General features: G+C 54.2%; 53 protein-coding genes, 5 tRNA genes and 1 riboswitch (1 of these 59 running past the window's edge). Of the genes, 24 read left to right on the top strand and 34 right to left on the bottom strand.

The features are described 5' to 3' along the window. The 9 genes from BM477_RS08290 to BM477_RS05520 form a co-directional block, all read right to left on the bottom strand. Nucleotides 1-353 carry the start of a variant leucine-rich repeat-containing protein gene (locus BM477_RS08290; RefSeq protein ID WP_075361685.1) on the bottom strand. 649 nt of this gene lie to the left of the window's left edge, so only the first 353 of its 1,002 coding nucleotides appear in the window; the start codon lies at nucleotides 351-353; its stop codon lies off the left edge, out of view. Between the two features lie 125 nt (nucleotides 354-478). After that, the gene (locus tag BM477_RS05555) at nucleotides 479-1,372 is read right to left on the bottom strand and encodes a fructosamine kinase family protein (RefSeq protein WP_075361684.1); all 894 of its coding nucleotides are present in this window, start codon (nucleotides 1,370-1,372) and stop codon (nucleotides 479-481) included. A 258-nt stretch (nucleotides 1,373-1,630) separates the two neighbouring features. Further along, nucleotides 1,631-2,464 (bottom strand): anaerobic ribonucleoside-triphosphate reductase activating protein, encoded by an 834-nt coding sequence (locus tag BM477_RS05550; RefSeq protein WP_075361683.1) that lies wholly within the window; start codon nucleotides 2,462-2,464, stop codon nucleotides 1,631-1,633. Next, on the bottom strand, nucleotides 2,461-4,344 hold the full coding sequence (locus BM477_RS05545; RefSeq protein ID WP_075361682.1) for a ribonucleoside triphosphate reductase: 1,884 nt from the start codon (nucleotides 4,342-4,344) through the stop codon (nucleotides 2,461-2,463). The genes BM477_RS05550 and BM477_RS05545 overlap by 4 nt, the downstream gene beginning before the upstream one ends. Nucleotides 4,345-4,646: 302 nt before the next feature. Further along, entirely contained in the window at nucleotides 4,647-5,591 is a 945-nt protein-coding gene (locus BM477_RS05540; protein WP_075361681.1) for a phosphatase PAP2 family protein, read from the bottom strand. A 76-nt stretch (nucleotides 5,592-5,667) separates the two neighbouring features. Then, the gene (locus BM477_RS05535; protein WP_245792882.1) at nucleotides 5,668-7,386 is read right to left on the bottom strand and encodes a dipeptide ABC transporter ATP-binding protein; all 1,719 of its coding nucleotides are present in this window, start codon (nucleotides 7,384-7,386) and stop codon (nucleotides 5,668-5,670) included. 24 nt (nucleotides 7,387-7,410) lie between these two features. Then, nucleotides 7,411-8,373 (bottom strand): ABC transporter permease, encoded by a 963-nt coding sequence (locus BM477_RS05530; RefSeq protein WP_075361680.1) that lies wholly within the window; start codon nucleotides 8,371-8,373, stop codon nucleotides 7,411-7,413. Continuing rightward, nucleotides 8,366-9,292 (bottom strand): ABC transporter permease, encoded by a 927-nt coding sequence (locus BM477_RS05525; RefSeq protein WP_075361679.1) that lies wholly within the window; start codon nucleotides 9,290-9,292, stop codon nucleotides 8,366-8,368. The genes BM477_RS05530 and BM477_RS05525 overlap by 8 nt, the downstream gene beginning before the upstream one ends. Before the next feature lie 94 nt (nucleotides 9,293-9,386). After that, complete coding sequence (locus tag BM477_RS05520; RefSeq protein WP_075361678.1) at nucleotides 9,387-10,985, bottom strand: peptide ABC transporter substrate-binding protein; 1,599 nt, start codon at nucleotides 10,983-10,985, stop codon at nucleotides 9,387-9,389. A 319-nt stretch (nucleotides 10,986-11,304) separates the two neighbouring features. Between BM477_RS05520 and BM477_RS05515 the strand changes: the two genes are divergently transcribed. After that, nucleotides 11,305-12,003, top strand: a complete 699-nt coding sequence (locus BM477_RS05515; RefSeq protein WP_075361677.1) for a LytR C-terminal domain-containing protein — start codon at nucleotides 11,305-11,307, stop codon at nucleotides 12,001-12,003. 2 nt (nucleotides 12,004-12,005) lie between these two features. Further along, complete coding sequence (locus BM477_RS05510) at nucleotides 12,006-12,392, top strand: hypothetical protein (RefSeq protein ID WP_075361676.1); 387 nt, start codon at nucleotides 12,006-12,008, stop codon at nucleotides 12,390-12,392. A 65-nt stretch (nucleotides 12,393-12,457) separates the two neighbouring features. Here BM477_RS05510 and BM477_RS05505 read toward each other — a convergent pair. Further along, nucleotides 12,458-12,547 (bottom strand) — tRNA-Ser (locus BM477_RS05505). A gap of 74 nt (nucleotides 12,548-12,621) precedes the next feature. Then, a complete protein-coding gene (locus BM477_RS05500; RefSeq protein ID WP_075361675.1) occupies nucleotides 12,622-13,101 on the bottom strand; it encodes a nucleoside deaminase in 480 nt (159 codons plus the stop codon). A gap of 111 nt (nucleotides 13,102-13,212) precedes the next feature. Between BM477_RS05500 and upp the strand changes: the two genes are divergently transcribed. Next, nucleotides 13,213-13,851 (top strand): uracil phosphoribosyltransferase, encoded by a 639-nt coding sequence (gene upp, locus BM477_RS05495; protein WP_075361674.1) that lies wholly within the window; start codon nucleotides 13,213-13,215, stop codon nucleotides 13,849-13,851. A gap of 164 nt (nucleotides 13,852-14,015) precedes the next feature. On the opposite strand, the gene BM477_RS05490 is transcribed toward upp, so the two are convergent. From BM477_RS05490 to BM477_RS05445, 10 genes are all read right to left on the bottom strand, one after another. After that, the gene (locus tag BM477_RS05490; RefSeq protein ID WP_075361673.1) at nucleotides 14,016-14,840 is read right to left on the bottom strand and encodes a MetQ/NlpA family ABC transporter substrate-binding protein; all 825 of its coding nucleotides are present in this window, start codon (nucleotides 14,838-14,840) and stop codon (nucleotides 14,016-14,018) included. 131 nt (nucleotides 14,841-14,971) lie between these two features. After that, nucleotides 14,972-15,688: a methionine ABC transporter permease gene (locus tag BM477_RS05485; protein WP_075361672.1), complete on the bottom strand. Its 717-nt coding sequence runs from the start codon at nucleotides 15,686-15,688 to the stop codon at nucleotides 14,972-14,974. Next, a complete protein-coding gene (locus tag BM477_RS05480; RefSeq protein ID WP_084543765.1) occupies nucleotides 15,685-16,695 on the bottom strand; it encodes a methionine ABC transporter ATP-binding protein in 1,011 nt (336 codons plus the stop codon). Before BM477_RS05480 ends, BM477_RS05485 begins: the two co-directional genes overlap by 4 nt. A 77-nt stretch (nucleotides 16,696-16,772) precedes the next feature. Next, a riboswitch (SAM riboswitch) is annotated at nucleotides 16,773-16,865 on the bottom strand. 49 nt (nucleotides 16,866-16,914) lie between these two features. Beyond that, a complete protein-coding gene (locus BM477_RS05475) occupies nucleotides 16,915-17,844 on the bottom strand; it encodes a TIGR01777 family oxidoreductase (RefSeq protein WP_075361670.1) in 930 nt (309 codons plus the stop codon). Nucleotides 17,845-17,852: 8 nt separating this feature from the next. After that, entirely contained in the window at nucleotides 17,853-18,716 is an 864-nt protein-coding gene (locus tag BM477_RS05470) for a polysaccharide deacetylase family protein (protein WP_075361669.1), read from the bottom strand. 36 nt (nucleotides 18,717-18,752) lie between these two features. Beyond that, nucleotides 18,753-20,141, bottom strand: a complete 1,389-nt coding sequence (locus BM477_RS05465; protein ID WP_075361791.1) for an MFS transporter — start codon at nucleotides 20,139-20,141, stop codon at nucleotides 18,753-18,755. A 72-nt stretch (nucleotides 20,142-20,213) separates the two neighbouring features. Beyond that, on the bottom strand, nucleotides 20,214-20,942 hold the full coding sequence (ispD, locus tag BM477_RS05460; RefSeq protein ID WP_075361668.1) for a 2-C-methyl-D-erythritol 4-phosphate cytidylyltransferase: 729 nt from the start codon (nucleotides 20,940-20,942) through the stop codon (nucleotides 20,214-20,216). Then, nucleotides 20,942-21,463, bottom strand: coding sequence for a CarD family transcriptional regulator (locus tag BM477_RS05455; RefSeq protein ID WP_075361667.1), 522 nt, complete (start codon nucleotides 21,461-21,463; stop codon nucleotides 20,942-20,944). The genes ispD and BM477_RS05455 overlap by 1 nt, the downstream gene beginning before the upstream one ends. Nucleotides 21,464-21,554: 91 nt before the next feature. Further along, nucleotides 21,555-22,241, bottom strand: a complete 687-nt coding sequence (locus BM477_RS05450; protein ID WP_075361666.1) for a response regulator transcription factor — start codon at nucleotides 22,239-22,241, stop codon at nucleotides 21,555-21,557. Nucleotides 22,242-22,243: 2 nt separating this feature from the next. After that, the gene (locus tag BM477_RS05445; protein ID WP_084543745.1) at nucleotides 22,244-23,425 is read right to left on the bottom strand and encodes a sensor histidine kinase; all 1,182 of its coding nucleotides are present in this window, start codon (nucleotides 23,423-23,425) and stop codon (nucleotides 22,244-22,246) included. A gap of 199 nt (nucleotides 23,426-23,624) precedes the next feature. Here BM477_RS05445 and phoU point away from each other — a divergent pair, with 199 nt between their 5' ends. Beyond that, the gene (gene phoU / locus BM477_RS05440) at nucleotides 23,625-24,293 is read left to right on the top strand and encodes a phosphate signaling complex protein PhoU (protein WP_075361665.1); all 669 of its coding nucleotides are present in this window, start codon (nucleotides 23,625-23,627) and stop codon (nucleotides 24,291-24,293) included. A 97-nt stretch (nucleotides 24,294-24,390) separates the two neighbouring features. Here the strand turns inward: phoU and BM477_RS05435 are convergent, their stop codons facing one another. Next, nucleotides 24,391-25,128, bottom strand: a complete 738-nt coding sequence (locus BM477_RS05435) for a phosphoglyceromutase (RefSeq protein ID WP_075361664.1) — start codon at nucleotides 25,126-25,128, stop codon at nucleotides 24,391-24,393. Between the two features lie 294 nt (nucleotides 25,129-25,422). Between BM477_RS05435 and BM477_RS05430 the strand changes: the two genes are divergently transcribed. From BM477_RS05430 to BM477_RS05415, 4 genes are all read left to right on the top strand, one after another. Continuing rightward, nucleotides 25,423-26,526 carry a metal ABC transporter substrate-binding protein gene (locus tag BM477_RS05430; protein ID WP_075361789.1) on the top strand — a complete coding sequence of 368 codons (1,104 nt, stop codon included), beginning with the start codon at nucleotides 25,423-25,425 and terminating at the stop codon, nucleotides 26,524-26,526. A 156-nt stretch (nucleotides 26,527-26,682) separates the two neighbouring features. Then, a complete protein-coding gene (locus BM477_RS05425; protein ID WP_084543744.1) occupies nucleotides 26,683-27,486 on the top strand; it encodes a metal ABC transporter ATP-binding protein in 804 nt (267 codons plus the stop codon). A 4-nt stretch (nucleotides 27,487-27,490) separates the two neighbouring features. Beyond that, a complete protein-coding gene (locus BM477_RS05420) occupies nucleotides 27,491-28,483 on the top strand; it encodes a metal ABC transporter permease (protein ID WP_075361663.1) in 993 nt (330 codons plus the stop codon). A 5-nt stretch (nucleotides 28,484-28,488) separates the two neighbouring features. Continuing rightward, complete coding sequence (locus BM477_RS05415) at nucleotides 28,489-29,373, top strand: metal ABC transporter permease (protein WP_075361662.1); 885 nt, start codon at nucleotides 28,489-28,491, stop codon at nucleotides 29,371-29,373. A gap of 185 nt (nucleotides 29,374-29,558) precedes the next feature. Here BM477_RS05415 and BM477_RS05410 read toward each other — a convergent pair whose 3' ends face one another. The 7 genes from BM477_RS05410 to BM477_RS05380 all read right to left on the bottom strand — a co-directional run bounded on the left by BM477_RS05410 (nucleotide 29,559) and on the right by BM477_RS05380 (nucleotide 36,883). After that, a complete protein-coding gene (locus tag BM477_RS05410; protein ID WP_143230217.1) occupies nucleotides 29,559-30,683 on the bottom strand; it encodes a DMT family transporter in 1,125 nt (374 codons plus the stop codon). Nucleotides 30,684-30,812: 129 nt separating this feature from the next. Beyond that, complete coding sequence (pstB, locus tag BM477_RS05405; RefSeq protein WP_075361660.1) at nucleotides 30,813-31,586, bottom strand: phosphate ABC transporter ATP-binding protein PstB; 774 nt, start codon at nucleotides 31,584-31,586, stop codon at nucleotides 30,813-30,815. Between the two features lie 65 nt (nucleotides 31,587-31,651). Beyond that, entirely contained in the window at nucleotides 31,652-32,644 is a 993-nt protein-coding gene (gene pstA / locus BM477_RS05400; protein ID WP_075361659.1) for a phosphate ABC transporter permease PstA, read from the bottom strand. Then, nucleotides 32,644-33,639, bottom strand: coding sequence for a phosphate ABC transporter permease subunit PstC (gene pstC, locus BM477_RS05395; RefSeq protein ID WP_075361658.1), 996 nt, complete (start codon nucleotides 33,637-33,639; stop codon nucleotides 32,644-32,646). The genes pstA and pstC overlap by 1 nt, the downstream gene beginning before the upstream one ends. Before the next feature lie 6 nt (nucleotides 33,640-33,645). Then, on the bottom strand, nucleotides 33,646-34,773 hold the full coding sequence (gene pstS / locus BM477_RS05390; RefSeq protein ID WP_075361657.1) for a phosphate ABC transporter substrate-binding protein PstS: 1,128 nt from the start codon (nucleotides 34,771-34,773) through the stop codon (nucleotides 33,646-33,648). A 229-nt stretch (nucleotides 34,774-35,002) separates the two neighbouring features. Then, nucleotides 35,003-36,160, bottom strand: a complete 1,158-nt coding sequence (locus tag BM477_RS05385; RefSeq protein WP_143230216.1) for an NUDIX hydrolase — start codon at nucleotides 36,158-36,160, stop codon at nucleotides 35,003-35,005. A 99-nt stretch (nucleotides 36,161-36,259) separates the two neighbouring features. Further along, complete coding sequence (locus BM477_RS05380) at nucleotides 36,260-36,883, bottom strand: hypothetical protein (protein WP_075361655.1); 624 nt, start codon at nucleotides 36,881-36,883, stop codon at nucleotides 36,260-36,262. 313 nt (nucleotides 36,884-37,196) lie between these two features. On the opposite strand from BM477_RS05380, the gene BM477_RS05375 reads away from it, so the two are divergent. Next, nucleotides 37,197-37,269, top strand: a tRNA-Lys gene (locus BM477_RS05375). 481 nt (nucleotides 37,270-37,750) lie between these two features. Here the strand turns inward: BM477_RS05375 and msrB are convergent. Together msrB and BM477_RS05365 are read right to left on the bottom strand one after the other, a co-directional pair. Further along, the gene (gene msrB / locus BM477_RS05370; protein ID WP_075361654.1) at nucleotides 37,751-38,170 is read right to left on the bottom strand and encodes a peptide-methionine (R)-S-oxide reductase MsrB; all 420 of its coding nucleotides are present in this window, start codon (nucleotides 38,168-38,170) and stop codon (nucleotides 37,751-37,753) included. 1 nt (nucleotide 38,171) lies between these two features. Continuing rightward, nucleotides 38,172-40,208, bottom strand: a complete 2,037-nt coding sequence (locus tag BM477_RS05365) for a mechanosensitive ion channel family protein (RefSeq protein WP_084543742.1) — start codon at nucleotides 40,206-40,208, stop codon at nucleotides 38,172-38,174. A 204-nt stretch (nucleotides 40,209-40,412) separates the two neighbouring features. Here BM477_RS05365 and BM477_RS05360 point away from each other — a divergent pair. The 6 genes from BM477_RS05360 to BM477_RS05335 all read left to right on the top strand — a co-directional run bounded on the left by BM477_RS05360 (nucleotide 40,413) and on the right by BM477_RS05335 (nucleotide 41,981). Then, nucleotides 40,413-40,485: transfer RNA gene (locus tag BM477_RS05360), tRNA-Glu, on the top strand. Nucleotides 40,486-40,539: 54 nt separating this feature from the next. Continuing rightward, nucleotides 40,540-40,613, top strand: a tRNA-Asp gene (locus BM477_RS05355). A gap of 45 nt (nucleotides 40,614-40,658) precedes the next feature. Further along, nucleotides 40,659-40,731: transfer RNA gene (locus BM477_RS05350), tRNA-Phe, on the top strand. Between the two features lie 151 nt (nucleotides 40,732-40,882). Next, a complete protein-coding gene (locus BM477_RS05345; protein ID WP_075361652.1) occupies nucleotides 40,883-41,329 on the top strand; it encodes a phage holin family protein in 447 nt (148 codons plus the stop codon). Then, nucleotides 41,326-41,649, top strand: a complete 324-nt coding sequence (locus tag BM477_RS05340; protein ID WP_075361651.1) for a DUF3618 domain-containing protein — start codon at nucleotides 41,326-41,328, stop codon at nucleotides 41,647-41,649. Before BM477_RS05345 ends, BM477_RS05340 begins: the two co-directional genes overlap by 4 nt. Before the next feature lie 113 nt (nucleotides 41,650-41,762). Then, nucleotides 41,763-41,981 (top strand): DUF3073 domain-containing protein, encoded by a 219-nt coding sequence (locus BM477_RS05335; protein ID WP_075361650.1) that lies wholly within the window; start codon nucleotides 41,763-41,765, stop codon nucleotides 41,979-41,981. A 217-nt stretch (nucleotides 41,982-42,198) separates the two neighbouring features. Here the strand turns inward: BM477_RS05335 and BM477_RS05330 are convergent, their stop codons facing one another. Next, nucleotides 42,199-44,787 (bottom strand): LPXTG cell wall anchor domain-containing protein, encoded by a 2,589-nt coding sequence (locus tag BM477_RS05330; RefSeq protein ID WP_158024375.1) that lies wholly within the window; start codon nucleotides 44,785-44,787, stop codon nucleotides 42,199-42,201. Between the two features lie 603 nt (nucleotides 44,788-45,390). Next, entirely contained in the window at nucleotides 45,391-46,938 is a 1,548-nt protein-coding gene (locus tag BM477_RS05325) for a hypothetical protein (RefSeq protein WP_075361648.1), read from the bottom strand. Nucleotides 46,939-47,114: 176 nt separating this feature from the next. On the opposite strand from BM477_RS05325, the gene BM477_RS05320 reads away from it, so the two are divergent. Further along, nucleotides 47,115-48,425, top strand: coding sequence for an MFS transporter (locus tag BM477_RS05320; RefSeq protein WP_075361647.1), 1,311 nt, complete (start codon nucleotides 47,115-47,117; stop codon nucleotides 48,423-48,425). 95 nt (nucleotides 48,426-48,520) lie between these two features. Here the strand turns inward: BM477_RS05320 and BM477_RS05315 are convergent, their stop codons facing one another. Next, nucleotides 48,521-48,775 (bottom strand): HPr family phosphocarrier protein, encoded by a 255-nt coding sequence (locus BM477_RS05315; RefSeq protein WP_075361646.1) that lies wholly within the window; start codon nucleotides 48,773-48,775, stop codon nucleotides 48,521-48,523. Nucleotides 48,776-48,996: 221 nt separating this feature from the next. On the opposite strand from BM477_RS05315, the gene ptsP reads away from it, so the two are divergent. From ptsP to BM477_RS05275, 8 genes are all read left to right on the top strand, one after another. After that, the gene (ptsP, locus tag BM477_RS05310; protein ID WP_084543761.1) at nucleotides 48,997-50,715 is read left to right on the top strand and encodes a phosphoenolpyruvate--protein phosphotransferase; all 1,719 of its coding nucleotides are present in this window, start codon (nucleotides 48,997-48,999) and stop codon (nucleotides 50,713-50,715) included. 294 nt (nucleotides 50,716-51,009) lie between these two features. Continuing rightward, nucleotides 51,010-54,129, top strand: coding sequence for a MucBP domain-containing protein (locus BM477_RS05305; protein ID WP_075361645.1), 3,120 nt, complete (start codon nucleotides 51,010-51,012; stop codon nucleotides 54,127-54,129). A gap of 12 nt (nucleotides 54,130-54,141) precedes the next feature. After that, the gene (locus tag BM477_RS05300) at nucleotides 54,142-54,666 is read left to right on the top strand and encodes a hypothetical protein (protein WP_075361644.1); all 525 of its coding nucleotides are present in this window, start codon (nucleotides 54,142-54,144) and stop codon (nucleotides 54,664-54,666) included. Nucleotides 54,667-54,747: 81 nt separating this feature from the next. Next, entirely contained in the window at nucleotides 54,748-55,272 is a 525-nt protein-coding gene (locus BM477_RS05295) for a hypothetical protein (protein WP_075361643.1), read from the top strand. Nucleotides 55,273-55,394: 122 nt separating this feature from the next. Then, entirely contained in the window at nucleotides 55,395-55,859 is a 465-nt protein-coding gene (locus tag BM477_RS05290) for a hypothetical protein (protein WP_158024373.1), read from the top strand. A gap of 81 nt (nucleotides 55,860-55,940) precedes the next feature. Beyond that, a complete protein-coding gene (locus tag BM477_RS05285) occupies nucleotides 55,941-56,465 on the top strand; it encodes a hypothetical protein (RefSeq protein ID WP_075361641.1) in 525 nt (174 codons plus the stop codon). A 122-nt stretch (nucleotides 56,466-56,587) separates the two neighbouring features. Then, on the top strand, nucleotides 56,588-57,055 hold the full coding sequence (locus BM477_RS05280; RefSeq protein ID WP_143230215.1) for a hypothetical protein: 468 nt from the start codon (nucleotides 56,588-56,590) through the stop codon (nucleotides 57,053-57,055). A 79-nt stretch (nucleotides 57,056-57,134) separates the two neighbouring features. Beyond that, a complete protein-coding gene (locus tag BM477_RS05275) occupies nucleotides 57,135-57,662 on the top strand; it encodes a hypothetical protein (RefSeq protein ID WP_084543741.1) in 528 nt (175 codons plus the stop codon). Nucleotides 57,663-57,671: the final 9 nt, after the last annotated feature.

Here is a 57,671-nt window from a genome sequence, read left to right as displayed (position 1 = left end):
GCCTGAGAGCCCGCAGCTCCAGCTGCTGTGGCTCCCGTGCCAGCTGCTCCAGCAACGGCCTCGATGCCAGCAGCACCGGCTGCAGCTACTCCCGCTGCCCCTAGTGCCGCGCCGCCAGTCATGCCATTTTCGGTGAGCTCAGATTGTCTGCGGCGCGCCTGCACCGCGGCCACAACTTCCGGATTACCCTGGCTTTCCAGCCAGTTCAGCAGTCCCTCATAGGCGACCGGGTTCTGGGCGATAGCAAGGTGGAGGCCAGGGTACTCTGCCGCGATCTGCCGCAAACGATTCGGGTCAATATGCGGGTCGGTAGCCTCGCGAGCGATCGCTTCAAACTCGGGGGTGGGACTCATTGGTACTCCTACTATTACTGCGGCACTTTTCTAAATCTTTAAGGATTTCTTTGCCTAGCATATATCTAACTACACGGATTGGCCACGATTCAAGGAAATTTTCCCGATTCTGTGGACACTTTTCGTCAAATATAGGAGCGTGCCACGTCAGCTGTCTGCTCCCCGTAGGAGCCGCCGAAGATTGCGGCGTGCACAATCAGCATGTGCAGCTGGTGGAGCCCGATCCGCTCCTGCCAGTGTTCTGGTAGTCGCGTCACGCTCAGGTAGCCGGCGTAGATTTCATTCATTAGCGGCTGCCCAAAAACCTGTAGTTGCGCCAGGTCGGATTCGGGATTCCCGCCGTGCGCTGCCGGATCAATCAGGGTGCCGGCCGGAGCCCACATCACGTTTCCGCTCCACAGGTCACCGTGGATTCGGGCGGCTTGCACCCCCTCGTTATGGAAGCGTTCCGGCAGCGGCGAGGTCACTTTTTGGTCGACGAGGCGTTCGCAGAGTCTCTCGATTACGCGTACTTCATTGGGGCCGAGGGAGTGGTTGTCTCGTGCGGTTGGAAGGTAGTGAATGAGCCTATCTTCGGCATAGAATTCTTCCCAGTTGGCGGGGGCCTGGTGGCGGAGCGGTAGTCTGGTGGAGCCCATGAATCCGTCGCCAACCCATGGCTCTTCCAGTCCGCTACTGTTTGAGTTTTGGATGCTATCCTTGCGGTCTGTTTCTGCGACTGTTCGGCTAATCAAGCTCTGCGGACCGCACCCGAAATAGGGTGCGCCCGCCAGATGGGTGTGGGCAAGTGCCGCGCCGAAGGCTCTGGCGGTGTCCGGGGTGGGGGCAGTGTTGGAGAGTCTGTCTTCCCAGAGGCAGGCCGGATGCATTTCAGTGCCGGGATGGTATTCATGTACCTTCACGACGGGCGCACCGTCAAGGTGTTGAGCTTCGGCCAGCCAAGCTAGGCCGGCGGCTTCGAAAGCGATGGCTTGGCGGCGGCTATCGCATTTGCGGTGCAGATCTTTGGTAGCGCTCATGCTTTAAGCATACTGGGCATTGCGCGGCTGCGACTGCGCCGCCACCCAAACACCAACTTCGGTATGGGTTTACACCAAAAACAACGCATTCCCAAACCAAATCCAACCAAAAGTCATACCCAACCCGGGTAGGCGGAGAGAGAAGGATGGAAAGCTACAGAACTGGTGGAAGGTGTGGATAAGAACAGAAAGCAGGCCAGGTAAAAAACAGAAAGCAGGCCAGGTAAGAAACAGACGACAAGGCACGGCCGGCGGGGCTTAGTCGTCAGCGCGGATGATGAGCTGCTGGAAACGCTCACCGCATTCTGCTTTAACCTGCTCCGCAATCTGCCGGAACTGCTCATCCCAAGCGGCTTTTCCATAAGCCTCCAATTGTGCAGCAAAAGCCGCCGGAGTCCCCAGGGGCCGCGCCTGCTGCAGGGCAAAAACTTTCGCCCCAGCGTCGGCTACTTGGCTGGCAATTTGCGCTTCAGTGCGCGGGAAAGCTGGGAAGGTAGTTAACCGAATCTCGTGATCCACACCGGAAGCCACCAGCAAATCCAAAGTCTGCCAAGCTCGCTCTCCCGCACCCCCGCGTTGCACGACCTGAAAGTAATCCTGCCGGAGGGCTTTAATGTCTAAGCCCACCCAGTCGATGAGATCCTCATCAAGCAGACGTTGCAACACCATCGGGAACGCCCCCGCAGTGTGCAAACCAACCTTGAACCCCTGCTGCTTCACCCAGCGCGCCGCGTCAGCAAGGCTGGCGCCCTGCCGGCAGGCCTCCCCACCGGTGAAGACCACGCCGTCCAGTAGACCCTTCCGGCGTTCCAGCAGCTGCTGAACATCAATCCAGTCCACTTCACCCGGCGTGCGAGTGTCGATGAGTGCCTCATTGTGGCAGTACACGCATGACCAGGGACAACCCTGAAGGAACAGGGTGGCGACCAGGCGGCCGGGCCAGTCCACTGTGGACAGTGGAACCAGCCCGGCAATCGCTAGGCTCTGCGCAGTGTGCTTCGGAGCTGGCGACCCCTCGGCCTCAATCGCAGCCGCCAGGACTGAGCCATTCTGGCCCAGTCCAGCCCGCAGCCCCTGCGCTACCGTGCTCATAGTCGCGACAGTACCTTGCCGTGCTTAGCGGCGGCTTCCTCAGTGAACATGGTGCGCTCAGCGTACTCGCCGCGCTTGCCCACGTTGAAGCTGTGAACGGGACGGAAGTAGCCCATGACGCGGGTCCAAACCTCGCACTCGACCGGCTCGGCGGACGGGTTCGCGGCGGCGCACTTCTCACAGGTCTTGTGCTCACCTTGCAGGTAGCCGTGGGTCGGGCAGATAGAGAAGGTTGGTGTGATGGTCACGTACGGGGAACGGAAAGCGGTCAGGCTGCGGCGGATCAGCTGCTTGCAAGCCTCAGCGGAGGAGACGCGCTCATTCATGTACAGGTGAATGACGGTGCCGCCGGTGTACTTGGTCTGCAGCTCTTCCTGCATTTCCTGCACCAGGAACGGGTCATCGGTGTAGCCGACCGGAATCTGAGAAGAGTTCGTGTAGTACGGGTTCTCGTCGGTGCCGGCCTGGATGATGCCGGGGAAGCGGGCCTTGTCTTCCTTCGCGAAACGGTAGGTGGTGCCTTCCGCCGGGGTGGCCTCCAGGTTGTAGAGGTGGCCGGTTTCCTCCTGGAATTCGACCATCTTTTCGCGGACACGGTCCAGCAGACGGACACACATCTGGTGGCCATACTCGTCGGTCAGGTCGTGCTCATCGAGGGTGAAGTTGCGAACCATTTCGTTCATGCCGTTCACACCGATGGTGGAGAAGTGATTGTCGAGGGTGCCTAGGTAACGCTTGGTGTACGGGAACAGGCCGGCGTCAATGTGGCGGCCGATCACTTCACGTTTGAGCTCTAGTGTGGTCTTAGCGATGTCCAAGAGCTCATCGAGGCGCTTCACTAGGCCTTCCTCGTCACCGGCATGCAGGTAGCCGAGGCGGGCCATGTTGATGGTGACCACGCCGACGGAGCCGGTCTGCTCCGCGGAACCGAACAGGCCGTTGCCGCGCTTGAGGAGTTCACGCAGGTCCAGCTGCAGGCGGCAGCACATGGAGCGGATCATGCCGGGGTCCAGCTCAGAGTTAATGAAGTTCTGGAAGTAGGGCAGGCCGTACTTTGCGGTCATCTCGAACAGGCGGTCAGAGTTGGGGCTGTCCCAATCGAAATCCTTGGTGATGTTGTAGGTCGGGATCGGGAAGGTGAAGACGCGCCCGTCCATGTCACCGGCGGTCATGACTTCCATGAAGGCGCGGTTAATCATGTCCATTTCTTCCTGCAGCTCACCGTAGGTGAAGTCACAGATTTCCCCGCCGATTAGCGGCTGCTGCTCTGCCAGGTCTTTCGGGCAGGTCCAGTCGAAAGTCAGGTTGGTGAACGGGGTCTGGGTGCCCCAGCGGGAAGGAACATTCAGGTTGTAGATGAGTTCCTGCATGTTCTGGTAGACGTCCTCGTAGGTCATCTTGTCTAGGCGCACGAAGGGAGCCATGTAGGTGTCAAAGCTGGAGAAAGCCTGAGCTCCCGCCCATTCGTTTTGGAGGGTGCCGAGGAAGTTCACTATCTGCCCGCAAGCGGAGGAGAAATGCTTAGCGGGCCCGGACGCAATGGCGCCGCGCACGCCGTTGAAGCCTTGCTGTAGCAGGTCTTTCAAGGACCAGCCTGCACAGTAGCCGGCGAACATGTCAAGGTCGTGAATGTGAATGTCGCCGTTGCGGTGGGCGAGGCCGGCGGCCTTCGGGTAGACCTTGGACAGCCAGTAGTTGGCGACCATTTTGCCGGAGGTGTTGAGCATCAGACCGCCCAGGCTGTATCCCTGGTTCGCGTTCGCGTTGACACGCCAGTCAGACTGATTGAGGTATTCGTCAATCGTCGTGATGGCATCTACTGTTACCTTCTCCTGAGTCGGCGCTGACATAGAAGTGGCATCGTGTTCGGGGGCGGTCATTTTGGTGCTCCTTATTGGTTCTGTTTTTAGCTTTGACGTGACTGACCACAACTGGGGGTGCAGGCGCCCGCATCCAACCTGTGTTAGGGGTTTCGGTTGGGCTGGATTGCAAAGCTGCGTAGCCAGTCACGCATGTCACCAAGCAGTCTAAAACGGGTTACATCTGTGTTGTAAAGCGTTCTTTCCGCGTTTGCGGCGACATCATCTATGATTACAAATTATTTTAGCAAAACACACTATATAGGGGTGTGTCGCCCAGAAAAACACTATATCTAGTGCAACACAGGGACTGAAGTCCCAACTTAACGGGCTAGCTTGACGATTGCCCGCAACACTAAGAAGCAAGTCCCGCTGGTAGCCGAGACCACCCCGATCTGCGCTAGGCTCCGCTCTACTAGTGCGACTTGCGCATAGTTTTCCATCCAAGCCACTAAGTGTTGACTGGTTACCGCTGGGATGGAGTATGCCAGCCGATAAGTCAAGACGAGGGTTGCTAACACGCCTACCACTAGAAGTAGCCAGCCGCCTACTCCGAGGAGTCTCATGATGCGGTTCGCTTTGCGGCTTTGGGGTCGGCGTGAAACTTCGATTGGGGTGAATAGCAGAGCGAAGGTACCCGCGATAATGATGGCGGCGATTACGTCGGAGGGACGGTGCCAGGAGTTGATAACAGTCGCGATGCCGACTAGGCTCACCCAAGCTCCCCCGGCTAGCGCAAAATCTGCCCGCCAATATGGTGACACCGCAATAATTAGTGCGACAGCAACGGCGACCGCTCCCGCAGTATGGCCTGAAGGGAAGGAGTTAGGCAAGTCGTAGGTGATTCCAAGGTCGGGCCGCGTCAAGATGTCTCGTTTGAGAATCTGTACGGTGATGACGGTGAGTAGCAGGGCCGCTAAGGAGCGCCATCCCAGCATCCAGCGGCGTCGCCAACCGACGATAGCGAAGCTAAGAATCCCCACCGCAATAATCATGGTTTCACCCACTAGCCAGAGCACAATCTGGTCGATGCCACCTAGGCCGTCACTCCAGGGGGCAAGTGCCTCCATCATAAAGTTATCGACGATTTGCCCCAGTTCTGTGGTGACGGCCAGCATCCAAATCACGGAGGTACCACAGATTCCCAGCAGGGCCTTCCCAAAGCGGGCCAGGTAAAGAGTCCAGTATGCCTGGCGTCCCGGGCCGCGTCCGGCAGCTGAAATCCGCTGAGGGCGGCCACCTGACAAGGTTTCAGCTAGTTGTGACATAACTTAAGTATAGCAAGGCGGGGCGGGTGTTTAATGTCACCCGCCCCGCCTTGTGAATTCTTGGGAAAACTCTACTTTAGAGGAGTCCTGCACCAGGCACAGCTTCAATCAGCTGACGCGTGTATTCCTGCTGCGGGTTATCGAACAGATCATCAGCAGGACTGGCTTCCACCAGCTTGCCCTGTTCCATAACCACGACATCATCCGCGATCTGGCGAACTACCGCTAGGTCGTGGGTGATGAACAGGTAGGTCAGGCCCATGGTGGCTTGCAGATCATTCAAGATCTCTAAGATTTGGTCCTGCACCAGCACGTCTAGCGCGGAAACTGCCTCGTCCAGAACGATTAGTTCAGGTTGCAAAGCTAAGGCACGCGCAATCGCCACCCGCTGACGCTGACCGCCAGAGAGTTCGTTTGGATAGCGACGCATGGCGGAGGCCGGCAAAGCTACCTTCTCCAGCAGCTCAGCGACGCGCTCTTCGCGTTCCTTCTTATTTCCAACCTTGTGTACAGCCAACGGCTCTTCAATGCACTTGAAGATGGAGTACATGGGATCCAGCGAACCGTAAGGATTCTGGAACACCACCTGCATCTGTCGGCGCATATCGAATAGCTCACGGTTACTCATCCCGGAGATTTCTTGACCGTTGAAGAAGATATTGCCGCTGGTCGGCTTAAGCAGGCCCAGCACCATATTCGCCACAGTGGATTTACCGGAACCCGATTCTCCTACCACCGCAAGAGTGGTACCGCGACGGAGGTTGAAGGAGACGTCATCGACGGCCTTCAGTTTCTTCGCTTCACCCTTTGCGCCGCGAATATCGAAGATCTTGGAAAGATGCTTAATTTCCACAATATTTTCACGGGACTCATGCCCGAGGCGAGCCCCGAGGAGCTCATCCTCGGCAACCGCAATACCCTGCGCATGAGCGGACTGGATGCGTTGCGAAGCCAATGAAGGCGCCGCGTCGACCAGACGCTTAGTATAGGGGTGCTGCGGATCGCGCAGAATATCCAGCGCAGGGCCAGATTCCACAACGCGGCCACGGTGCATTACCACTAGCTGTTCAGCTCTCTCCGCAGCGAGGCCGAGGTCGTGGGTGATGAACAGTACCGCGGTGCCGTGTTCCTTGGTGAGACCCGCAAGGTGGTCCAAAATGGTGCGCTGTACGGTCACATCCAGCGCCGAGGTAGGTTCATCCGCGATCAGTAGTTTGGGGTTTGCCGCCATACCGATAGCGATGAGCGCGCGCTGACGCATACCGCCGGAGAATTCGTGCGGGTACTGCTTGGCGCGTCGTTTCGCGTCAGGCAGGCCTGCCTCTTCCAGTAGTTGCGCGACCAGTTCGTCTTGGCTGAGGCCTTCAACGCTCACGTTATTAGCCTTAAGAGCTTCTTTCACCTGGGTGCCAATTCGCCACACTGGGTTCAGGTTGGACATCGGGTCCTGCGGGACCTTACCAATCTGGCTACCACGGAGTTCAACGAACTCTTTTTCGGTGCAGTGAGTGATGTCGCGGCCATCGAAAATAATCTGGCCGCCGACAACCTTGCCGGTGCCGGGCAGGAGCCCGTTCACAGCGGCAGCAGTGGTGGATTTACCGGAACCGGACTCACCCACGATTGCGACCGTCTGGCCGGGGTAGATGGTCAGGTTCGCTTTCCGTACCGCCGGCACAACACCGGTGGAGGAGGTGAACTCAATGTCAAGGTCACGAATCGTCAGCAAGGGTTCGGGAGCGTTCACGTCCGGGGATTCCGCACTGGCGTTACTTGCCAGGTCTTGATTTTGCATCGAAGTTTCTTCCATAGTCATCGGTTACCTCTTCCGGGCTTTCGGGTCTAGGGCGTCACGCACCACGTCACCCATCATGGTGAACGCCAGCACGGTTAGCGCTAGAGCGCCAGCTGGATAGAACAACAGGGTCGGCTGTGAACGCAAGCTGGCTTGGGCGCGAGAAATATCGCCACCCCAAGAGACTACTTCTGGCGGCAGGCCGATGCCTAGGAAGGACAGGGTGGCTTCAGAAACAATGAAGGCACCGAGGGCCACCGTGGCGTACACGATGATGGGGGCCAGAGCATTCGGCACGATATGCGTGATGAGGGTCCGCATCTTTGATTTACCAACGGCAATGGAGGCGGTCACGAATTCTTCGTTCTTGGTGGAGAGCACTGCGCCGCGGGTGATGCGGGCAATTTGGGTCCATCCGAAGGCTGCCAGCACTACCGCCAGCAGGAAGACGTCACGGTTCTCTTTGAACATTTGCATGGCGACGATGGCTGCCAGTACGAAGGGGATGGCGAAGAAAATGTCGGTGATTCGGGAGAGAATGGTATCAAACCAGCCGCCAAGGAAGCCTGCTAGGGCGCCGATTGTGGCACCCACAACCACGGAGAGGAAAGTAGCTAGAACGCCTACGGAGAGGGAGGCTCGGGTGCCGTAGACGACACGGGAGAACACGTCACACCCTTGCCGGTCATATCCGAAAAAGTGACCGGAGGACGGCGGTTTTAGACTGTTGGAGAGTTCACAGAATCGCGGATCTTGGGAGGTAAACAAGCTGGGGAATAGTGCCAGCAGGAACATGAATACCATGATGGCGGCAGCAATCCAGAAGAGTGGACGAATCCGCAGATTCTTCCACGCCTCACCCCACATGGACGAGGGCGCACTACTGTCTGAGACAGCATCTACGGCACCTAGACCGGTTTCATCAACATCAGAAACATAACGTTCTTGGCCGGCTAAAATAACCGCTGTACGGGGAGTATTAGACATAGCGAATCCTTGGGTCTAGAGCAGCATAGAGCAGGTCGACCAAGAGGTTGGCGACAATGTAAACCAGAATCAGGACGGTCGTAAAGGAGACAATAGTAGCAGCCTCGCCTTTAATAATGGCTTTGTACATGGTTCCGCCGACACCGTTAATGGCAAAGATACCCTCAGTCACGATGGCACCACCCATGAGAGCACCCAGGTCTGCACCGAGGAAGGTGACTACGGGGATAAGGGAGTTGCGCAGGACGTGCCGGGAGAGCACTTTGGAACGTCCAAGGCCTTTCGCGCGGGCGGTGGAAACATAGTCTGCATCCATGTTTTCACTGACGGACTGGCGGGTGAGTCGGAGGACGTAGGCGAAGGAGACTGCTCCTAGCACTATTGCCGGCATAATCAAGGCTTCAAATGATTCACCTGAACTTACGGTGACTGGAAGAAGTCCCCATTTCACACCGATAAAGAATTGCATCAGGAAACCGATTACAAAGGTGGGAATGGAGATGATTGCCATCGACACCACTAGGACAGTAGAGTCAAAGATTCCGCCGCGACGGAGGCCAGCGTAGAGACCGAAGATGATCCCGAAGATAGCTTCGAAACCGAGGGCCATGAAGGCGAGCCGGATGGTGACGGGGAAGGCGTGTGCCATCACCGCACTCACCGGCTGGCCGGAGAAAGTAGTACCAAAGTCGAGGGTTATGATGCCCTTCAAGTAAAGTAGGTACTGGACAATAAAGGGTCGATCAAGGTTGTATTCTGCTCGAATTCGGGCGATTGCTTCGGGGGGAAGAGATTTGTCTCCACCGAGGGCAACCACCGGATCGCCCGGCATTAAGAAAACTAGCGCATAAATCAGTAGCGTAGCCCCAAAAAATACCGGAATCATCTGTAACAGACGTCTTCCTGTGTATCGCAGCATAAGGGATTCCTTTAAACGTTGTGGATAAGGTAGGTTTTAAGATTTATATGCGTGACGGCGCCCACCTATGAATAGGTGGGCGCCGGTCTATGCTCTACTTCTTAGTAATCTGGTAGTACAGCGGATTGGAGTCCCAACCTACGGTCACGTTCTGGACCTTGGTGGAGTAGCCACCAGTTGAGTTGGAATACCATAGCGGAATGGCGGGCAAATCCTGCATGAGGATTTCCTGTGCCTGCGTGAATTTCGCGAGGGCGTCTTCTACGTTCTTGGCGGCCAGACCTTCCTTAAGCAGTTTGTCAAACTCAGGGTTAGAGTAGTTGCCATCGTTTGAAGAACCACCGGTCGCATAGATGGGTGCAAGGAAGTTGTACTGCGAGGGGTAGTCAGCCAACCAGCCGGTCCGGTAGGCGGTTTCCATCTCGTGTTTCGAAACCTTGGTCCGGAGAGATTTGAAATCGGGGTAGGCTTCGCCTACTGCGTCAATTTCAAGGGTGTTCTTGATGGAGTTTGCTACTGCGTCAACCCAGCTCTGGTGTCCACCGTCTGAGTTGTAAGCCAACTTAAACTGGCCTTCCCAAGGGCTAATGGCGTTAGCTTGAGCCCAGAGTTCCTTCGCCTTGTCAGGATTGTAGGCGAGAACTTCGGAACCCTTAATACTGTCGGAGTAGCCTTGGAGCACGGGAGCAGTGAAGTCCTTAGCGGGGCTCTTAACGTTGTTGAAAATCTTTTCGGTGATTTCGGGACGGTTAATCGCCATGGAGATAGCCTGACGACGCAGCTTACCTTCTTCACCTGCGAAATGTTTCTCATCAGTGTCAATAGTGAAAGAGTAGAACAATGCAGAGGGCTTGTTGACAGCACGATCACCAAGTTCGGTTTTGAAGGTGGTCAGCGCGATATCAGGAATAGCATCCAGGACATCCAAGTTATCTGCAATCAAGTCAGTGTAGGCGGCGGGAAGTTCGGGGTAGAACTTGAGCTTGACGCCATCATTCATGGGCTTACGCGGGCCAGTGTAGGTCTCATTCGGAACTAGCAGAATATCTTCATTATGGTTCCACTTGCTGACCTTATAGGGGCCGGAGGCGGGAGGATTCTCACCGTAAGCCTTAATGTCAGTGAAAGCGGAGTCAGCCATGGGCTGGTAAGCAGAGTAACCAAGGCGCAAGGGCCAGTCAGCTTCCGGCTGAGCAAGGGTTACTTTGAAGGTGTAGTCATCGACAACTTCAAGGCCTTCCATTTCTTTACCCTCCTCGAAACCCTTAATTGAGGAGAAGAAGGAAGCCTGCTTTAGGCTTTCCTTAACCGCATAGTTCCATGCCTTAGTGAAGTTTTCAGCCTTAACTTCGGTGCCGTCAGAGAACTTCTGCCCCTTCTTCAAGACGACGGTGTAAACTTGGCTGTCATCGCTGGTCACAGACTCAGCAAGGTCGGGATGAGTGACACCATCAGCGTCATAGTAAAAGAGGCTGGAACCGATCATCGTAAGAATCCTGCCGCCACCCGTTTCGTTGGTGTCACCTGGCAATAGCGGGCTTTCTGGTTCTGAGCCGTAACCGATTATATAGTTTGTGCCGCCACCCTCTGCGGAGTTGCCAGCATTTCCACTATCGGCCGCGTTAGAGCAGCCAGCTAGGACGAGTGCGCCTGCCATGCTGAGTGCAGCCAAAGCTGTAAATTTCTTGTTCATGTGTCCCCTCCAGGGTATTCGCGAAGTAAGTATTCGCATAACAACAATAAGTACACATTACTATTTCTTTACCCTTAAACGCAAGGCAGTTACCTAATTGCAACATTTATCACGAATCTGCTTAAAAATAGCAATTAATTTTCCTTTTACATTTCTATAACCTATTGAAAAATCGGTAATAAAATGTAATGTAGATTTACTCTCCAACAGGGGATTTTTAAACCCTCCCCCTCGTCCCCAAACGTGATTTAGCGTAAATCAGGGTCGAAAGCTGGAAATAACGTGCAGAAACCTGCCAAAATCAAGTACCTTATTAACTGTGAGCACAGCAAATCAGAACCCCCGTGAACAGTACCGTGAAGCCCTCGCGCGACGACGCGCAACCACTTTCCTGGTACTGTTTATCGCACTGTTAGTCATCTTACTTAGCGGAATCCTGTTTGCTACCAACACGATTAAAGCACCCTTCAATCCCGCGTTTAAGCACGGGCCGATCACTCCCACCTATTTCACGACCCCCTGTCTGCCCGACACAACCAACCCGGTTGAACTAGACAAGCTCACCGTAAATGTCTACAACACGACAGAGCAAAGTGGCTTAGCGGGCACGGTCGCAAAGCAGCTGAAAGAACGCAAAATCACCGTCGCAACCGTATCCAACAGCTCCGTGACAGTTACGGGAGCCGCAGAGATTCGCACCTCGGTCCATTCCTTGCAGGAAGCCTACACTCTGGCTGAAATGATTCCGAACTCAGTCGTAGTTTTGGTTCGCACAGACCCGAAGCATCCCCGGCAACTATCGCTACTGCTGGGCGATGACTACGATCAGATAGTGGAAAAGGAAGCCTACGAAGGATACGACCCCGACCGCTTCTTGAACAGCCCCGCAGAATGCGTTCCGGTGGACAGCATTTTCGTGAAAAATGAGCTACAAAACCTGCTGTCCGGCGCTGACACTAATGAGGGGACTCCATCTTCCCCCGAAGGAACTCCTCCCACTCCTGAGCAGGCCGGCTAATCGTGAAAACGCAGACCAACCCCAGTTCGGGTTTAGAACCGGTGGAGATTCCTCCCACCACGCTCTCTTACGACCCCAACTTCGAGTTCCCCGCCAAATTCCCGTCTGATCCGTCTACGGCAACACAGACTTTTCTCTACCATGCCGCAAAACCTCCAAAAAACAGGATTGTTTCCGTTGCTTTAGGTTTCGCCTACGTCGGGGCAGTAGTCCCCTTTGTTGCCCTGCTCTCCCTCATTTTGGGTCTAGCCGGTTACTTCAACTGGGCCGGGCGGCAAGGAGTTAGGCGGGGTGAGGCTCTGGGTGTCATAGTGGTTTCAGGCGCTTTCCTCGCCCTGCAACTGATTACCGGGATACTCCTGTATAGCTTCTCCGTCCTACAGATTTAGAACCGTACCGCAGAGCGCAAAATAAAAACGTGCCAGAGACAATCTCTAATCTCTGGCACGTTCATTGGCGGAAGCGGAGGGATTTGAACCCCCGGAGGCTGTGACACCTCACAACATTTCGAGTGTTGCACCTTCGGCCGCTCGGACACGCTTCCTGTGCGATACATGGTAATTCAGTGCAGGCATCCAGCGCAACCGCACCACCGGCCCAATTCGGGCCGAAAACAGCTCACACGCCGCGGTCGAGACGCTTTTCTTGGAAGTATTTGCGAAGCTGGTCACTACACTCAGCCTCCATCACGCCGCCACGCACCTGCGGCATATGATTCAAACGGCTGTCCCGCAACACGTCCCGGACCGACCCGGCAGCGCCAGCTTTCTCATCCCATGCACCGAATACCACCCCACCGATTCGGGCACTGACCAGCGCCCCCGCGCACATCGTGCAAGGCTCCAAAGTAACGACCAGAGTGTAATCCTCCAAATGCCAGCTTCCCGCGGTTTTACTGGCCGCACGTAGGGCATTCACTTCCGCATGGCCGACCGGATCCCCCTCGGCCTCACGCGTATTCCACCCGCGCGCCACCACTTCACCCGCGCTATCTAAAACCACGGCCCCAACCGGGATATCGCCGGCGGCAGCGGCCTGCTCCGCCAGTTGCAGGGCCTCAGTCATGGCGTCATTGATACGCCGATCTTGCAGATTCATGCCTACACCATACCTAAAGTACGGACTGTGTTCGATTTCACCGCCCCCGATAGGGGTAGGAATATCGAATAAATCACTCCAAAACTCGCTTCTAGGCGTTACGGTAGTGGTATGCGATTAATTGAAGTAAAACATCCCCTGGTTGACCACAAGCTCACCACCTTGCGCCGGCAGGAAACCCCTTCCGCCGTTTTCCGTCAACTCGTTGACGAACTAGTTACCTTGCTCGCCTACGAAGCTACCCGGGAAATCAGCGTGGAAACCGTTGATATTGTCACCCCGGTGCAGGCCACTCAGGGACGCCAGCTCACTGAGCCGCGCCCCATTGTGGTCCCGATCCTACGCGCCGGACTAGGCATGCTGGAAGGTCTGATGCGTCTGCTGCCGACCGCGGAAGTTGGCTTCCTCGGCATGAAGCGTGATGAGCAGACCCTCGAGATTGACACCTACGCGAACCGTTTGCCGGAGGACCTGTCCGGCCGTCAGTGCTTCGTAGTCGATCCGATGCTGGCAACTGGCCACACCCTGGTGGATGCCACCAACTTCCTGCTGGAAAAGGGCGCCTCGGATGTGACTTGTGTCTGCCTGCTGGCCGCTCCAGAAGGCCTGAAGACCCTGGAAGAGTCCATTGGTGACCGCGCGAACGTGACCGTCGTAGTTGCCGCCGTGGATGAGCGCCTCAACGAAGCTTCCTACATTGTGCCCGGCTTGGGTGACGCGGGCGACCGCCTCTACGGTATCGTCGACTAAGAGCTTCCCGAAACATAGTTTCCCCCCTCGCCTAGTTTTAGACGAGGGGGAAAGTTTATGTGCCCATCCCGGGTGATGCGCTTCGCGTCAGGCCGAGGACGAGGGCGGGGTCGGCCCGCCAGCCGACCGGTCAGTTAAGTCCGCGGCCGAGGGCGCTTTCCACCTTAGAAGGACGGTAGCACTGCACCGTCAGCCCAGGTCTTCTGGATGTAGTCGCGCACCTCATCAGAGTGCAGGAGCTTTTCCAGCTTCTGAATATTGGGGTTCTGGTCACCGTTGCGCCACACCAGCAGGTTAGAGGCAGGATTGTCTTTAGTTTCTTCCACAATCAGACCATCCTTCGGTGCCAAACCTACCGCCTGCGCAAAGTTACCGTTGATCACGGCTGCGTCCACGTCTTCGAGGGAGCGTGCCAGCTGCGGGCCGGCAACTTCCACGAACTCAAAGTTTTTCAGTTTCTTCACCGTGTTGATAGTGGCGCCGGCCGGAACTGGGCCTTCCACGAAGCCGGCCTGGGCCAGCAGGTTCAGTGCCCGCGTCTGGTTGGTGGGGTCGTTAATAATCCCCAGCTGGCCACCTTCGGGGAAGTCTTTCAGGTCGGTGATCCGCTTCGAGTACAGCGCTAGTGGCTCAAGGTGGATGCCTTTGCCGGGAACGAAATCGTAGCCGCGTTTCTCAGCTTGATCTTTCAGGTAAGGGATCGTCTGGAAATAGTTTACGTCAACCTCTTTGGCCTGTAGGACTTCGTTCGGTGCAATATAGTCATCGAACTGTTTAATGTCTAGTTTTAGGCCTTCTTTTTCGGCAAGGTTATCGCGCACGAACTCCAGAATCTTGGCGTGCGGGGTGGGATTCGCGGCAACAATCAAGGTGGCGCTTTCTTCCTTGGTGCTGTCGGCACCATTATTATCTGTGCCGGCAGAGCAACCCGTGAGGGTGAGGGCGGCGGCAGTGGTGACGATTGCGAGGGTAGAAGTGAGCTTACGCATAGTAGTTTCCTTTCACTACAGATTCGAAAATCAAAGAGTTTGGGGTGCAGGCATTGAGCCAATTTTGTGCACCAAATTTGCAGAAGATAGTTACGGACAGGGACTAGAAGTAGCCTCCGGAGGTCGTTTCCTTAACGGTGATCGACTCTCCGGCTAATCATGTCGCCAACCATCTGCACAATCTGCACCAGAAGCACGATGCCGACTACGGTCAAAACCATTACATCGAGTTCGTACCTGTTATAGCCGTAGTTCATGGCCATTTGGCCGAGTCCGCCACCGCTGAGAGCTCCAGCCATGGCACCGAAACCGATCAGGGTGATCGCCAAAACCGTGCTAGCTTGCACAAGCGGCGCGGCAGCTTCACGCAGGAGCACATCGAAAAGAATCCGCATCCGGGAGGCGCCCATCATTTGGGCGGCCTCGATTTTGCCTTTTTCGACACCGAGGATTGCGGTCTCCACCAGTCGCGCATAGTAGGGAACGGCTGCCACTACAAGCGGCACTAGCGCGCCCTGCCAGCCGATTGTCGTCCCAATCAAGTAGCGGGTGAAGGGCATGATTGCGACCGCCAAAATCAGGAAAGGAATCGAACGCCCCACATTCACTATGAAGGAGAGCACTGAGTTCACCCCTCGTGAGGGAAACAGGTGATCCTTACCGGTGGCGACCAGCGCAATCCCGAGGGGGATGCCAAGAAGCATTGTCAAAGTAGTAGAACTGACAGCTTTCGCAACGGTTTCCCAAACCGCAGTCAGGTAGCCGGAGCGAATCACCGGATTGTCAAACCAGGTGCCATTATCGGTGCCCATCAGAGAGGTCACCAAAACTGGTAGATACGAACTCATACTACGGGCACCTCCTCAGCGAAGATATTATGGGAGTGGAAAGCTGCCAAGGCTGCTTTCACTTGGCTACGTGGCACTGTTAAAGCGAGACGACCCACCTGGGTGCGTCCTAAAGTTTCGAAAGTTCCGGCAGCTAAATCGCCAGAGAGCGAAGAAGCTAAAGTCATTACCGCCGAACCGGTCGGCTTGCCGGGGCTGGAGGTAAACCGCACATCCAGCAAGGCATTCTCATTACCGTGGGCATCATGAGTGACATCGCGGGCTGAAATAGCGGGGAAAGGCACCAAATCGCAGGTCAGGCGGCTGGTCACATCCTTCACCAGTTCTTCCAACGGACCAGTAGTGGCAACTTTTCCATCTTCCAACAAGGTTACCGAATCGCAGATTTCGCGCACCACGCTCATTTCGTGAGTGATGATTACGACCGTCACCCCAAACTGTTCTCGCAAATCAGAGAGCAGATGCAGAATTTGTCCGGTAGTTTCAGAATCGAGGGCGGAGGTCGGCTCATCGCAGAGCACCACCGGCGGACGGTCGGCCAACGCCCGGGCGATTCCGACGCGCTGCTTCTGTCCACCTGACAGTTCCGAGGGGTAAGAGTTGGCGCGTTCAGTTAGGCCCACGAACTCTAATAGTTCTGCGACTCTCGCTTTCGTTTCAGCGGCAGGCGTGCCGTTAAGACGCAGCGGGTAGGCGATATTTTGCTCCACAGTGCGGGCATCAAGCAGGTTCGCATGCTGGAAGACCATGCCGATATTGCGGCGCGCTCTTCTCAGCGCAGACTGCCCTAGTCGACTAAGGTCTTCACCGTTGACAATTACTTCACCGGAAGTAGGTGACTCCAAAGTGGTGAGGCAACGAATCAGAGTAGACTTACCGGCACCGGACTGGCCAACGATCCCGTGGATTTCACCGCGCTGAATCTCTAAGTTCACATCAACGAGGGCATCCACAACCCTTCCAGATTCACTCTGGTAGGTTTTGGAAAGTCCGCGCAACTCAATCATTGGTTGCACGCTTGTCGGATTCTTCTCCGACTGCTCGGAGGTATCCTCAAAGAGGTTACCGGTAGTACTCATTCTGTCCTCCATCGGTCTTGGCGGTAGCACCCGCACCAAAGATTTGGGGGTTGCTGCAACTTCGACGAGCCAAGTCTCTCCGTCGCTCTGGATGGTTTAAGTAAAGCAAATATAACACAATCTAAAGAGAGTGCAAAATAGAGAGAGCTAGTTCATTCCGTACACTGAACGCCAGATATCTGGCACGGTCACATCCTCGAAAATAAAGCCCGAATCGGTGAGCTTTTTCGGGATAACCCGCTGCGAAGCCAGCAGTAGTTCACGCCCCATTTTACCCAGTGCACGCACCGCGAAACTGGGGGCAGCCAGACGTGATTTCCACCGGTAGACACCGTTCAGGTAGTCGTGCAGCTCCCCGTTCTGGATGGGCGCAGGAGCCGCCAGATTGAAAGGACCGGAAACGTCCTCATGCTCAATCACCCACAGCAGGGCACGGGCCGCATCATTAAGTGAAACATAGGACTGCCACTGTTTCCCATCCCCCAGGCGGGCGCCCAAACCCCAACGATACAGATGATGCAACCGGGCCCCGATGCCGTCCTCGGCGGCCACAATCAAAGAGGTGCGCGAAAGCGCCACTCGGACCCCTAAACTGGCTGCCGCCTGCGCGGCAACCTCCCAGCGGACGCAGAGGTCAGCTAGGAAGCCTTTGCCAGCGTGATCATGCTCCACTAAGACACGGTCCCCTCTGGAACCGTAGAAGCCAATAGCAGAACCAGACAGGAAGACTTGCGGTCGCGCTTCGGCGGGCAATGCCGCCATGCCTTGAACCAGCGTATTCACCGAATCAATCCGCGAAGATTCCAGCAAGGCTCTGCGCTTCGGTGTCCACGGTTGCGGAGCAATCGCCGCCCCATTCAGGCACACCACTGCGGTAGAGCCAGCTAACGCAGTGGCAGGAATCAGGCCCTGGGCAGGATTCCAATGAGCGTGTTCACGCCCAAACTTATCCATCTTTACTTGGGTACGCGGGGATTTGACGCGATGCAAAACTCTGACTGTCCAGCCGCTCTGCTCAGCTAGGTCAGCGAGCCGAGAGCCCAGCAGTCCCGCACCAGCGATAGTCAATACAGCCATTGGGGAACCTACTTAAGCACCTTGAAGCGGTTAAAGTGCTTTGCCCCAGGGAGCATCTCTTTCCCGGCGAAAAGCTGAGGGATGGTCACGAACTTGAAGCCCTTCGCGGAATACTCCTTCACAATCAAAGGAACCGCCTGCGGAGCAATCTCATGCACATCATGCATCAAAATGATGGAGCCATTTTGTGTCTGCTGACGGACATAACCCATGGCTTTATCCAAGTTATGGTCTTTCCAGTCGAGGGTATCTACGTCCCAAAGAATGGCGGCTAGGCCCTGATCGGCCATCACTTTACGAACCCGATGATTCACTGCCCCGTAGGGTGGACGCATCAGATTGGGGGTAAAACCGACCACCTTTTCGATCTCTTTGTTAGTGTCGACCAGCTCATGCATGAGGCGTTCGTTATTCAACTTCGTCAGTTGTGGGTGACTCCAGCTGTGTCCGCCGATGGCATGACCTTCCGCTACCGCCCGACGCAAGAGCTCAGGTTGAGCTTTGACCTGACGTCCCATCACGAAGAAAGTGGCGGGAACATTAGCCGCCCGGAGGGCATCCAGAACCTGGGCGGTGTAATCCCCCGGGCCGTCATCAAAGGTCAAAGCAATGCACTTTTCCACGTCACAGTTCGGCCCACCGGTTGCTTCATTCCCATGCGCTAAACGCTCCTTAGGTTCAGGAGTGGGAGGCTCAGGGGTCGAGGGAGTCTCGGGGCTGTCCACGGTTGGTTCTACCGTTTCGACAGTGACTTCCGGGGTGCTGAGTGTCGACTTGTTGGGGGTGAAACCTCCAGCTTGATATGCGGGCGCGCAAGCAGACAAAAGCAGCGCGCATCCGACCACCATAGTGGATAGCGAAAACCGGCGCATTGACGTGACCTTTCTTAGGTGTCAGCCGGCAAAAGTCTAGTGTTGATAGTTCTTATGCTGCTTAACCGGCTTGACCGGAAGCAGCAGGAGAAGTCCGACTAACAGAATCCATACTATGCCCAAAATACCCCAGTATTCATATCCAGCCGCCTTACCCACAATGAGATATCCGACATACAGGGAGAAGGAGTACATGGCGGGGGCAAGGAAAGAAACGGCACGGCCCGTGGTGGCGTACAATCCGAAGACTTCACCTTCCCGTCCCGGAGGAATCACACGGCCCAGGAAGGAGCGTGACGCCGACTGCACGGGACCGACAAAAGCAGTCAACGCTAAGCCCACAATCCAGAAGACACGCTGACCACCGTTATGAAGAATAAAGACCAGAGTGCCACAAATAATCATGGCGACCAAGGAAATAATGATGACTCGTTTCGGACCAATGTAGTCCTCCACCCAGCCAAAAAGGTAGGTGGCAACGCCAGCAATCACGTTGGAAGCGATCGCAAAAATCATGATCTGGGTGGTGTCGAAACCGAAAACGGCTTTCCCAATGATGGCACCGAAGATGAAGATGCCTGCTACGCCGTCACGGAAAACCGCTGAGGCTGCCATGAACAGCAGGGTCTGCGGCGCATTGCGGAAAAGATCCTTAATGGTTCCCCACAGCATCTTGTAGGAGTCGAAGAAGCTCTCCCGGCCTTGCCCCGTGATGTTCTCATTAGGTTTAACGCCGCGAATGGTGAAGAGCACCGGCAAAGCGAAAACAGTAAACCACAGGGCCGAAGTCAGGATTGAGACGCGAATGTTCATGTGATTGACGTCAGTAACCCCGAACCAGTGCATGCCAGAACCGAGGAAAGCTACCAGCAACAAAGCCAGCAAAATAATGCCGCCGAAGTAGCCTGAACCCCAGCCAAAACCTGAGATTGTGCCCCTATTCTTTGAGGTGGAAATCCGGTTCAACATGGCGTTGTAGTTCACGGAGGCGAACTCAAAGAAGATGTTGCCTAAGCCCAGCAGGATAATACCGAACCAGAGCGCATTCATGGCACCCATCGGCGATTCGGGGTAAACCCAGTACATGGCTACCATGCAGGCAATCCCAAGGAAGGTGAAAATACCTAGACTTCGAGTGCCACGACCGCGACGGTCTGCGCGCTGACCGGCAATGGGGGCAAGCAAGGCGATAACCACGCCCGCTAGCGCCATCCCGTTCGACAGGTGGCTTTGCGCGGTGCCCGTGTCAGTGAAGAGCCCATCGGTGGTAAGGAAAGTAGAGAATACGAAGGTGGTACAGACCGCGTTGAAGGCGGCTGAACCAAAATCCCAACTGGCCCAGGCCAACACTGGCCACCGCGTAACAGTTTTCCAAAGCGACAGTGAGTCCTCAGGGACAGGACTGGTATTCGATGATGCAGGTATGTAAGTCACGAATATTACTTTAATGCAATATTCAAGAAATAATCAGCGATAAACTAAAATGCTTTCAACTGTTCACTTGGTGTTCACCAAGAACTGGGCATATTTCAAGTCCGTGGGCGTGGTAATTTTGAAGCCTTCGCTGGCTCCGTCCACAATTTCTACCGGCTGTCCGGCAGTTTCTGCCAGTCCCGCGTCATCAGTGGCGGCCGTGCTTTCTGAGTCTCCTTGAGACTGAGCCTGCTCATGTAACTGCAGAATCTGGTCGAGGACAAAACCTTGCGGGGTTTGCACGATGCGCAGCTGATTGCGGTCCACCGTGCCTGCTACCTGCTGGGGGTTTTGCTGCGAGACTTGCTTAATGGTGTCAACTACCGGCAGCGCCGCAATCGTGGCATGCCCTGTTTCAGCAACGCGGCTAGCTACCCGATCAAAAACTTCAGTTGGCATGAGGCAGCGGGCCGCATCATGGACAAGGACGAGGGCGTCCAAAGGGGCGTACTGTGCCACGGCCTGAAGTCCAGCAAATACTGATGCTTGGCGGCTGGCCCCACCCTCGACAAAAAATACTGGAATCGAGCAAGCCGGTTTTGTCGGCGCAAAGTCAGGGAGAGAAACAGCTGGAATCGTCACCACTACACCCGCCAGATTCTGCACTAGGCTGACCCGTTGCAGGGCGTGTTCAAGGAGGGTACGCCCAGCTAAGGAAACCAAAGCTTTCGGCTGCTTAGCACCTAAACGGTTACCGGAACCAGCGGCAGTCACTACCACCCAAACCGGGGCGTTAACTCCCGCGGAGGGCATCACGGTTGTGGTTCTTCCTCGGGGGCAGGCTCAGGGGCTGCCTCCGCCAGAATCTTATCTAGGCGAGTTTCCGCAGTTTCCTCATTAGTGTCGCGGGCCAAAGCCAGCTCAGAAATCAGAATCTGCCGAGCCTTCGCCAGCATTCGCTTCTCCCCGGCGGAAAGACCACGATCCCAGTCGCGGCGGGTCAAATCACGGACCACTTCGGAGACTTTCACGATATCGCCGGTCGCAATTTTTTCCACATTTGCCTTGTAACGGCGGGACCAGTTGGAAGGCTCATCAATATTGTCCGCGCGGAGTACATCGCTGACTTCTTTCAAACCGTCAGCGTCAACTACGTCGCGAACGCCGACCATTTCCACGTTCTCCGCGGGAACCTGAATGGTCAAATCTCCCTGCGCGACCCGAAGGGTTAAGAAGATTTTCTCTTCACCGCGCATGGTCCGCTTGTTGATAGCCTCAATAGTGGCGGCTCCGTGATGAGGGTAAACTACCGTCTCACCGACTTTGAAAGACATGAAGGTCTCCTTGAAATAGCTCGTGTCTCACCATTCTACCACTAGCCACCTAGCTACTGGGCCAATCTGTCGTGTCTTCCTCGTCCTCTCCCTAGTCTTCTTGCGGAACCAGTTTGTAGCCTAAACCTCGGAAAGTCACGATGCGCTGAGGATGGGCGGGGTCTTCCTCGATCTTGCTACGCAAACGCTTAACGTGCACATCCAGGGTCTTCGTGTCCCCCACATAGTTGGAACCCCAAACCCGGTCAATAATTTGTCCGCGGGTCAGCACGCGCCCAGCGTTACGCAACAAAAATTCAAGCAGTTCAAACTCCCGCAGCGGCAGGTTAAGTTCCTCCCCTTCCAGGGTCACTACGTGACGTTCCACATCCATACGAAGCCCCGCAACCTCCAGGATAGAACCAGTGCTTTCCCCCTGGGAGTTGCGGCGCAAAACTGCGCGAATTCGAGCTAAAAGTTCACGGTACGAATACGGTTTAGAGACATAGTCGTCGGCACCTAGCTCAAGTCCAATAATTCGGTCCACCACATCATCCTTGGCCGTCACCATAATGATGGGGAGTTGGGATTTCGCCCGAATCTGCTTACACACATCAGTGCCAGAGATTCCCGGTAGCATCAGATCCAATAGCACCAAATCGATCTTGTTTTTCTCAAACTGCCGCAGGGCAGATTCCCCATCCGCCGCAGCAATCACTTGATATCCGTCCCGGCGCAGCGAAAAAGTTAAAGGCTCACGGAAGGACTCTTCATCCTCGACAACTAAAATCGTGGTCATTCTTAGTCCTCCTTTTCGTCCATCCTATCGAAGTCATCCTCTATACGCGCCTGCGGTAGCACCAGCGTAAAAGTGGACCCGCGGCCCGGACTGGACCAAACGGAGACCGTACCACCATGATCCATCGCGACGTGCTTAACAATGGAAAGCCCCAACCCCGTACCCCCGGTCGCCCGTGAGCGCCCCGGATCAACCCGGTAGAAGCGTTCAAAAATCCGGTCCTGCTCAGCAGCGGGGATGCCGGGCCCCTGATCGACTACGGCGATTCTAACCAGCTCATCCTCCACCGTCACACCCATGGAAACACTGCCGCCCGACTCAGAGTAGCGAATCGCATTATCAACCAGATTACGCACCGCGGTAGTCAGCAGGTCCGCGTCACCCCAAACGGCAGCGCCCGTATTCTTGCTAGAGGCGACGAGGGAGATTTGTTTCTCCGCCGCCAAAACGCTTTGCATCTCTGTGACGTTCTGGATCAGCTCATCAACGTCAACTAGCTCAGGTTCATGCAAAGCATCTGGCACTTCCAAACGGGAAAGGTCAATAATGTCCGACACTAGGTTGGCTAGGCGCTTTGATTCTTTCCGCAGTGAACGCGCGAACTGCTGCACGTATTCGGGATCGTCCGCGTTATTCTCAATAGTCTCCGACAGTAGCTGGATTGCTCCCACCGGGGTTTTCAACTCATGGGAGACGTTCGCAGTGAAGTCGCGCCGGGTTTGCTCCAGACGACGCGAAGCAGACAGATTCTCCGCCAGAATCAGTACGTATCCGTCCCGTAAGGGCGCCACCCGGACCATCACCGGGATCGTCTGACCGGAGGGGAAGGGACCGCGGATTACTTCTAGCTCTTGCTCTACGACAGTGCCGGTTGCCCGAAGATTCTCCACAATCTCCGCCAGCTCCAGATTCGCTAAAGATTCTTCTTTTACCAGACCATAAGCGTAAGCGTTCGCGTCGGCCCGAACCACCCGGTCGCGACAATTTAGGACAATCGCGGTGTAGGGAACAGCAGCTAGGATGGAAAGCACTCCCGGTTCTAGGGGGAGCGCGGGGGCACCCTCGGCCAGTAGCTCTTCACGATGGCGACTACGTTCACTAATCCAGGCACCCCAAACGCCGCTCGCTCCTACGACGAGACCGAGGAGGGCGCTCACAACGGGAATCCAAACAGTAGTGTCCACGGTCCTAGCGTACTAATGATCCGGGACTTTGTAGCGCCCAGATGCGTTTATCTTCGGAATTGGCGTAAATGTTAACCTGCCGTTCATTTAACGGTGTATTGTCGTTCAAACAACTTTGTTTAACTGTTGTCTGTAAAGGAATCTGCAAGTCGATTTTGCAGTATCGTTTTCACCACTATTGAAAGGCGCGTTCTGGCTTATGCGCGATGCATACAAACAAGATCTTGATCATCTCAGGGATAACCTGGACCGGATGATTCGCTACGTTTCGAGGGCGACCAAGAGGGCACGCTCAGCCATGAAGGAAACTGACCTAATGTTAGCTGAGCAGACCATTGATGCAGATGATCGGATTGACGACCTCGCCGACATGGTGGAGTCAACCACCCTGTCCATGCTCGCTCTGCAGGCACCGGTTGCTTCTGATTTGCGCCTGATTACCGGCGCGATGAAGTTTTCTCAAGCACTGGAACGGATGGGCGATCTAGCAACCCATGTGGCTCAGGTGGCCCGCAGTTCCTATCCGGAGCCACCAACACCTGAACCGATCCAGTCAGTGTTGAATGAGATGGCCGATAAGGTTTGTGATTCTGTGGAGCTATTGGAGAAATTGCTGAACGAACAGGACATGAGCCTGGTCGCAGCGATTATAGATGGCGATGATGAGATTGATGAATACAATCAGCGGGTCCGTCGCCTAGTGGCAGACCCTGAGGTGGAGATGACCCGTCAGCAGATTGTGAACGCTACCTTGCTGGCCCGCTTCCTTGAGCGCTTGGGTGATCACGCGGCGAAGGCGGCTGGCCGGATGCTCTATATTGTGCGCGGCGACCTGATTACTCATCACAATGAGGATATTGAAATCTAAATTCTGTCCTGAACAGACAAGAATGTGGGCGGGTTCCAGTTGGGGAACCCGCCCACATTAACAATTATGGGAGGCAACCTCAGTTGAGGCTCAGACCCTACTTGCCCTGTGAGGCGACAGCCTTGATGGCGGCTTCAGCAGCTGCCGGATCCAGGTAGCGGCCACCCTTGGTGATGGGCTTGAGATCTTCGTCCAGCTCATACACCAACGGAATGCCGGTGGGGATGTTGAGGCCGGCAATCTCATCATCAGAGATGCCGTCGAGGTGCTTGACGATGGCACGCAGGGAGTTGCCGTGCGCAGCAATCATAATGGTCTTGCCGGTCTTAATATCGGGGACGATAACTTCGTTCCAGTAAGGCAGCAGACGCTCCAGCACGTCCTTCAAGCATTCGGTGGCAGGAATCGGCTCACCAGCGTAGCGCGGGTCAGAATCTTGAGAGAATTCGGAACCGGCCTCAATAGCGGGCGGCGGCACGTCGTAGGAGCGACGCCATTCCATGAATTTCTCTTCACCATACTCGTCACGGATTTCCTTCTTGTTCTTGCCCTGCAAAGCGCCGTAGTGACGCTCATTCAGACGCCAGTTGCGCTCCACCGGAATCCAGTGGCGGTCAGCAGCGTCCAGAGCAAGGTTCGCAGTCATAATGGCGCGACGCAGTAGCGAGGTGTAGAGCTTATCGGGTAGCACCCCGGCTTCCTTCAGCAGTTCGCCACCGTGAGAAGCTTCTTCGCGGCCCTGGTCAGAGAGCGGAACATCCACCCATCCGGTGAACAGGTTCTTGGCATTCCACTCACTCTGCCCATGGCGGAGCAGTACTAGCGTGTAGGTCATTTGATCCCTTTCTAAATATTGGTCAACGTTCCTATTCTAACGGGCAGGAACCGGAATTTTATAGTTACAAAGTCCGTGGTCAACACCCTAATAGCGAACAAGGTCACATCACAGTATAAAGATTCACTAACAGATTCGACTTTCGGTTTCTCAACTGAGAATGAGTTTTGATATAACAGTTCTAGCAACCTTAGTTAGGTAATGCTTACCTAGCTGAAGCTTGGTTGAGAGAAAGTAGGAAATAAATTGAAGAAGATTGTTGCAATCGCTGGCTGCGTGGCACTGTCACTCAGCATGGCCGCATGCTCCGCAGACACTAACAACAAAACCGGTGGCACCACCGAGTCCCCCGCAATGGAGATGGCTCCCCTAGCAGTCACCGCTACTACTACCCAGATTTGTGACTACGTCACCCAGATCGCTGAAGGCTCCGACGGCATCGTCGGACTCGAAAAGACCGGCGCTGACGGCAAGACCGTCAAGACCGTTGACCCCAAGAACAAGGCCCTCATTAAGTTGAGCTGCCTCTTGGCCCCCAACGCTTCCGCTCACGAGCACGAAATGACCAACCAGCAGATGCAGGACTTGGCAGCTTCCAAGCTAATGCTAGTGTCCGGTGTTGACTTGGAGCACTTCCTCGACAAGGCCATTGACGCCTCTGGCTTCTCCGGCAAGATTATTGTTACCTCCGGCGACAAGGGTGCCGGTTTCGGCGCAGCCGGCGACAAGCTAGAGGTTGTGGACGGCCCCGAAAAGGTGAAAGTTGAGAAGTGGCCCTTCCCCGGTGAAGACGGCGAAGACCCCGAGTTCACCTTTGATCCGCACGTATGGACCTCCCCCGCTAACGCCAAGATTCAGGTCGTGAACATCGGCGCCGCTTTCGCTGCCGCCGACCCGGAGCATAAAGACGCTTACGATCAGGCTGTGGAAATCTTTGGCAAGCGCGTTGACGACCTCGACGCTTGGGCTAAAGCCACCTTGGATTCAGTCCCCGCCGAAAAGCGCGTTCTGTTCACCTCACACGACGCTTTCGGTTACTTCTCTAACCGTTACGACATCAAGTTTATGGGTTCCGCTATTCCGGACTTCTCCGACCTTGGCGAAGCTTCCGCTGACCACTTGGCTGAGACCGTTCAGAAGATTAAGGACTCCGGCGCTATCGCAGTCTTCGCTGAGAACTCCAACTCTGACAAGAACGTACAGAAGCTGGCTAAGGAAGCTAACGTGAAGCTGGTCAACGCCGATGACGCCCTTTACGGTGACTCCCTCGGCCCGGTAGGCTCCGCTGGCGAAACCTACATCGGTTCCATCATTCATAACGTGAAGTCATTGACCACCGCTTGGGAAGGCAAGATTGCTGACCTCCCCGAGTCCATCAAGAGCTTCGACCGTAACTGATCCGACTGATAGGGTAAACGCGAAATCTAGTTCAAGATTTGCACACCTATCAACGGTTTAACCACAGCTAGCTCCGTTCTGTCAGATAGGCAGAACGGAGCTAGTGAAATTTTCAGCTTAACTACAATGATTTCCAACATCCTTTAAGGAGACCTAATGAATATCACCGCGGACAGTAACGCCCCTTTAACCGACCACCGCGGCGAAAACCAGTACGGTCCCGCACTTGAGTTCCAAGATGCAGCCTTCACCTACGGTGGACCTCCCGCTCTCAGCCACATCACCGGTGCCGTCATGCCCGGCGAAGCCCTAGCACTAATTGGCCCCAACGGCTCCGGCAAGACCACCCTACTGCGCGGCATCCTCAGTCTCATCACAGTCTCCGAAGGAAACCTAAAACTACTGGGCTCCGATGACTTGAAAACCGCCCGCCAACTAATCGGTTATGTCCCCCAGCTAGCTGATATTGACCCCACCTTCCCGGTGACTGTTCGCACCGTAGTGGAAATGGGTATCTACAATCAGCTGCGCTGGTGGCAGTCAGCCCGCACCAAGCGTCAGAAAGTGATGGAAGCACTAGAGCGCGTCGGCATGGCAGACCGTGCCGGACTACGCTTCGGCACCCTCTCCGGTGGCCAGCAACAGCGCGTCCTCCTCGCCCGCGCCACCGTCGGAAACCCCCACATCCTACTGCTCGATGAGCCTTTCAACGGCCTTGACCAGCCCAACCGGCAAGCCCTGCTAGAGGCAATCGAAAACCTGAAAGCAGCCGGCGTCGCCATTATCGTCTCCACCCACGACATGGACCTCGCCCACGCGGTTTGTGAAAAAGTCCTGCTGGTCGCCGGTGAACAGATTGCTTTCGGGCCGCGCGACAAAACCCTAACCGAACCTAACCTACGCAAAGCTTTCGGTGGCCTGCCCGACCAGGGCGCCAACCTGATTGCAAAGTCGGAGTGATCTTGTGACTGAATTCTTCACTTCCGTTACTGATTCCTTCGCGAACGGCGTGGAATTTCTCCGCCTTTTACTGGTGGGCAATCCCCTGATGTTCAAAATCGCGGACATGCCCTTCCTCTTCCGGCCCTTCGTGCTGCTCATGATGCTGGGCATTGTGGCCGGCGTGGTCGGCACCCTAGTCAACCTGCGCTCCCTAGAGTTCTCCGCTGAAGCCATGGTTCACTCCGTCTTCCCCGGCATTGTGGGCGGCTTCGTGTACCTTGGCGGCATCGAAGGCATCATCCCGGGAGCGCTCTTTGTGGCACTCCTAGTCACCCTCGGCCTCACCCTGCTGGGGCAATCGGTCGCCAGCATGGAAACCGCCACCGCGGTCGTCCTCACCGCCTTTTTCGGGATTGGTATTGTCATGGTGACCTACCACCGAGACATGTCCGGACAGCTGGAATCTCTCCTCTTCGGGCGTCTTCTAGCGGTAACTGACGCCGACCTTGCCCCCGCTTTCGCGGTCTGTCTGCTGGCCATCCTCCTGGCCGCCACCACGTGGCGTCGCCAGGTGGCCCGCGCTTTTGACCCGGTTGGGGTGGCCGCCCAAGGCGTCTCCATTTTCTGGCTGGATATCGCCCTGAACCTGGCCGTTGGCCTAGTGGTTGTCGCTGCCGCTACCGCGGTCGGCGCGCTGCTAGTTATCGGCTACCTGATTATCCCCGGCGCCTCCGGCCGTCTGATTGGCCGTTCCGTGCGCTCCATGACGATTATCGCTACAGTGGTTGCGATAATCGGCGGATACATTGGCATGGCAGTGATTGCCGTAGCCGTGGACCAGCCGATCTCACCGCAGGCTGGCTCCATCCTTACCCTGGTTGCCATCTACCTGATTCTGGTCGCTGTGCGTCCCATCCTGTACAAGATTCGCCCAGAAGTACGTGAGCATGCGGTAGCCGCCCACGAGGAAGAAACCGTCGACAACTCCGCCGTGAAGATTGAGGTTGCCCGATGAGATACATGGATTCAGCAAGCCTAGTCAGCAAACTCATGCTGCTAGAGCTTCCCCTGGTGGAAACCATTCTGGTCGCAGGTCTTTGCGGAGTGGTGGGCGTACTAGCGATTCTCCGTCGCCGTGTCTTCTTCACTCAGGCACTCACCCACGCCACCTTCCCCGGCGCCATCATCGGCGTCGTGCTTGTCGGCGCAGGCGTTTTCGGTGCAGAGCTGGCTAACAATCCGCGAGCCCTCACCCTCGCCATTTTCATTGGCGCCACCCTCGCCTGTATCCCCATGGCTTGGGGCATGGGTCGCCTGCAGAAAGTTCCCGGGCAATCCCCCGAGGCTGTCTCCGGCGTCCTCCTGACTTTCGGGTTTGCGCTGGGATACTTCCTCGCGAAATGGTTCGCTCCGCTGCCACTGAAAGTAGCATCCTTCCTGACCGGCAAGCTGCTGAACGTAAACGGGATGGACATCATCTGGTCCGGTTCCGCCCTCGTGGTAGCAGCTTTAGTTGCCTTCACCATGGGCCGCCAAATCGTAGCTGCCTGCTTTGACGAGGTGGGTTTCCAGGCCCGAGGGGGAAACCTGTGGCTGGTCGACGCCGCCATCTACCTACTCATCGGCGTTACCGTGGTAGTTTGTCTCCCAGCCGTCGGTTCCGTCCTAGCGATCGGCCTGATTGCCGGCCCGGCTGCCGGTATGGCACGGCTAATTCCAGAAGCTCGCACGCTGCTGTGGGTTGCCCCCATTTGGGCCATCATCTGCGCCCTCATCGGCCTGATGTTGGGTGTCGTCATGAACCTCTCCACCGGCGGCATGATCGCCATCTTGAGCGCTATCGGGTATCTGTTGCCGGCTGGGATCTCCTGGATTAAAACGCGTCGCGGCCTCGCTAGAATCTAATTCGAAGCAGCCCAATATAAACCTAGGCTCCACTCTGGCTGGGAAAAGCCGAGAGTGGAGCCTAGCTGCAGATTGAGAACAATTAGGTGGCGGACGTATCAGCGGCCAGACGTATCAAGGAATCTGCGCAGAAAAGAGAAGACGGTTCAACACGGGAACCAGCTCCTAACCGGTCGATCGGAGCGTTAAGCGGAAGGTGGCGACATGATGGAACGGTCCGGCGCAGGATTGTCCATACCTTCCATCGACTGAGCAATCGCGTCGCCTTCTAGTAGGTCTTCGTCCTCAATCACAGCAGTCGGCAAACCGCCCTCGAAAACATCCTGGAAAGCCTGAGACAGGCCCGCGGAAGTCTCCGGCAGGACACTCTCCGCGTAAGTCATAGCGCGACGACGCTCCAAGTACTTGCTCCCCAGCGCAGAAACCTGCATGGCCAGCAAAATCAGCAAGCCTCCCCAGATTAGGCTGGATGTCAAAGGCTCTCCCCAAATCATAATGGCGAAAACCGAAGCAAAGACCGGCTCCAAAGAGAAAGTCAAAGCCACCGAGGTGGCAGACAGCCGCTGCTGCGCCCAAGTTTGAATAATCATAGCCATCAAGCCAGCGACCACAGCCATGTAAAACAAAGCCATCCAGTCAGTCACCAAAACAGGTAGCTGAAAGCCTTGTCCGGCGCTAATGACACTAAATACGGCCCCCAGCACACCCATCTGAACAATACTCAAACTGACCGGATCAGCCCGGACTGCCCAGCGCGACATCATCACAATATGGAAAGCGAAAGCTAAAGCGGAGCCCAAAGTTAATAGCTCACCAAGGCCGAACTCTAGGTTGCCGCCCGTGAGGGACAAAATCCCTAAACCAACAACCGCTAAGACCACAGCCACCCAGTCGAAAGGATCAATTTTGAGACGGAACAGTATCCACACCAAAATGGGCGTGAAAACGATGTACATGACGGTGATAAAACCAGACACGGAAGCATCCACATACTGCAAACCGACCGTGTTCAGAGCCTGACCGAGGCTGAACATGAATCCCAAACTGAAACCATAGAACCACTGGCGGCCACTCATAGCTACCAGCCGTTTCCAGAAGATTAAGGCACCCACAATGAACGCCAAAGTGAAACGGACAGCTAGATAGTTGACTGGGGTAATCCGGTCCAGTAATCCCTTCGTCATGGGGAAGGTTGACCCCCAAACCATGCAAAGTAGCACTATCGCCAAAAACGCTATGAGCTTCGATCGCCGAGCAAAACGCTCAGCAGTCCACAAGCGGGCTTGACGTACCGAATTTACCGCTGTCAACCTTCACCTCCTAAGGCAAACAACCCACACCGAAGTGCGGGCTGCCTTATAAATATGTGCCGTATTCACCAGTCTAGTTCATCAGTCAAATGCGTGCGGAACCAGCCGGTGTCACATGTGACACCCTATTTAGCCGAAACGACCAGAAATGTAATCTTCCGTCGCTTTCTGATCGGGATTCTCAAAGATCTTCGCAGTCTCATTCATCTCTACCAACTGTCCCGGCTGACCCTGCGCCTCTAGGTTAAAGAAGCCAGTCATATCTGAAACCCGGGCGGCCTGCTGCATATTATGGGTCACAATCACGATCGTGTAGTCGCTCTTCAAAGTGGCCATCAAATCCTCGATCGCCAAAGTGGAGATCGGATCCAAAGCTGAGCAAGGCTCATCCATCAAAATGATTTCCGGCTTCACCGCAATGGTGCGGGCAATACACAGGCGCTGCTGCTGCCCACCTGAAAGCGCAGAACCGGGAACATCCAAACGATCCTTCACTTCATTCCACAAGTTAGCGCCCCGCAGGGACTCTTCCACCAAGGCTTCCTGATCGGACTTAGACATGCGCCGACGGTTCAACTTCACGCCAGCCAGCACATTGTCCGCAATCGACATAGTGGGGAACGGGTTAGGACGCTGGAAAACCATGCCAATCTTACGACGCACCTGCACCGGATCAATTCCGCGGTCGTAGATATTTACGCCCTCGACCTTGACCTCACCCTCAACGCGAGCCCCCGGGATTACCTCATGCATCCGGTTCAGGGTGCGCAAGAAAGTAGACTTGCCGCAACCGGACGGGCCAATCAGGGCGGTAATCGTATTCGCCCGAATCTGCATATTGACACCCTTTACGGCAAGGAAATCACCGTAGAAAATGTTCTCGTTTTCAACTTCAATCAGCACTGGTGGGGTTCTCCTTCAAGGACATTATTTTTCAAGTTCATAATGGGGCAGGACTTTATGGCTCATCAGTTCTGCCCCTTCGGCGCCAGCTTCACAGCAATCCAGCGGGCCACCAGGTTCAAAATCATGACAATCGCAATCAAAGTCAAGGCTGCCGCCCATGCTCGATCGGCGTGAATAGTGGGGGAACAGTTCAACGCCCCCTCGGCGCAAGGCATATCGACCGCGGTATAAGAGTTATAGATGTACACCGGCAAGGTCGACATGCGGCCATCGAAAAGATTGCCGTTGATGCGATCAGTCGCACCTACCGTCACCAGCAGGGGCGCCGTTTCACCAATTACGCGGGCAATCGCCAGCATTACGGAAGTGGTGATACCCGCCGCCGCGGTCCGCAAAACCACCTTCACGATGGTTAACCATTTGGGCACGCCGAGGGAGTATGACGCCTCCCGCAGCTCATGCGGCACCAGGCGGAGCATCTCCTCACAGGAACGAACCACCGTCGGAATCATCAAAATGGAGAGCGCCACGGAGCCTCTGAAACCAGAAATATAGGCCGGCCCCATCACCAAGGTGAAGAAAGCCAGAGCAAAAAGGCCCGCCACAATCGACGGAATACCAGTCATCACATCAACCAGAGCGCGAGTGATTGTCGCGAGGCGGCCATTCTCATCCGCGTACTCAGTCAAGTAGACGGCGGTTGCTAAACCAATTGGGACAGAAATAACTGTCGCCCCCAAAGTCACCAGCAGAGTACCCAAAATCGCATGGTAGGCGCCGCCCAAAGTGGACTGACCGAAGACCCCGTTCATGGAGTAGCTGAAGAAATCTAGGCTCAGAATCTTGCTGCCTCTGATAATCGCTGACAACAGCATGGAAATCAGCGGCAACATCGCCAGCAAGAAAGCGACCGTAACTAGCGTGTAGGCGACGCGATTCTTCCACACCCGGCGGGATTCAAAAGCCGGATCTTCAGGAGCGAAAGGAGGTTTTTTCTGTGCCGGTAGCGCGGATTCAAGATCCGCGGCTTCCGCGGCGGAAAGAGTTTTCTTCATTAGTTAGCTCCTGAGAACTTGCTGCGGCGGCTAATTACCCAGCGGGCCCCGGAGTTCACCAGCAAAGTGATGATGAACAGGACCAGGCCGGTCGCAATCAGCATGGAACGCTCATTGCCGAAAGCCTCACCGAATTGGGAGGCAATATTGGCGGCAATCGTGGAATGCTTCGCGTCCTGCAAGATTGCCCAGCTGAACGTGTTACCGGTGGAAAGGACCATCACAACAGCCATGGTTTCGCCGAGGGCGCGTCCCAAACCCAGCATTCCAGCGGAAATAACGCCAGAGCGCCCAAACGGCAGCACTGCGGTGCGAATCATTTCCCAACGGGTGCATCCCAGAGCTAGGGCAGCCTCCTCATGGAGGCGCGGCGTCTGCAAGAAAACTTCCCGGCTGATAGCGGTCATGATGGGAAGCACCATGATGGCGAGGATCAGTGAGGCAGACATGAGGACGCGACCATTACGGGAAGCAGGACCCTCAAATAGCGGGATGAAACCCAGATTGTCGCCCAGCCACAAGTAGATGGGCACCAGCTTCGGAATCAGCCACTGCCCACCCCAGAGACCAAAAACGACCGAGGGAATAGCGGCTAAAAGATCAACCAGGTAGCCTAAGAATGAAGCTAACCGGCGGGGTGCGTAATGGCTGATAAACAGTGCGATACCAATGGAGATAGGCACTGCAATGACCATTGCAATCGCGGAGGCCAACACGGTACCGAAAATCAGCGGACCCACAATCTGCAAGAAAGTGGCACCCGCAAAATAGCCGGGCGCGGAGAAGCGGGCGCTGGAGTCGCTGAGGACCGGCCAGGCCTGAATAATCAGGAAGGCCGCCACCGCCGCCAGTGTCAACATAATGGTGATTGCTGCGCCCGTGGAAATGTACTTGGAAATTAGGTTGCCGGTTCTCCCGGTGCTACGCGCACTGCCTCGAGCACCTGAGGGACCCCAGATACTCGAGGAAGTGGCAGTTTCTTGGCTTTGCGCCATTAATGATCAGCCCACCTTAATGGAGTCGAGCGAAGCGTTAATCTTGGTGCGCAGGGCTTGCGACAGCGGCGCGGACTTTGCTGCGGCAGCAGCCTGGGCCTGGCCTTCTTCAGATACTTCGTAGCCGACAAATGCTTTCACCAGGTTGCCTTCGTTCGCGTCACTGTAAGCGGAGCAGACCACATCGTAGGACACCAAGATGATCGGGTATGCGGCCGGGTCACTGGGGGTACGGTTAATGGTGAAAGCCAAGTCCATGCCGGAGGCGCCGGACAGTTCAGATTCATCTAGGGTCTTCGCTGCGGCTTCACCGCTGACCGCAACATAGTCGCCGCCGGCGCCCTTAATCTTGGCGATACCCATACCGGCGGCGGCAGAGTCATCAACGTAGCCGATGGAGCCCTGACCGGACTGCACTAGGCTGACTACGCCCTGAGTTTTTTCCCCGTTGGTGCCGGCCAGCGGCCACTTCTTATTAGCTTCATGGGTCCAGACCGAGGGGGCTGCGGCATGCAACCATTCAGTGAAGTTGTATGTTGTACCTGAACCATCAGCGCGGTGGACCGGCGTGATAGCGAGGTCAGGGAGGGATACTCCCTCGTTCTCAGCGGCAATTGCCGGGTCGTTCCAGTTAGTGATCTGGCCGGCGAAAATCTTGGCGACGGTTTCTGCGGAGAAGTTCAGGGTGTCAACGCCGTCCAGGTTGAAGACCACCGCGATGGGGGAAATATAGACCGGCAGGTGCATTACGTCAGCTTCACAGCGGGCTTTAGCGGCTTCACGGTCCTCATCTTTTAGGACCTCATCTGAGCCGGCGAAGGAAACCTCTTTAGCTAGGAACTTTTTCACGCCAGAGCCGGAGCCAACCGGATCGTATTCGACCTGGGCGCTGGGGTTCTTCGCAACAAATCCGGCCTTCCAAGCCTGGATGGCGGCCTTCTGGGAGGAAGCTCCCGCGCCAGCCAGAGTGCCGGTCAGGCTTTCAGCCTGAGAAGTTTCAGTAGTGCCATTGTCGGTGGCGGCCGTCGGATTATCGGAACCGCAAGCGCTGAGGAAGAGAGCCAGTGAGGCCGCAAGGCCAACTACGCCCACGCGGGAAGAAATAATATTCACAGTAGTCTGTCTTTCGTTCATGGTGCAATCAGGAAGTGCACCTCGCAACGACGCGTTAGCGTCTCTTACGCTTTGCAGACTACGGGACGGACGTTACAACCGAAGGTAAACTTGGTTAACTTCAGGTTAACAATAGCCAAAACTAAGTTGCATACGTCACACGAATCGGTGTTGTGGTGGGGTGTCGGGCTGAGGTGTTTTCCAGTCGAACTAGCGCCTTCACTTGGATTCAGCGCAGCAGATAGGCTAATCAGATGGTCACGCGATGGCGCTCCATAGCCACCAGTCCGGGCAGTTCACCCTGCTGTGGGCGACGCAAATGCAACACCATAGCTTCACCGCTCTCCATCGAGGTGGCAATCACTTCCGTAGCCTGTCCAGGCAGCAGGGCGACACTATTTTGCAGGACTTTCACCCATTCACTAAGCGTTTGCGGAGCAATACAGATTGCCGCGGCATGTGAAGGCATCGCTCCCGCCGGATTTGGGTTATAACCTAGGTTTCGGGTTTGCGGGGACGAGGGCGATATGGTTTCCCCAGCCTGCACAATCAGCTCATGCAGTAGCCGGCGCGGATCATCCAGCGGACGAATCTGCAACCCAGCCACATCAGCGAAAGGCCGCAAAGTCTGCTGCGCCGACGGGCAGGGAGCTGACCAGAGGCTAGACACCCCATAGGCAGACAATAGTTTCAAGATTTCAAGCGACTGGGTGACTCCCCCTCGGCTCAAAGACAACCCCAAGTCATGATCGTTGCGTGCGGGAATCGTTTCAGCGGGGGCAACCAAGATGAGCGGGAAAGTCGCCAACAGTTGCGCCTGCGCTTTAGCCAACAAATCGTCGAGGAGGCGACGGTCCCCGCGACGGGTCAGCATCCGCCGTGCCTTCGCCGGGGAAACCCAGGCGGTCTTGTCGATCTCCGCGGCAGGGGCCTGCTGCACGACCGGTCGGGCCGCCAGTTTCGCGTCATCTTCGGCGACCGTTCCAACCCAGTAATAGACCTCTTTAGTGATGCCAATACCCAGCCGGTACCTTTGCGTCAGCATGGGAGCGTGCAGGTTCACGGCGACACCGGTCTCTTCCTCGACCTCACGAACGGCAGCGGAGATTAGGTGCTCCCCCAGTTCCAGTTTGCCTTTCGGCCATGACCAGTCATGATATTGCGGACGATGCACCAGCAGCACCTCAATGCCCTCTGGATTATCCGCCTCCGCAGCGGATTCCTCGGCCCACCCTGGATCAGTCCCCGGCGTGGCCACCAGCTTCGGCGCTATCTTGCCTTGCGCCAACGACTTCGGGGTTATCAGCGGGCGCGGTTGCGGTTTCGGAACCGGCACAGCCCACCGCCACACCAAAGCTCCTCCCGCTCTAACAATGCGGGAGGGAAGCGGAGCGGGCACGGGTTTCATAGCTACATTATCGACGCGCCCCGGAGACAAGTCCAGCGGGCAGGGCAACTATCCCCCTCAGAGAACGGGACAACTGCCCCGCCCGCAAGCTGTCAGCACCTATTCACGGTCCCCCAATTTTGCGGCTTCCGCCAGCTCCTCCGCGGTCTTTTGCAAGGCTCCTGCTCGCCGGGTCACCACATCAGCCAGTTCATCATCGTCACTGGTAATCCATTCTGGGCCGGCTGAAACACCAGCGGCCAGAACACGCATCACACCGGAAGTTGCTTTCAGCAACTCCACCATGGAATCCACCCCGCCACCGGTCATCAGCTGCTCGATCTTCGCCATGGTGGACTCTAGCTCCGGAAGCACTAGGTCTTCCGCGCCGGGACGTTGATGAATCGCCCTCTCACCTTCTTCGTAACGGGAGCGAACCGTGTCAGTATCGCGACGGAACCATTCACGAACCAAGTAAAGCCGCCACATTTGACCGGGTAAAGTCAGTTTGGATGAGCGCGCCCAGAGGGTTGAAACAGCGTCCACCCCCTCGGTCTTAATTAGGTGTGCGAGTTTCTCGACTTGATCGGCGGTGAACTCATCATCACCCAAGCCCAGTAGGGCACGCGCCGAAGTCAGCGCGACCGCCGTGGTGACGGCGGGGTCCTCATCGCCGGGGATACTTTCAGCCACTTCCGGGTCGAGCATCGCTGGTCGACGGGGGTGGTTCATTGATGCAGACATAGCAACCTCCTCAACCGATATTCTTATCTCTCTATTATGACTTAGTGACGCAGATTACGCATTGACTTAGGCGGGTGTTTAGGCATCTGGGCGCGGCCACTGATTCTGGGCAGCGCCTGATTCTGGCCATACCACACGCTGTCACTCCAGCCGGCCGCAAAAAACCTGCGCGCACACTCCGCCGACACAAATTGAACTTCAACATTCGTCGACTCTATACCCAACATTTTCCGGGTTCAGAAAGGTGAGTTTTGCCGCAATCTCGTTCTGGCGTGGCATAAGTGGCTTAGACAGATATAATAGTGGAGCACACGGGCCTCTAGCTCATCTGGTAGAGCAACGGACTTTTAATCCGTGGGTGGCGGGTTCGAGCCCCGCGGGGCCTACCGTGTTGAAACCCTCTCTGGGATAATTCCAGAGAGGGTTTCGTTTACATTCAGCCAGTCTTTCGGGTCGCCCTGACTTTCGCACTGCCTTGGACTTTCGGATTGACCGGCCTCACCCGCTGCCTTGGACTCTAAAAACACGCGCTTGACTCAGAACTGTGTGGGAAAAACCAAATTTCGGCCAAATTTATCCTGAAAATGGAGTTTTTCCACACAGTATCGAAATTGTGTGGCATTCTGCCCCACACAAAAGGTTCACCTGCACTTTTGCACACAGTTTCACTCTAATGCAACATTCATGGGCTGAATTCCACAGCGGGGAAATCACCACAGCAGGGCCGAACAGCTTGGACAGTAACCCCAACAGCGACTGTGCACCTTAACCACAATTGTGCACCTTGTAAGGTGCACAATTAACAGTAAGGTGCACACTCGACGAAAACACCGGCCGCCGCCGCCGCAGGGCAATCCCCGCCGCAGACTAGGCTTCGTCCGGCTCGAAACGCAAGCTGACCGAGTTCATGCAGTAGCGGTTACCGGTCGGGGTATGCGGAGCATCCGGGAACACATGCCCCAAATGCGAGTTGCATTTGGCGCAGCGAACTTCGGTGCGGATCATACCGTGGGAATAGTCCACGATTTCGGTGGTAGAACCTTCCTCGGCCTCAAAAAATGAAGGCCAGCCACATCCGGAATCAAACTTCGCGCCAGACTTAAACAGGCGATTGCCGCAAGCGCGACAGAAGTACCAACCCAAGCGGTCTTCGTCTAGCAGTTCACCGGTGCCGGGCCTTTCCGTGCCGGCCTCGCGCAGCACATGGTACTCAATGGGGCTGAGAATCTGACGCCAGCACTCCTCGGAAATCTCCGACGGGTTGTCCACGTTTGCTTCGTTAGTCATGTCATTCTCCCCTTCCATGGGTCATATCGAGTTCACCGTCATCATCATAGAACGTGTCGTCCAACGGCAAGCCCTCGACGGTCTCTTCCGGGTGCTTATCCGTCGAGGTGGTATCTGAGTTTACGCCTGCGTCTGAGGCCGTAACCGAATTTACGCCATTGGCCGAGGGCGCTCCCTCCGTCACCCCTGCTGGGGCCGAGGGGGTTTCCGCAAACTCGCCGGTGGCAGTGGATTCGTCGGCTTCGGAAGCAGCTGCAGTGTCCCGTGCGGTGGCGGCCTGGCGTTCGGCTTCTTTTTCTCTTTCCTTGAAGACTTCTTCACCGGGACCTTGGAATGCTTGCGCGCGTTCTTCCGCCTGCGGCGAACCCGAATATAAGCGGGATGAGGCAGGATCTTCGTCGACTGAAGTGGCATCCGGTAAGGAAGTAGAGGTCACGGTGGAGTCAGAAACCGAAGCTCCGGAAGACTGGGCAGAACCAGCAGAACCAGCCGCACCGGATGACCCAGAAGCCGTGGCAGAGTCAGCGGGGACAGCAGTGGAAGCAGCCGCCAGCGCCAGAATCTCATCGGCACTCAAAACCACGGTCGCATCCGGGTCAACAGCATCAGATGCTGCCCCGCCGGAGTTCTCGTCCTCGTCGGGCATCACTATCCCCAGGATGCGATCAAAGATGCCCTGCCGGTTTTGCTCGGCGGCTTCCTCGGCCTGCTTACGGACGCCACCCCGGGCGACACCAGCCTCCGCTTGAATGCGCTGGATTTCAGCACGCGCCTGCTCTGGCGTCAGGAGAATCGTTTCATCCTCGGGCCCAGCAACCTTAACAGAGGGAAGGTTCGGAGAGGTGTAAGCGCGGACCAGCTCCCCGTATTCTTCGCCCAGTAATGCGGCGTTGTGATTGCGTGTCTGCTCTTCGATGCGGTGGCGAGCCAAAGCGCTGGGGGTCTGCCCGACCGCCCAACGGACCATGTGCTCACGCAGGTAGCAACGCAAGTCCCAAAGCTTCGACGGATCCGCCGCGGAGACACACAGGCGCACAGTCATGTAGTCGGGTTCAGAGTCAGTGACCTGAATGCTGGCGGTCTGCCCATCCCACAGGTCAGTTTGCCGCAGCAGCCGGTGCATCTCCTTACGAGCCGCAGATACGGGCGCACTCCAGTCCATGGGGAGCTCCACGACGCCTAGCACCTGGGTGTGGCGACGGGTCCAGTTCTGGATTGATTCCTCGGTCAGTTTCTTGGACGGCACGATCAGCCGTTTCTCATCCCACAGGCGCAGCACCATGTAGGTCAGCGTAATCTCCTCAACGGTGCCGTACTGTCCTTCATAGTCGAGGATATCTCCCACGCGAATCGAGTCTGTGAAAGCGATTTGCAGGCCGGCAAACATGTTACCCAGCACGTTCTGTGCGGCAATGCCGGCGACTAGGGAAACCACGCCGGCGGAAGAAAGCAAAGCGGTCATTGCGGTTCGCATCGCTGGGAAAGTCAGGAGAGCCACCACAATACCAATCACCACGATGATGGCTTGGAGAACGCGGCGCAGCACTTGCATTTGGGTTGTTACCCGCCGAGCTCTGCCAGCTTCGGAGTCACCGTACCGGTATTCAGCGACGTCCTCAATGATGTGGACGACTTGTGTCAAGATCCAGGTGATGCCCAGAATAATGGCAATCCAGAGTCCATGTTGGATGGGGACGAACCAGTATACGACTGCCCCTTCATCGACGCCGTTCGCAGCCATTTCCAGTCCGATGGCGGAGCCCAATAGCGCTAGCGTGACAATTAGGGGTAGTCGAACGCGCGCAGCTAAAGTCCGTCCCGGCGCTGTCCTGCGGAGAGAAACTTTTAGAATTACTACAAAAACGACAGCTATCGCGAGGCCAAGAGCAACCCCGATTGCCGCAGAAATAATGTAGGTCATAAAATCAACAGCTCCGCCTACGGCATTCTCAGCGGTATCTTGGGGGAGCACCGCTAGATGACTAAGGGACGAGGGCGTGGCGTGAGCTTGGCCGCATACGGCTGATAATAGGTTCATACAACCAGACTAGGATGCTTTAGCTTTTTGGGCTACACGCCCTCACCTACAGGCAACTACTTTGCGCTAAAGGCTGATAGTTGCGGTAGTTGGGGGAACAAAAAAATCGGCGTGTGACCATGGTCACCAAGGTTCGCGTTGCGCAGTGCCGAAACACCCCTATAGACTATACGAGTTCGCAAAACGAGCCACGGTTCGGAACAGGCCCCCATCGTCTAGCGGCCTAGGACACCGCCCTTTCACGGCGGCGGCACGGGTTCGAATCCCGTTGGGGGTACGAACTTCGCTGAAATGTGAAGTACAATTTAAAGGCTTCGTGCCTTAAACACGAGGCCCCGTAGCGCAGTTGGTTAGCGCGCCGGCCTGTCACGCCGGAGGTCGCGGGTTCAAGTCCCGTCGGGGTCGCCGACATTGAGGCCAATCAGGAATGGTTGGCCTTATTTGTCACTTGGCCCTGTAGCTCAGTTGGCAGAGCGTTCGACTGAAAATCGAAAGGTCACCGGATCGACGCCGGTCGGGGCCACAAGATTGCTCGTCTCAGATTTGAGGCGAGCATTTTTGCATCTGGGGACAGCATTGGGGCTGTTTTAGTGCAGAAATCCTCATAAGTTGGACGAAATCCGGAAAAACGTGCAATTATTAGGTAATACCTAGTCTTCAAAAAGGAGAACGCGATGAGCAATCCTGAGAATCCGTCTTTGACGGAGCGCGCTAAGGCAGCTGCAGCTTCGTCCCGTCAGGAACGGCCCACTATTGGAACTTTGGTGGGGGTTCTATCAAAGCAGCTTTCTGAGCTCATTCACGGTGAAATCTCCCTCGTCAAAGCTAAGGCAGCTTTGGCTGGCAAGCAGTTCGGAGCGGCAGCTGGAATGCTGGTCTTGGCTCTCGTTCTGGCACTGTACATGTTGGAGCGTTTCTTCCGTGCCGCAGAGTACGGTTTGGCGACCGTGCTGCCGATGTGGGCAGCGACGTTGATTGTGGGCGGCATCCTGCTGGTTATCGTGCTGATCCTATTGCTGATTGCGAAGATGTCCATTGATAAGGGCAAGACCCAGGTTCCTGACCCGAAAACTAATATTGATAAAGGCATCGCCGCAGTAAAGAAGGGACTGGACCAGTGAGCTCAGTGCAGATTAGCGAAAACAGCAACCCGAAAGAGATTGACACCCGCACCCCTGAGGAAATTGAGATGCGCCTGGCGGAACTGCGCGCGGAGCTCACCCAGACGGTTGATGAACTAACTGACCGCGTCAAGCCCGCAAACTTGCTGGCTGACGCGAAGGCTAGTTTGGCCGAGGGTGCGAAGAAAGCCCAGTATGGTGCTCAGAAGCTGGTGGAGGATGCCCAGCAGGGTGATCCACAAGCGATTAAGACCTTGGCGATTGCCGGCGGCGTAACTGTCGCGGTAGCCGCCCTAGTTATCTGGCGGGTATTACGCTGAGCACTGATTTTTAGTGCACTAGGATAGTACGCTATACTAGGATAGTTGATAGATGAGCAAGCAGGGGCTGTTGACCGCACGCCCCGCCAACTTGAGTTAAAGGGGGTCACGTCATGGGGCGCGGCCGTCAAAGGGCTAAAGAAAAGAAAGTCGCACGCAAGCTGAAGTACTATACTCCGGAAACGGATTATGAGGCTTTGCAACGCGAACTGGCTGGACAGTCGACGTCTTCGGAAGAGGACGAGTACGCACGCATCGCTAAAATGTATGACGCGCAATACGGCGACTCTGACGAAGCCGATGAGGACGACTGGGAGTACGGGGACCGTTAAGTCCCCCAGCTACAACTAACTACGAAATGTGGTTCACCTTCGGGTGGACCACATTTTTATCTGCGGTGAGAAGTGCTGTGGGAGCCAGCAAGTGCACAGCAATGCGCTAGTATGCCTCCCAGCCCGTAAGTGGGGCTGTAGCGGCATTCTAAAGGTAGATATAGCTGTACCCCCTACTTCTAAAGAAGCAGGGGGCACAGGCCAGTTTTGCTAAAGCTTAGGCTTTCAGCTTGCGGCGGCTACCCACCAAGGCAAGACCACCAAGCATCAGCGCAGCAGCCAGCACAGTCACCCAAGTGGCGTCCACACCGGTAACCGGGAGCTTACCGCCCTTAGCGTTCGCATCTGCAGGGGCCGCATCCGGGCTTGCGTCAGTATCGACAATCGGCGCCGCATCGGGAGCCTCCTCAGCTGAGGACTCCGGGCTAGGCTCAGGGGTAGGCTTCGGCCTCGGCGGCGGAGGCGGTCCCGCAGCCGCGATGTCACGGAAGTCTTCACGGGCGGCAGCATAGTACTGCACATCGGGATTAGTAGCCAAGTTAAAATTGGTGACATAGTTGAATGCTGTGGCCGTCACATCATCACCAATTTCATACCATTTACCTGTGTACTGGGTCAGGCCAGTGCCAGTACCACGTAAACCATTACGGTCATACTGCTCTGCATTTATCAACTCTGGATGGGCAATAAACATCAAATCCTGTTCCCAGGATGCGTACTCGTACAGGTTCTGAGAGCCAACTTCCTGAGAGCCATAGGTCCCCTCATGGAATGACCTCCACGCGGAGGCTGCCCACAGAGGCATATGCGGAGTCTTAGTGAACTGCTCACCCGAAATGGTGTACTCGACCCGAACTGATAGCGGGGCGCCGGCGTTCTCAGTGTGGAACAAATAAGACTTTATCTTGTCGGTCGCTTCAGGATGTACGACGGTGTCCGCATACTGTTCATCCAACTCCTGCTGACGCTCAGGCCGTTGTATCATGCCGGAGAAACTCCCATAAGTGACGCCTTCATAGATGACACCACCGGGGAGGTGCTTAATTCCTGCAGCCTCCAGAGCCTTCAGCTCCTCACCGTTAGCGAGCATACCAAATTCACGCACCTTGTCTCTAGCCAAATCTTCCAGAGCGTCAGCTTCTACTGTCACACCTGCCTCATCGTTTTTAGCAGCCAGGTAGTCACGCATATACTTTTCGCGCTGCTCATACGCTTGATCAAGCCCGCCATCATAGTTCTCATCGGTGGGAATCAGAATCTCCATCGGAACTTCTACGGCATGGGCGTGCTTAACATTGTTTTCGTAGTCACCACGTTTGAAGCCTTGCGGAATATCGTAGGTGCCAATCTGAGTGAAGTTCACGTCCTCCACAAAACTTGGCATTGCCAAATCAAAAGTGGAAGCATTTTGAATGTAATCTGAAGAAAGCATTGCCTGTACAGAAACTTGGAAAGAGTATTTAACTTTTCCGTTGTCTAGCTTCTCATAGCCCAAAGGAGTTACGTCCACAGATCCACCTGTGCTGGTGACGTTTGCAGGAATAACGCAATCATCAGGATACATCGGGTTAGAGCGCGGCTCCGGCGTGCGGGTGGACTGCGGGGCTTCCTCATTCGCCTTCAAAGCCGCAATATCGCGGTAGTCCTCAGTGTAGGAGGCTAGGAAGGTTACAGCCGGATTGGCCTGTAGATTAAACTCGCGCACGTAGTTAAAGGTGGCGGGGGTGATATCTGAACCGATGGTGTACCAGCTGCCGGTGAAGTCAGTTACGCCGGAGTCAGTCCCATAGAGACCATTGATGTCGAACTTGTTTCCTTGGATACTTGCCGGATTAGCAACCGCCGCAAAGTCCTTAGCGGTCTTACCAAATCCATAAAGCGACCCTACCCCAGCCGGGAAAGTGGCATCAAAGAAATACTGTTCTTTCTGAGCACGCCACGCGGAGGCTGCCCACAACGGCATAACTGGTGTCTGCTTAGCCTGAGCTTTCGAAATCGTGTACTCAACTTCCAAAGCTACCGGATGTTTCCCAGTTTCAGCGTGCATTAGATAAGACTTAACCTTCGGGGTGGAACCCTGAGTAGTCTCCAAAGCAGCAATCTGCTCATCAGTCTTTACGGTTGCTTCAAATTTTCCGTAATCATAACCAGCATCGACGATACCGCCAGGGATCGAGTCATGTCCAGCTTCCCTGAGGGCAGTTACTTCAGCTGCGGTAGCGGGCTGTCCGAAAGCAGTGGCGTTCCGGTCCACCAGTTCTTTTACTTTTGCCTGCTGCGCGGCGGTAGCAGTCTCTCCCTGACCTACAATCTGCTTCTCAAAATAAGCCATCAAAGCAGCCCTGCGTAGCTGGGAAGCCCGCTCAAACTGCTGCCGATAGTCATCAGTAGCAGTTGATTTAATGGTCTCCAGTAGCACCGGAGTATCAAACTTTACGCGGCGGCCCATTGTTTGCGCGATGGTCTCGTCAGATATAGTCTCATTGCCAACATTAAAGGAGCCAATCTGCTTAAACTTAACGTCTTCCACCATGGGTGGCAAAGCAATCTGCAGCGTTGATGCCGTCTCACGATGATCAGAGCTCTGCACTCCGTTATAAGCGACCTGGAATCTATAGGTCACATCGCCATTCTTTTGAGTCACCGTTGCCAGCGGGGTGACATCGACACCACCCGCGCTGGTCGAATGCACGTTGTCTGAATAACCTAGCCCGTTCAGCGCGAAGCATTTTCCGGGAGTCTGCTCCGCGGCTGAAGCCGAGGGTGTGGCCGCGCTGGGAGCTGTTATCAAAAAAGAACAGGCCACTGCTGCAATTAAAGACTTTGCAAAGATGGAGCTCATCATCCGTTTTCTGGAGCCACCAAGTTTCATAGAATACTTCCGTTCATAAGATACCGACTACTTACGTAAATTTACCAAACTTTTAAGGAAAATCCGCCAAAATTAAACAATTGTCTCAGAACTCACGAATAATTATGTAAAAGATGATTGAAATTATTAGAGTTGCTCACCAGTGCTGGATTTTGGCTCACAAATTCACTGAGATTTACTCAAAACATTGATTCTATTTCCGGCCCCAGTATTGCATAAAACTTTTTCCAAAACCACCTTTTGCACAAAAGACGGACACCCCATTGGGATAGCATATATCTCACAGATCAGACCAAAACTTTTCAGCTGATTCTGGCTAAACAAGAATCTCCCACTACCATTAAGTTCGCCCGCCGGGCTGCTACCTCCAACTTTTACGCAATCACCGAATGTTATAATTTTTCACTCTACGGGCCTGCCGAGGCGCTGCTCTTCTAAAACTTAAAAGTGTCTGGCCCATCTCTTTCGAGATGGGCCAGACAATTTAGTTTCACACCACGAGTTTAGCTATCGCTGAACCCTCGGCTGAATCACCATTTAGGCCTGAAGAAACCGACGGCTACGTACTAGGAGCGCACCGCCCGCCAGCAACAGGGCTGAAGCTAAAGCAGTGAGGGCGACACTGACGCCAGTGCGCGCAAGGCTAGTATCCGCTGCTTGCGACTGGGAGGTTTTATCGACCTGTCCTGTCTGATTTGCGCCGTTGGGTTTGTCTCCACCAGTCGCCTTGTCAGGGTTAGCAACATCGGTAGCATCCGTGTCGGCAGAAGTGCTGGGGCCGAGTGGAATCGCCGGCTTCAACTCAATCTCTGAATCATCCTTAGAAGAATCGGTTTGGTCATCTTCCACAGTTCCCTCGGGAGAATCCTCAACCGTACCTTCAGGACTCTTTTTAGGGGTAGGCAGGTATGCTACGGCCGCAATGTCACGGTAATCTTCGTTTGCCGCAACATAGTACGTGACTGCCGAATTTTGTGCCAACCCGAATTGTTTAACCCAGTTGAAAACGCCCGGATTAAGATCCTCACCAATCTCATACCATTTACCTGTGTAGGCGGTGACACCCACATTGGCAACCTGTAGACCATTGCTGTCAAACTGGTCAGCTTTAATCGATTCAGGATGCTTAAGCAACTCATACGCTTCGCTCAAATCACCATATTCATAAAGGTGTTGCGATCCACTTTCGGCACTGGAAAGGCCACCTTCGCTGAAGCTCCTCCACGACAAGGCTGCCCAGAGCGGCATAATTGGGGTCTTCTTAGCTTGTTCTTTGGAAATAGTATATTCAACCCTCAAACCCATCGGAAGTCCAGCAAATTCCCCATATACTGTATAGGATTTTGGTCCTTCCCGAGTTTCCGAATCCGGCTGGAAGGCTTGTATAACAGAGGATAATCCCTGTTCGCTGACTCCTGCGTAAATAACCGCGCCGGGAACGTCTTTAAGCCCAGACTCTTTGAAAGCCTCTTGCTCCTGTGCGTTCACGAGTGACCCGAACACATCAACTATGTCTGTTGACTCGCTCGTAGGGTAGTATATTCCATCGAAGGTTTCGCCAACTCTACCGTTAGAGTCATCTACATATTGCCCACGCTGCCCTCTCGCCAATGTCTCTAGTTCACTCCAGCGAACATCTGCGGTGGAATAGACAATCCCTAGAGGAACCTCAACATCCTTCCGCGTCTGAGCGTCAGCAGCAAAGTTGGCTAAGTCACGGTCGAACCCGACATCATAGGTGCCAAGCTGAGTGAACTTCACATCATTAACAAACTGGGGCATAGCAATCGTGAAAGTATTTCCGGTCTGAATGTGGTCACTTGACTGCATGGACTGCAAAGAAACTTGGAAAGAGTATTTAACCTTGTCTTCCCCCACTTCTTCTGCACCGAGGGGAGTTACATCAACTCCGCCGCCATTGCTGACAACATTGGCGGGAAGCTCCGCGTCACCCTCGGCACCGAAAGCTGACGAAATGCCAAAACTCGGAGAAAGCACCAAAAGGGAAGCGGCCACAGCCAAGATAAGAGGTCGCGCAAAAGTTTTAGACCCTTTTGCTGATCCCAAGTTGACATTTATTTTCATATTTTATCCAATCATAAGTATGGTTGCGTGCGCAAACATAATTGTAACAGGGTGACTGACTGAAAACAATACAGGATTGCATCCAAAATTAAATCCAACCATTAAACCTCCAAAAATGTGGCGAAGGCTTCAGTTTTCGCAATTCGCCCGCGAAAGGCTTGAGATAGCATATTCCCATGAGTAAAACACGAGACAATCAGCGCAACGTTGCTGATTCGCACACTAACACTAAAGCTGCCCGCTGGGCTGCTGCGTCCGGTTTTTTTGGCGCAATTGCCGAATACTATGATTTTGCACTCTATGGGCCTGCTGCAGCGCTCTTCTTCGGGCCACTATTCTTCGCCCCACTTGGGCAAAAAGGGGCGGTGCTGGCATCCTTAGCCTCCTTCGGTGTAGCCTATTTAGCGCGTCCCCTTGGCGCCGTTATCTTCGGTAGCGTCGGGGATCGGATTGGCCGCCGGCCGGCACTGCTGTTCTCCCTCGCCCTAATGGGTACCGCAACCACCCTCATCGGCTTACTCCCCACCTACGCAACCGCCGGATGGCTAGCTGCGGTACTCCTAGTACTGCTGCGCATCACCCAAGGTCTAGCCGCCGGTGTGGAACAATCCGGCTCCACCACGCTCTCCAGCGAAGCCGCCCCCAAACATAAGCGCGGCGTCTACACCTCATGGACCATGATTGGGGTGGCACTCGGCTGGTTCGCCGGCCCCGCGGTTCTCTCCCGCCTGTCCGCCAGCCATGACCTGATCACTTCCGGCTACTGGCGGATCCCCTTCCTGCTGGCATTCCCCCTCGCCCTGATTGCCCTCGCGATCCGCTGGCAGGTCACCGAAACCAAGAAACCCAGCCAAAAGGACGCCGCCAAAGCACAGCAGGCCAAGAAGGAACGGACCCCACTGTTGGTGCTGCTGCGCGAACACCCGGCCAACTTCTTCCGCGTCATTGGCGCCTCCCTCCACATGCTGGTCGGCGTCACCATGAGCGTCTTCGTGGTTGGCTACGCCGCCAACACCATGGGCCTAGAAAAGTCAGCCATCTTGGGTGCTCTCTCCATCGCTGGGCTCAGCACCGCCTTCACTCAGCCTTTCTTCGCTTGGATCTCCGACAAGATTGGCCGCAAACCAGTATTCATTGCCTCCTGCCTGGGTCTGGCTGCCGGACTGCCGCTACTAATGCTGTCGCTAAACACCCGCGACACCTTCATCATTACCATCGTGTTCATCGCATTCTACCTGGTAGTGATGGCCGGCAACGTCGTGCAGGCATCCTTCTACCCGGAGCTTTTCCCCGCGTCCGTCCGCTTTACCGGCGTCAGCGTCGGCACCCAACTGGGACTGGTAATCGTGGGAATGTCACCGGTCATCTACCGCAGCCTCCAGGGCGCCGGCACTTACGGATGGGTTCCGCCCGTCATCTTCGCGGCCACCTGCTGGATTATTGCTGCTGTTTCCGCCTACACGGCGAAGCCCTACGTGGAAGAATAATCAGCTAGGCTGACACAGTTTAATTGTCCGAATACAAATAGTTCGCGCTGGGGTAGAATCAACCACCCCGGCGCGAACTATTAAGATTCTAGGAATCAGCCGTCCAAATCAGAGGCAATCATTTCCGCAATCTTGTTTACAGCTTCTTCGTTGTCGGAAGAAACCGTGACCTCATCACCGAAGCCGGCGCCCAAAGTCATAATCATCATGGCTGAGTCGGCGTCAACTTCCTCGTCACCCTTAATCAAGACGATATCGTCGTCGAAATCTCCAGCAGCTTCCGCCACTAGGGCTGCGGGACGAGCATGCAGACCAACCTTCGAGCCAACCTTAACTGTTTTCGATGCCATAAAAGCACTCCTTTATATTCGATAGGAGGTGACCGTAAGCCACCCTCGGCCCCATCGCGCTAATGCTATCCCCCCAATAGTAACGCAGATTTGTGGTAGTAAGTAGAGTCCCTTCATTTTTTCTCACCCTGCGCGTATCTTTAGACACAAACGTGCACTAATGTCCCGGCCTTCGATTAGACTGGTAACACCCCAAAACTTAAGGAGTTATCGTGACAGAGATGAACAGTGGCGTTCAGTCCCCCACCGACGCCCTCACTAGCCCGAAGAAGGCTAAGCAGCAGCTGATGCGCGGTACGGGCGTGGTCGCAGGCTTGGCTTACGCGCCGGTCGCCTGGGTGCGCCGGCCTGAACCGCCCAGCTTGACCGGCCCGGAGTTGCCCGCTGCAGATCGTGAGGCCGCCGTGGAACAGTTCAAGGCTGCCTCCGAAGCCGTCGTCGAGGGCTTGTTGGCGCGCGCCAAGAAGGCTGAGGGCGAAGCCGCCGACGTTCTCACGATGACTGCCGGGCTGGCCCGCGATAAGGCTTGGCGGAAATCTGTGATTCGTCTAATTAAGGGTGGCGCGTACCCGGTTAATGCGACTGCTAAAGCGACCGAGGATTTTGTCGCCCTGTTTTTGAAGGCGGGCGGTTTGATGGCGGAGCGTGTCACCGACCTGCGCGATATTCGCGACCGGGTGTGTGCGCATCTGGAGGGCCGCCCAGAGCCGGGCTTGCCGAACCCTGATTCGCCGGTGATTTTGTTGGCTGACGATCTGGCTCCGGTGGATACCGCCGGTTTGGATCCGAAGATTTTTGTTGCTTTAGCGACTGAACTGGGTGGCCCCACCAGCCATACCGCGATTATTGCCCGCCAGTTGGGGATTCCTTGCGTGGTGGCGGTCGGTTCCATGTCTAACTTGGATGAGGGGGACATGGTGTTGATTGATGGTGGTGAAGGCTCACTGCGCTGGAATGTTGATGAGAATGCCGCCCTAGAGTTGGTGGCTGCGGATTTGAAGCGGCGGGAAAAGATTGATGCTTGGACTGGCCCCGCCCATACTAAAGACGGGCATCATGTGCAGTTGCTGGCGAATGTGCAAGATGGTGAGGCCGCGAAGCGGGCTGCCGCCACTGCCGCTGAGGGGGTCGGGTTGTTCCGGACGGAGCTGTGCTTCCTCGGCACGCAGCAAGAACCCAGCATTGACACGCAGGCGGAAGAATACGGTCAGGTGCTAGCGGCTTTCGAGGGTAAGAAGGTTGTGGTGCGGACTTTGGATTCTGGCTCTGATAAGCCGGTACCGTTCGCCACGTTGAAGGATGAGCCGAACCCGTCACTGGGTGTGCGCGGCATTCGCACGCAGATGATTAACCCGTACCTGTTCGGGCACCAGTTGGACGCTATCAAGCAGGCGGCTGACGCTACTAATGCTGACGCCTGGGTGATGTGTCCAATGATTTCGACTCTGCCGGAGGCCCGTGAGGTCACCCAGCAGATTCATGCGCGCGGCTTGCGGGCCGGCATCATGGTGGAGGTTCCCTCCACTGCCCTGCTGATTGACCAGTTCATGGAGGAGGTCGATTTCGTTTCCATCGGCACGAACGACCTCACCCAGTATGTGATGGCCGCTGATCGGCTTTCCGCTGAGCTGGCCAGCTTCACCACCCCGTGGCAGCCCGCTGTGCTGGCGCTGATGGCGAAGGTTGCGAAGTCTGGTGAGCATTTTGATAAGCCGGTCGGCGTTTGTGGCGAGGCCGCCGCTGACCCGCTGCTGGCTTGCGTGCTGGTCGGTATGGGCATGAATAGCCTGTCCATGGCCTCGGGCGCGATTGCCGCTGTGGGTGCCGCTTTGGCGGAAGTTACTTTGGAAGAATGCCAGGCAGCCGCCCGCGCTGTGGTTTCCGCTTTCGACGCGGAGCAGGCCCGTAATACTGCTAAAGCCATTCTGGGTGTTTCCTGATTAGGCTTTCAAGCTGATAAGGCTTTACTCCTTGCGGATATTTGATTGACAGTTACCCCCTCGGCCCTCTTTTCTTGATACGGGTCGAGGGGGTAACTTTTTGCTTATCTGCCGTGCCGGGCAGCTAACTGGTTTGCTAATGGTCCCTAATTTTGACTGCTGGATTAGTCACATTATCGGATATTTGGGCTGCATTCTTTCAGAAAGTCCAAAAGAGAGTGTTCTTTAGGGTAGGGTGGCGTCTATTAACTAACTTGTGATGGGTGTGGAATTGGGGTTGCTTTGAGAAAAAATATGTTTACCCGCATGGTGGTCATGCTGATTTTTCTTCTTTCAGGATTGAGCATACCCGTAGGCTCTGCTGCGGCCCTGGATTTGTCTGGGAGACCGTCAGGGGCCGGTTTCAAGAGCATGCAGGAACGCAGCAGGGCAGATCTTTTTTCACGCCTAAAAGATGATGTCACGGTTGGAGATTCGGGAACTGTTTCAACCCCTGAAAAAGACAGTGATACCGGTGTGGTTGATAAGACTCCTGCTATTCTTGAAGCGGTAGTTCTTGGAGATTTTAATAAAGGCGCTCAGGGCGTCGACTATTTTAAGAACATCACGATTTCTTTGATTGGTGACAATCTTACAGATGACCATTTTTTAACACCGAAAGGGCTGCATTGGTCAGATAAGACCGAGGTTGAGCTGATTCGTGGACAAGAGCTAGGTGATTTTGACTTTTCAACTTTGCCTTTTGATGTGCCAAGTAAATCAATAAAGGCTTTTAGTATCAATAATGGTGATTCAGGCAGAATTACTCATGTTGGCACGACTAAGTCCGGAATCGACCTTGATTTGATTTGGACCGTGACAGGCTCAGACAAAGAGGACTGGGCGGCAAATTCAGGGTACGCGAATAATAAAGTTAAAGGGCTGAGCTTTACTGGGGAGCAGTTTTTTCCGGAAGCTAAAGGAAATTCTATTGCCGTACTGTATAACAATGCGAGTAATCTTGGTTTACAGTACAAGATTGTTAAACACGGAACCGCGGTTGAGCAGCCAGTTATTGTCAGTTTTATTTCTACAGATATTGATTCAGCTCAGGGCGTGGAAACTGACTTAGCTAATATTGTCGAGGTTATTCCCGGCGATTCCCATCTTGTGAAAAAAGATGGCATCATCTATGACACAACAACAGGTGCAGTTAATCTTAACGGCTCGAAGGATCTTCCCCGTGGCGGCTATCTAGGGGCTAGTTTTTCATCAAAGTTTAACTATATTTTTTACTCTCCCGCACCTGAGCGTGTTAATAACTCCTATCATTACCCTAAAGCAGTTCGATACGATATTTTCGGTTCTAGTTTGCAAGCTAAGCTTTTAACAAGGTTGCAGCAGCATATCTCTGTTCGATACGTAGACACTAGCGGACATGAGCTCAAACCGGAAGAACACTATCAGGGTTTTAGAGATAAAAGCTATAGTTTTAGCTCTCTCACGATTGCTAAACATCAACTAGTAGATATTAAAAGGGACAACACTGACCTAAACCATCCGACGATAACTTTTGTTTACTCACCTCTACACACGGTACGGTTTCACTTCGTTGATGAAGCCGGACGCAAACTGGCTACAGATAAGAATTACACCGTGCTTGACGGTAAAGACCTCTCATATAGACCTATAGCCATTGGAGGTTATGACCTTCCGAGCGAATTTGCAGGAAAGATTACCCAAGATACTGAGTACAGTTTTGTTTACACCAAGACTGTGAGACCACTGCCAGCCCCGCAGTCACCAGCGTCACCAAAGTCGGCTTCAGGCTTTACCCCTGTTCCTTCTACTGGTCACACCGGACGCCAAAAGCAGATACCTCACGCGCGGAAACCTCAACCGCCCTCAACAAAGCACGTTAAACCGGGTATTTCACAGCCTAAAGACACGAGGCCGAATAGTAAACCAGCCCCGAAACCGGGCAAAGCTGTGGCTCCCGCCCCTGCAAATAGTCCTCATGATCCGTTTTTGGTAAATACGAAGATGACGAAAGATGAGAAGAAACTATTTCTTGACTACGTTAAAGAAGTAGGTAGGCAGGCGCGGGAAAAATACGGCAATGACAAGCATCAGATTAACCATGCCATTGCTAACGCAATCGCCTACCCGGTCTACAGTAACGATAAGTTACAATCACTGGTAAACGATTTTGGGGATGAACCTAATGTCGGAAACTATAGTCAGATTTCTGATAAGTTGAAAGATTCGCACCGAGAAGAGCCTCCTGCGATTGATTTTCCTCATTTTGCTACCACGCTTGCGTCTGTTGAGGATAGTGGTTTGATTAAAGAGGCTGGAAAGTGGCTTGCTGGACTATCTCCCAGTGTTCTTTTGGGTATGGGCTCTCAGGATAACTTTTTTCAACAGAATTCTTTAACTGGGGACTTGCTCACCCGAATTGATGATAAGGACCGCCGAACTGATCTAGATGCGATTATCTTTCATTATCATCCTGACTATAAAGATTTGAGTTTGGATGAGGCGATTATTAAGTATTACCACACCGAAAACCTTGATTTGGAAAGGGAGCGCCTTTACCTTGAGGTGCTTAAAGCTCAAGCTGGCCAGTATCTAACTGTTGAAGAACAGCAGGCTCTTAATGTTTTCTTTGCTTCGGCCACACTTGGCGGTCTAGGCCTGATGGCATTGACCGCATATAGAAGACTGAAAGAGCAATGGAAAGCTTTTCGGGAATCTCCTAGTAAGTACATAAAGAGTGTTGCACAAAAGATAGGGGCTGGTTTTATATCGTTTTTCAAAGATCCACTTGAGTTTATCGGATCTAAGGTTTTAGGGCCGGTTGCTAATTTGGTAGCAGACTCACTGGTTCTTGGCGCTATTATCGCTAAGAAAGCTGGGGGCATTATTTATGATCACGTTATTAAACCGGTGGCGCATGTCGTTAATAAGCTAGTAGTCCAGCCACTTAATAAATATGTAGTTAAGCCAGTTTATAAACATGTTATTAAACCGGTGTTATCTTTTACGGAAAATAAGCTACTTAAACCTGTGGTACGAAAAGTGATCAAGCCTGTCGCCAAGTTTGTTCACAAAAATATTGTACGGCCAATTATCAGGCGTGTCGTACCGGTTGCAAAATATGTCAGGAAGAAGATTATAAGACCAGTTTCTAGGTTCGTCCGTAACCGGATTGTGAAGCCAGTCTATAGACGTGTTATCAAACCGGTATATCGCCGTATCATCAAGCCAGTCTATAAAAAACTAATTAGACCGGTTGTTAAACCCATATACCGTAAAGTTATACGTCCCATAGGACGTTTTGTAAAGAATAAAATATTTAAGCCCGTCTCGCGTTTTGTGAAGAACAAGATTGCAAAGCCAATTGGTAGATTTATTAAGAGGCTTTGGGGCTAAGGAAGGATACTTATGTTAAAGAAAATCACGCTAGCAATTATTGCTGTTCTCGCCTCAACTATAGTCTTTGGGGCTGTGGTATTCGGATACACATTCGACAATCTCAAATCGTACTCCGTCTACTACGCCCAACACACCCCACACAAACCCGGAACAGAACCAGTCCTCATGGAACTGACGCAGAATCTATTTTGGGTAAACACACCAGACATAGACGGAATCGAATACGACTACGACGGCGGAAACGCAATCTACAACAGCAACTACAAGAAAACCGGAACCCCATACCTTGCATATTTTAATGACAATAGCTATTCCTACGGTAATGGCGGTTTTGCATCCTATCATTTCGACAAAAACTTTCAACTAATCTCCGCGAGTAACAGAACCGATAGAATAGACCTTGACACTGTTGATATAGAAGAGCTTAAACGCGAGATTTACCGTACTGTTCAGCCGGTGATTGACGCGCAGTATGGGCCTTTGATTAACCTACAGTGGCTATATGACTGGGTAAACAAAGACAAATTCAACTAACCCAACCACACAAAACGCCCTGAATCAACTAACCCAACCTTGGACCTACGTTCTCAACCCTGGGGCTAAGAAAGGATACTCATGTTAAAGAGAATCACGCTGACAGTTATTGCTGTTCTTGCCTCCACAGCAGTCTTCGGGGCTATTGTATTAGGGCATACATTCTTCAATCTCAAGTCCTACTCCGTCTACTACGCCCAACACACCCCACACAAACCCGGAACAGAACCAGTCCTCATGGAACTGACGCAGAATCTATTTTGGGTAAACACACCAGACATAGACGGAATCGAATACGACTACGACGGCGGAAACGCAATCTACAACAGCAACTACAAGAAAACCACCACACCGGTCTTTGCGAATACGGCTGGGAAAAGATATTACTACGCGCGCGGCGATTCAACTTCATATCTTTTCGACAAAAACTTTCAACTAATCGTCGCGGGTAACAGAGGGCGCACAATCGACCTTAGCACTGTTGATGTGGAAGAGCTTAAGCGTGAGATTTATCGTACTGTGCAGCCGGTGATTGACGCGCAGTATGCGCCTTTGATTAACCTACAGTGGCTATATGACTGGGTAAACAAAGACAAATTCAACTAACCCACCCACACAAAACGCCTTGGATACACCTCCTCGGCTTTAAAGCTACGAGGAGGACACTAATGCTAAAGAAAATCACGCTTACACTGATCCTGGTGCTAATAGTCGCGTTTCAGGTTTCAGTGGCAACATTTGCGTACACATTCGACAATCTCAAGTCGTACTCCGTCTACTACGCCCAACACACCCCACACAAACCCGGAACAGAACCAGTCCTCATGGAACTGACGCAGAATCTATTTTGGGTAAACACACCAGACATAGACGGAATCGACTACGACTACGACGGCGGAAACGCAATCTACAACAGCAACTACAAGAAAACCGGAACCCCATACCTTGCATATTTTAATGACAATAGCTATTCCTACGGTAATGGCGGTTTTGCATCCTATCATTTCGACAAAAACTTTCAACTAATCTCCGCGAGTAACAGAACCGATAGAATAGACCTTGACACTGTTGATATAGAAGAGCTTAAACGCGAGATTTACCGTACTGTTCAGCCGGTGATTGACGCGCAGTATGGGCCTTTGATTAACCTACAGTGGCTATATGACTGGGTAAACAAAGACAAATTCAACTAACCCAACCACACAAAACGCCCTGAATCAACTAACCCAACCTTGGACCTACGTTCTCAACCCTGGGGCTAAGAAAGGATACTCATGTTAAAGAGAATCACGCTGACAGTTATTGCTGTTCTTGCCTCCACAGCAGTCTTCGGGGCTATTGTATTAGGGCATACATTCTTCAATCTCAAGTCCTACTCCGTCTACTACGCCCAACACACCCCACACAAACCCGGAACAGAACCAGTCCTCATGGAACTGACGCAGAATCTATTTTGGGTAAACACACCAGACATAGACGGAATCGAATACGACTACGACGGCGGAAACGCAATCTACAACAGCAACTACAAGAAAACCACCACACCGGTCTTTGCGAATACGGCTGGGAAAAGATATTACTACGCGCGCGGCGATTCAACTTCATATCTTTTCGACAAAAACTTTCAACTAATCGTCGCGGGTAACAGAGGGCGCACAATCGACCTTAGCACTGTTGATGTGGAAGAGCTTAAGCGTGAGATTTATCGTACTGTGCAGCCGGTGATTGACGCCCAGTATGGGCCTTTGATTAACCTACAGTGGCTATATGACTGGGTAAACAAAGACAAATTCAACTAACCCACCCACACAAAACGCCTTGGATACACCTCCTCGGCATTAAGGCTACGAGGAGGACACTAATGCTAAAGAAAATCACGCTTACACTGATCCTGGTGCTAATAGTCGCGTTTCAGGTTTCAGTGGCAACATTTGCGTACACATTCGACAATCTCAAGTCGTACTCCGTCTACTACGCCCAACACACCCCACACAAACCCGGAACAGAACCAGTCCTCATGGAACTAGCAGACAACCTATTTTGGGTAAACACACCAGACATAGACGGAATCGACTACGACTTCGACGGTGGAAACACCATCTACAACTACAACTACAACATACCCGACACGCCGTACTTCACGTCTTTTCGATATAACGAGTACGCCTATCTAAGTAGCAAATATGTATTTTATACTTTCGACAAAAATTTTCAGTTGAACTTTGCAATGGATCGCAATGACAAAGTAGTTGACCTTAGCACTGTTGATGTGGAAGAGCTTAAGCGCGAGATTTATCGTACTGTTCAGCCGGTGATTGACGCCCAGTATGCGCCTTGGATTAACCTACAGTGGCTCTATGATTGGGTAAACAAAGACAAATTCAACTAACCCAACCACACAAACCACCCTGAATCAACTTCCCAACCCTGAACTTACGTTCTCAACCCTGAGGCTAAGGAGGATACTCGTGTTAAAGAGAATCACGCTAGCAGTTATTGCTGTTCTTGCCTCCACAGCAGTCTTCGGGGCTATTGTATTAGGGCATACATTCTTCAATCTCAAGTCCTACTCCGTCTACTACGCCCAACACACCCCACACAAACCCGGAATAGAACCCGTCCTCATGGAACTAACAGAGAACCTATTTTGGATATACACACCAGACATAGACGGAATCGAATACGACTTCGACGGCGGAAACGCAATCTACAACTACAACTATCAGAAAAAAACAACACCTTGGCTTGCATACTTTTCTAACCAACGATACAAGTACGGCAGTGAGAATCTTGTGTTTTATAGCTTTGATGAGCACTTTCGTCTTTCCGGAGCTAGAGACAAAGAACTAGGAAAGCTAGATCCGGAAACTGTTGATGTGGAAGAGGTTAAACGCGAGATTTACCGTACTGTTCAGCCGGTGATTGACGCGCAGTATGGGCCTTTGATTAACCTACAGTGGCTATATGACTGGGTAAACAAAGACAAATTCAACTAACCCAACCAC

It is taken from the genome of Boudabousia marimammalium (assembly GCF_001936115.1).
GTDB lineage: Bacteria > Actinomycetota > Actinomycetes > Actinomycetales > Actinomycetaceae > Boudabousia > Boudabousia marimammalium.
The sequence above is the reverse complement of the archived record's forward strand: the minus strand, read 5'-3'. Positions and strand labels throughout refer to the sequence as shown.

Excerpts from the sequence above, each read along its gene's own strand:
- BM477_RS05555 (WP_075361684.1), bottom strand. The coding sequence starts at position 1,372 with ATGAGCGCTACCAAAGATCTGCACCGCAAATGCGATAGCCGCCGCCAA.
- BM477_RS05550 (WP_075361683.1), bottom strand. The coding sequence starts at position 2,464 with ATGAGCACGGTAGCGCAGGGGCTGCGGGCTGGACTGGGCCAGAATGGC.
- BM477_RS05545 (WP_075361682.1), bottom strand. The coding sequence starts at position 4,344 with ATGACCGCCCCCGAACACGATGCCACTTCTATGTCAGCGCCGACTCAG.
- BM477_RS05540 (WP_075361681.1), bottom strand. The coding sequence starts at position 5,591 with ATGTCACAACTAGCTGAAACCTTGTCAGGTGGCCGCCCTCAGCGGATT.
- BM477_RS05535 (WP_245792882.1), bottom strand. The coding sequence starts at position 7,386 with ATGCAAAATCAAGACCTGGCAAGTAACGCCAGTGCGGAATCCCCGGAC.
- BM477_RS05530 (WP_075361680.1), bottom strand. The coding sequence starts at position 8,373 with ATGTCTAATACTCCCCGTACAGCGGTTATTTTAGCCGGCCAAGAACGT.
- BM477_RS05525 (WP_075361679.1), bottom strand. The coding sequence starts at position 9,292 with ATGCTGCGATACACAGGAAGACGTCTGTTACAGATGATTCCGGTATTT.
- BM477_RS05520 (WP_075361678.1), bottom strand. The coding sequence starts at position 10,985 with ATGAACAAGAAATTTACAGCTTTGGCTGCACTCAGCATGGCAGGCGCA.
- BM477_RS05500 (WP_075361675.1), bottom strand. The coding sequence starts at position 13,101 with ATGAATCTGCAAGATCGGCGTATCAATGACGCCATGACTGAGGCCCTG.
- upp (WP_075361674.1), top strand. The coding sequence starts at position 13,213 with ATGCGATTAATTGAAGTAAAACATCCCCTGGTTGACCACAAGCTCACC.
- BM477_RS05490 (WP_075361673.1), bottom strand. The coding sequence starts at position 14,840 with ATGCGTAAGCTCACTTCTACCCTCGCAATCGTCACCACTGCCGCCGCC.
- BM477_RS05485 (WP_075361672.1), bottom strand. The coding sequence starts at position 15,688 with ATGAGTTCGTATCTACCAGTTTTGGTGACCTCTCTGATGGGCACCGAT.
- BM477_RS05480 (WP_084543765.1), bottom strand. The coding sequence starts at position 16,695 with ATGATTGAGTTGCGCGGACTTTCCAAAACCTACCAGAGTGAATCTGGA.
- BM477_RS05475 (WP_075361670.1), bottom strand. The coding sequence starts at position 17,844 with ATGGCTGTATTGACTATCGCTGGTGCGGGACTGCTGGGCTCTCGGCTC.
- BM477_RS05470 (WP_075361669.1), bottom strand. The coding sequence starts at position 18,716 with ATGCGCCGGTTTTCGCTATCCACTATGGTGGTCGGATGCGCGCTGCTT.
- ispD (WP_075361668.1), bottom strand. The coding sequence starts at position 20,942 with ATGCCCTCCGCGGGAGTTAACGCCCCGGTTTGGGTGGTAGTGACTGCC.
- BM477_RS05455 (WP_075361667.1), bottom strand. The coding sequence starts at position 21,463 with ATGTCTTTCAAAGTCGGTGAGACGGTAGTTTACCCTCATCACGGAGCC.
- BM477_RS05450 (WP_075361666.1), bottom strand. The coding sequence starts at position 22,241 with ATGACCACGATTTTAGTTGTCGAGGATGAAGAGTCCTTCCGTGAGCCT.
- phoU (WP_075361665.1), top strand. The coding sequence starts at position 23,625 with ATGCGCGATGCATACAAACAAGATCTTGATCATCTCAGGGATAACCTG.
- BM477_RS05435 (WP_075361664.1), bottom strand. The coding sequence starts at position 25,128 with ATGACCTACACGCTAGTACTGCTCCGCCATGGGCAGAGTGAGTGGAAT.
- BM477_RS05430 (WP_075361789.1), top strand. The coding sequence starts at position 25,423 with ATGGCCGCATGCTCCGCAGACACTAACAACAAAACCGGTGGCACCACC.
- BM477_RS05425 (WP_084543744.1), top strand. The coding sequence starts at position 26,683 with ATGAATATCACCGCGGACAGTAACGCCCCTTTAACCGACCACCGCGGC.
- BM477_RS05415 (WP_075361662.1), top strand. The coding sequence starts at position 28,489 with ATGGATTCAGCAAGCCTAGTCAGCAAACTCATGCTGCTAGAGCTTCCC.
- pstA (WP_075361659.1), bottom strand. The coding sequence starts at position 32,644 with ATGAAGAAAACTCTTTCCGCCGCGGAAGCCGCGGATCTTGAATCCGCG.
- pstC (WP_075361658.1), bottom strand. The coding sequence starts at position 33,639 with ATGGCGCAAAGCCAAGAAACTGCCACTTCCTCGAGTATCTGGGGTCCC.
- pstS (WP_075361657.1), bottom strand. The coding sequence starts at position 34,773 with ATGAACGAAAGACAGACTACTGTGAATATTATTTCTTCCCGCGTGGGC.
- BM477_RS05385 (WP_143230216.1), bottom strand. The coding sequence starts at position 36,160 with ATGAAACCCGTGCCCGCTCCGCTTCCCTCCCGCATTGTTAGAGCGGGA.
- BM477_RS05380 (WP_075361655.1), bottom strand. The coding sequence starts at position 36,883 with ATGTCTGCATCAATGAACCACCCCCGTCGACCAGCGATGCTCGACCCG.
- msrB (WP_075361654.1), bottom strand. The coding sequence starts at position 38,170 with ATGACTAACGAAGCAAACGTGGACAACCCGTCGGAGATTTCCGAGGAG.
- BM477_RS05365 (WP_084543742.1), bottom strand. The coding sequence starts at position 40,208 with ATGAACCTATTATCAGCCGTATGCGGCCAAGCTCACGCCACGCCCTCG.
- BM477_RS05345 (WP_075361652.1), top strand. The coding sequence starts at position 40,883 with ATGAGCAATCCTGAGAATCCGTCTTTGACGGAGCGCGCTAAGGCAGCT.
- BM477_RS05335 (WP_075361650.1), top strand. The coding sequence starts at position 41,763 with ATGGGGCGCGGCCGTCAAAGGGCTAAAGAAAAGAAAGTCGCACGCAAG.
- BM477_RS05325 (WP_075361648.1), bottom strand. The coding sequence starts at position 46,938 with ATGAAAATAAATGTCAACTTGGGATCAGCAAAAGGGTCTAAAACTTTT.
- BM477_RS05320 (WP_075361647.1), top strand. The coding sequence starts at position 47,115 with ATGAGTAAAACACGAGACAATCAGCGCAACGTTGCTGATTCGCACACT.
- BM477_RS05315 (WP_075361646.1), bottom strand. The coding sequence starts at position 48,775 with ATGGCATCGAAAACAGTTAAGGTTGGCTCGAAGGTTGGTCTGCATGCT.
- ptsP (WP_084543761.1), top strand. The coding sequence starts at position 48,997 with ATGAACAGTGGCGTTCAGTCCCCCACCGACGCCCTCACTAGCCCGAAG.
- BM477_RS05305 (WP_075361645.1), top strand. The coding sequence starts at position 51,010 with ATGTTTACCCGCATGGTGGTCATGCTGATTTTTCTTCTTTCAGGATTG.
- BM477_RS05300 (WP_075361644.1), top strand. The coding sequence starts at position 54,142 with ATGTTAAAGAAAATCACGCTAGCAATTATTGCTGTTCTCGCCTCAACT.
- BM477_RS05295 (WP_075361643.1), top strand. The coding sequence starts at position 54,748 with ATGTTAAAGAGAATCACGCTGACAGTTATTGCTGTTCTTGCCTCCACA.
- BM477_RS05285 (WP_075361641.1), top strand. The coding sequence starts at position 55,941 with ATGTTAAAGAGAATCACGCTGACAGTTATTGCTGTTCTTGCCTCCACA.